Source organism: Blautia aquisgranensis, assembly GCF_040096615.1.
Taxonomy (GTDB): Bacteria; Bacillota; Clostridia; order Lachnospirales; family Lachnospiraceae; genus Blautia_A; species Blautia_A aquisgranensis.
Genome location: NZ_JBBMEJ010000004.1, coordinates 1 through 57,671, shown reverse-complemented (window position 1 = coordinate 57,671; position 57,671 = coordinate 1). Strand labels below are relative to the sequence as shown.

At 45.5% G+C, this 57,671-nt stretch carries 49 protein-coding genes and 2 pseudogenes (1 of these 51 running past the window's edge); 46 read left to right on the top strand and 5 right to left on the bottom strand.

Translation table 11 applies throughout. The features are described 5' to 3' along the window. The 3 genes from WMO28_RS04835 to WMO28_RS04825 form a co-directional block, all read left to right on the top strand. Positions 1-95, top strand: partial view of a TraX family protein gene (locus WMO28_RS04835; RefSeq protein ID WP_349056208.1) — the end only. The gene continues 631 nt to the left of window position 1, outside the view; 95 of the gene's 726 nt are visible here — the last part of the coding sequence; its start codon lies off the left edge, out of view; the stop codon is at positions 93-95. A 189-nt stretch (positions 96-284) separates the two neighbouring features. Further along, positions 285-9,356, top strand: coding sequence for an InlB B-repeat-containing protein (locus WMO28_RS04830; protein ID WP_349056207.1), 9,072 nt, complete (start codon positions 285-287; stop codon positions 9,354-9,356). A gap of 223 nt (positions 9,357-9,579) precedes the next feature. Beyond that, entirely contained in the window at positions 9,580-10,356 is a 777-nt protein-coding gene (locus tag WMO28_RS04825) for a RelA/SpoT-related domain-containing protein (protein WP_178642341.1), read from the top strand. An 8-nt stretch (positions 10,357-10,364) separates the two neighbouring features. Here the strand turns inward: WMO28_RS04825 and sdaAA are convergent, their stop codons facing one another. The 3 genes from sdaAA to WMO28_RS04810 are packed head-to-tail and all read right to left on the bottom strand — an operon-like array spanning position 10,365 to position 13,148. After that, the gene (gene sdaAA / locus WMO28_RS04820; RefSeq protein ID WP_178642344.1) at positions 10,365-11,234 is read right to left on the bottom strand and encodes an L-serine ammonia-lyase, iron-sulfur-dependent, subunit alpha; all 870 of its coding nucleotides are present in this window, start codon (positions 11,232-11,234) and stop codon (positions 10,365-10,367) included. Between the two features lie 19 nt (positions 11,235-11,253). After that, positions 11,254-11,922, bottom strand: a complete 669-nt coding sequence (sdaAB, locus tag WMO28_RS04815; RefSeq protein WP_349056205.1) for an L-serine ammonia-lyase, iron-sulfur-dependent subunit beta — start codon at positions 11,920-11,922, stop codon at positions 11,254-11,256. Positions 11,923-11,927: 5 nt separating this feature from the next. Then, positions 11,928-13,148, bottom strand: coding sequence for a cation:dicarboxylate symporter family transporter (locus tag WMO28_RS04810; RefSeq protein WP_178642350.1), 1,221 nt, complete (start codon positions 13,146-13,148; stop codon positions 11,928-11,930). A 179-nt stretch (positions 13,149-13,327) separates the two neighbouring features. On the opposite strand from WMO28_RS04810, the gene WMO28_RS04805 reads away from it, so the two are divergent. From WMO28_RS04805 to WMO28_RS04780, 6 genes are all read left to right on the top strand, one after another. Further along, on the top strand, positions 13,328-14,206 hold the full coding sequence (locus WMO28_RS04805) for a LysR family transcriptional regulator (RefSeq protein ID WP_349056204.1): 879 nt from the start codon (positions 13,328-13,330) through the stop codon (positions 14,204-14,206). 92 nt (positions 14,207-14,298) lie between these two features. Further along, positions 14,299-14,766: a DUF2284 domain-containing protein gene (locus WMO28_RS04800; protein WP_178642355.1), complete on the top strand. Its 468-nt coding sequence runs from the start codon at positions 14,299-14,301 to the stop codon at positions 14,764-14,766. Between the two features lie 207 nt (positions 14,767-14,973). Continuing rightward, positions 14,974-15,402: a hypothetical protein gene (locus tag WMO28_RS04795; RefSeq protein ID WP_178642358.1), complete on the top strand. Its 429-nt coding sequence runs from the start codon at positions 14,974-14,976 to the stop codon at positions 15,400-15,402. Continuing rightward, complete coding sequence (locus tag WMO28_RS04790) at positions 15,395-15,538, top strand: hypothetical protein (protein WP_349056203.1); 144 nt, start codon at positions 15,395-15,397, stop codon at positions 15,536-15,538. Before WMO28_RS04795 ends, WMO28_RS04790 begins: the two co-directional genes overlap by 8 nt. Before the next feature lie 35 nt (positions 15,539-15,573). After that, entirely contained in the window at positions 15,574-17,577 is a 2,004-nt protein-coding gene (locus WMO28_RS04785) for a PAS domain-containing hybrid sensor histidine kinase/response regulator (RefSeq protein ID WP_349056202.1), read from the top strand. 46 nt (positions 17,578-17,623) lie between these two features. Further along, complete coding sequence (locus tag WMO28_RS04780) at positions 17,624-18,748, top strand: DUF362 domain-containing protein (RefSeq protein WP_178645241.1); 1,125 nt, start codon at positions 17,624-17,626, stop codon at positions 18,746-18,748. Here the strand turns inward: WMO28_RS04780 and WMO28_RS04775 are convergent. Beyond that, positions 18,741-19,625, bottom strand: coding sequence for a MerR family transcriptional regulator (locus WMO28_RS04775; RefSeq protein WP_349056201.1), 885 nt, complete (start codon positions 19,623-19,625; stop codon positions 18,741-18,743). The two genes, WMO28_RS04780 and WMO28_RS04775, sit on opposite strands and share 8 nt — an antisense overlap. 131 nt (positions 19,626-19,756) lie before the next feature. Between WMO28_RS04775 and WMO28_RS04770 the strand changes: the two genes are divergently transcribed. From WMO28_RS04770 to WMO28_RS04735, 8 genes and pseudogenes are all read left to right on the top strand, one after another. Then, complete coding sequence (locus WMO28_RS04770; protein ID WP_349056200.1) at positions 19,757-19,951, top strand: hypothetical protein; 195 nt, start codon at positions 19,757-19,759, stop codon at positions 19,949-19,951. Next, positions 19,894-20,265: an aminotransferase class I/II-fold pyridoxal phosphate-dependent enzyme gene (locus WMO28_RS04765; protein ID WP_349056287.1), complete on the top strand. Its 372-nt coding sequence runs from the start codon at positions 19,894-19,896 to the stop codon at positions 20,263-20,265. The genes WMO28_RS04770 and WMO28_RS04765 overlap by 58 nt, the downstream gene beginning before the upstream one ends. Then, the gene (locus tag WMO28_RS04760; protein WP_178645243.1) at positions 20,238-20,447 is read left to right on the top strand and encodes a hypothetical protein; all 210 of its coding nucleotides are present in this window, start codon (positions 20,238-20,240) and stop codon (positions 20,445-20,447) included. Before WMO28_RS04765 ends, WMO28_RS04760 begins: the two co-directional genes overlap by 28 nt. 202 nt (positions 20,448-20,649) lie before the next feature. Beyond that, on the top strand, positions 20,650-21,540 hold the full coding sequence (locus tag WMO28_RS04755; RefSeq protein WP_349056199.1) for a LysR family transcriptional regulator: 891 nt from the start codon (positions 20,650-20,652) through the stop codon (positions 21,538-21,540). Positions 21,541-21,641: 101 nt separating this feature from the next. Then, entirely contained in the window at positions 21,642-23,231 is a 1,590-nt protein-coding gene (locus WMO28_RS04750) for an AAA family ATPase (RefSeq protein ID WP_349056198.1), read from the top strand. A 149-nt stretch (positions 23,232-23,380) separates the two neighbouring features. Then, positions 23,381-23,851: a flavodoxin gene (locus tag WMO28_RS04745; protein ID WP_178645246.1), complete on the top strand. Its 471-nt coding sequence runs from the start codon at positions 23,381-23,383 to the stop codon at positions 23,849-23,851. 68 nt (positions 23,852-23,919) lie between these two features. Continuing rightward, positions 23,920-24,420 (top strand): annotated as a pseudogene (locus WMO28_RS04740) (carboxymuconolactone decarboxylase family protein); the annotation flags it as partial. A 293-nt stretch (positions 24,421-24,713) separates the two neighbouring features. Further along, a complete protein-coding gene (locus WMO28_RS04735; protein WP_055147690.1) occupies positions 24,714-25,322 on the top strand; it encodes a DUF6664 family protein in 609 nt (202 codons plus the stop codon). Positions 25,323-25,376: 54 nt separating this feature from the next. Here the strand turns inward: WMO28_RS04735 and WMO28_RS04730 are convergent, their stop codons facing one another. Beyond that, positions 25,377-25,628: a helix-turn-helix domain-containing protein gene (locus WMO28_RS04730; RefSeq protein ID WP_015513363.1), complete on the bottom strand. Its 252-nt coding sequence runs from the start codon at positions 25,626-25,628 to the stop codon at positions 25,377-25,379. A gap of 132 nt (positions 25,629-25,760) precedes the next feature. On the opposite strand from WMO28_RS04730, the gene WMO28_RS04725 reads away from it, so the two are divergent. The 29 genes and pseudogenes from WMO28_RS04725 to WMO28_RS04585 all read left to right on the top strand — a co-directional run. Continuing rightward, on the top strand, positions 25,761-26,111 hold the full coding sequence (locus tag WMO28_RS04725; RefSeq protein WP_227234671.1) for a hypothetical protein: 351 nt from the start codon (positions 25,761-25,763) through the stop codon (positions 26,109-26,111). A gap of 208 nt (positions 26,112-26,319) precedes the next feature. After that, positions 26,320-28,824, top strand: coding sequence for a DEAD/DEAH box helicase family protein (locus WMO28_RS04720; protein WP_161208638.1), 2,505 nt, complete (start codon positions 26,320-26,322; stop codon positions 28,822-28,824). Positions 28,825-29,064: 240 nt separating this feature from the next. After that, entirely contained in the window at positions 29,065-29,973 is a 909-nt protein-coding gene (locus WMO28_RS04715) for a ParM/StbA family protein (protein WP_161208660.1), read from the top strand. Continuing rightward, positions 29,961-30,254, top strand: coding sequence for a hypothetical protein (locus WMO28_RS04710; protein WP_006428275.1), 294 nt, complete (start codon positions 29,961-29,963; stop codon positions 30,252-30,254). The genes WMO28_RS04715 and WMO28_RS04710 overlap by 13 nt, the downstream gene beginning before the upstream one ends. Positions 30,255-30,472: 218 nt before the next feature. Beyond that, on the top strand, positions 30,473-31,045 hold the full coding sequence (locus tag WMO28_RS04705) for a hypothetical protein (protein ID WP_349056197.1): 573 nt from the start codon (positions 30,473-30,475) through the stop codon (positions 31,043-31,045). 75 nt (positions 31,046-31,120) lie between these two features. Beyond that, complete coding sequence (gene dcm, locus WMO28_RS04700; protein ID WP_302471993.1) at positions 31,121-32,422, top strand: DNA (cytosine-5-)-methyltransferase; 1,302 nt, start codon at positions 31,121-31,123, stop codon at positions 32,420-32,422. 5 nt (positions 32,423-32,427) lie between these two features. Further along, positions 32,428-33,378 (top strand): amidoligase family protein, encoded by a 951-nt coding sequence (locus WMO28_RS04695; RefSeq protein ID WP_071849528.1) that lies wholly within the window; start codon positions 32,428-32,430, stop codon positions 33,376-33,378. Positions 33,379-33,463: 85 nt separating this feature from the next. Further along, a complete protein-coding gene (locus WMO28_RS04690) occupies positions 33,464-39,793 on the top strand; it encodes a SpaA isopeptide-forming pilin-related protein (protein WP_349056196.1) in 6,330 nt (2,109 codons plus the stop codon). Between the two features lies 1 nt (position 39,794). After that, a complete protein-coding gene (locus tag WMO28_RS04685) occupies positions 39,795-40,292 on the top strand; it encodes a gamma-glutamylcyclotransferase family protein (protein ID WP_082426267.1) in 498 nt (165 codons plus the stop codon). Continuing rightward, the gene (locus WMO28_RS04680; protein ID WP_278592360.1) at positions 40,289-41,086 is read left to right on the top strand and encodes a class B sortase; all 798 of its coding nucleotides are present in this window, start codon (positions 40,289-40,291) and stop codon (positions 41,084-41,086) included. Before WMO28_RS04685 ends, WMO28_RS04680 begins: the two co-directional genes overlap by 4 nt. Positions 41,087-41,531: 445 nt before the next feature. After that, positions 41,532-42,692 carry a methionine adenosyltransferase gene (metK, locus tag WMO28_RS04675; protein WP_270497793.1) on the top strand — a complete coding sequence of 387 codons (1,161 nt, stop codon included), beginning with the start codon at positions 41,532-41,534 and terminating at the stop codon, positions 42,690-42,692. Continuing rightward, positions 42,692-43,657, top strand: coding sequence for a DUF3991 domain-containing protein (locus tag WMO28_RS04670; RefSeq protein ID WP_278592361.1), 966 nt, complete (start codon positions 42,692-42,694; stop codon positions 43,655-43,657). The genes metK and WMO28_RS04670 overlap by 1 nt, the downstream gene beginning before the upstream one ends. After that, complete coding sequence (locus tag WMO28_RS04665; protein WP_278592362.1) at positions 43,657-44,436, top strand: hypothetical protein; 780 nt, start codon at positions 43,657-43,659, stop codon at positions 44,434-44,436. Before WMO28_RS04670 ends, WMO28_RS04665 begins: the two co-directional genes overlap by 1 nt. 66 nt (positions 44,437-44,502) lie before the next feature. Next, positions 44,503-45,315 (top strand): DNA-methyltransferase, encoded by an 813-nt coding sequence (locus tag WMO28_RS04660; protein WP_227211274.1) that lies wholly within the window; start codon positions 44,503-44,505, stop codon positions 45,313-45,315. A 140-nt stretch (positions 45,316-45,455) separates the two neighbouring features. Then, positions 45,456-45,788, top strand: a complete 333-nt coding sequence (locus tag WMO28_RS04655; protein ID WP_044920437.1) for a DUF7768 domain-containing protein — start codon at positions 45,456-45,458, stop codon at positions 45,786-45,788. A 142-nt stretch (positions 45,789-45,930) separates the two neighbouring features. Next, positions 45,931-46,308 carry a DUF3789 domain-containing protein gene (locus WMO28_RS04650; RefSeq protein WP_119244267.1) on the top strand — a complete coding sequence of 126 codons (378 nt, stop codon included), beginning with the start codon at positions 45,931-45,933 and terminating at the stop codon, positions 46,306-46,308. Positions 46,309-46,434: 126 nt separating this feature from the next. Next, positions 46,435-46,743, top strand: a complete 309-nt coding sequence (locus WMO28_RS04645) for a plasmid mobilization protein (protein ID WP_118437901.1) — start codon at positions 46,435-46,437, stop codon at positions 46,741-46,743. A gap of 3 nt (positions 46,744-46,746) precedes the next feature. After that, complete coding sequence (locus WMO28_RS04640) at positions 46,747-48,045, top strand: relaxase/mobilization nuclease domain-containing protein (RefSeq protein ID WP_349056194.1); 1,299 nt, start codon at positions 46,747-46,749, stop codon at positions 48,043-48,045. A gap of 5 nt (positions 48,046-48,050) precedes the next feature. Next, entirely contained in the window at positions 48,051-48,848 is a 798-nt protein-coding gene (locus WMO28_RS04635) for a PcfB family protein (RefSeq protein ID WP_278592365.1), read from the top strand. Between the two features lie 3 nt (positions 48,849-48,851). Continuing rightward, entirely contained in the window at positions 48,852-49,790 is a 939-nt protein-coding gene (locus tag WMO28_RS04630) for an ArdC-like ssDNA-binding domain-containing protein (RefSeq protein WP_278592366.1), read from the top strand. A gap of 95 nt (positions 49,791-49,885) precedes the next feature. Continuing rightward, on the top strand, positions 49,886-50,203 hold the full coding sequence (locus WMO28_RS04625; protein ID WP_055149034.1) for a hypothetical protein: 318 nt from the start codon (positions 49,886-49,888) through the stop codon (positions 50,201-50,203). Between the two features lie 30 nt (positions 50,204-50,233). After that, positions 50,234-50,485 (top strand): DUF4314 domain-containing protein, encoded by a 252-nt coding sequence (locus tag WMO28_RS04620; RefSeq protein WP_278592369.1) that lies wholly within the window; start codon positions 50,234-50,236, stop codon positions 50,483-50,485. A gap of 23 nt (positions 50,486-50,508) precedes the next feature. After that, positions 50,509-52,242 (top strand): VirD4-like conjugal transfer protein, CD1115 family, encoded by a 1,734-nt coding sequence (locus tag WMO28_RS04615; protein ID WP_278592367.1) that lies wholly within the window; start codon positions 50,509-50,511, stop codon positions 52,240-52,242. Then, positions 52,242-52,616 (top strand): hypothetical protein, encoded by a 375-nt coding sequence (locus WMO28_RS04610; RefSeq protein ID WP_006428302.1) that lies wholly within the window; start codon positions 52,242-52,244, stop codon positions 52,614-52,616. The genes WMO28_RS04615 and WMO28_RS04610 overlap by 1 nt, the downstream gene beginning before the upstream one ends. Before the next feature lie 75 nt (positions 52,617-52,691). Next, on the top strand, positions 52,692-53,531 hold the full coding sequence (locus tag WMO28_RS04605; RefSeq protein WP_008400038.1) for a VirB6/TrbL-like conjugal transfer protein, CD1112 family: 840 nt from the start codon (positions 52,692-52,694) through the stop codon (positions 53,529-53,531). Positions 53,532-53,542: 11 nt separating this feature from the next. Further along, on the top strand, positions 53,543-53,974 hold the full coding sequence (locus WMO28_RS04600) for a DUF4313 domain-containing protein (RefSeq protein WP_055056946.1): 432 nt from the start codon (positions 53,543-53,545) through the stop codon (positions 53,972-53,974). Between the two features lie 8 nt (positions 53,975-53,982). Then, positions 53,983-54,417, top strand: coding sequence for a PrgI family protein (locus tag WMO28_RS04595; RefSeq protein ID WP_055056947.1), 435 nt, complete (start codon positions 53,983-53,985; stop codon positions 54,415-54,417). Further along, positions 54,404-56,740, top strand: a complete 2,337-nt coding sequence (locus WMO28_RS04590; RefSeq protein ID WP_117802430.1) for a VirB4-like conjugal transfer ATPase, CD1110 family — start codon at positions 54,404-54,406, stop codon at positions 56,738-56,740. Before WMO28_RS04595 ends, WMO28_RS04590 begins: the two co-directional genes overlap by 14 nt. Before the next feature lie 31 nt (positions 56,741-56,771). After that, positions 56,772-57,671 (top strand): annotated as a pseudogene (locus WMO28_RS04585) (lytic transglycosylase); the annotation flags it as partial.

The following is a 57,671-nucleotide window of genomic DNA, read 5'->3' as shown; positions in this document are numbered from 1 at the left end:
CGGAAAAAGCATCGGGATTTTCAAAATGGTTTTTCTATATTTTTTATCCGTTACATCTGTTCATATTGGGAGTAATACGGCTGGTCATCAGATGATACAGCCGTATTATTATATAAAAATAAAAAAATATAATTGGAAATATCGCATAAGTTGGAAAAAAATATATAAAAAACAGATTTGTTTATAGACAGTAAGTTCTCAAAAAAGTATAATTAAAGTATAGATTGTCCTGAAGGGCAGGCAGGAAGCCAGATAGTTATATTCCAGTTATGAAGGAGGAGAATATGAACAGAAAAAAGGTTGCGTGGCTGCTGACAGCAGCTATGGTAGCTACCAGCGTTGACAGTTCTGCGCTTGTAGCCAGCGGAGCAGATTTTTCTTCAGAGCCAGTGGAGAACATGCAGGAGTTTTCAGATGGAGCTGAAAGTCAGGATGAGGGAGAGGCAGTTTCAGCTGAAGCAGAAGCTCCACAGACAGAGCAGGAAGAAGCTCCGGAAGCGGTACAGGAACCAGAACAGGAAGCAGATTCGGATCTTGCATTGGAGGACGAAACAGAAGAACTTTCAGAGCCCGAAGAGCAGGAAGAAAATACTTCTGATGATTCCGAAGAACTTACAGAACCGGAACCGAACAATGAAGCAGAAGCTTTCAGCAGCGATGACAAGGATCTTGAAGTACAGTCCGAAATCATGGACAGTTCCATGGCAGAAAATGCTATAGATCTTCCATATAAAAATTTTATAGATATTTCTGATGTGTCTTCAGAAGATGCGACAGTGTTCAGATTTTCTGTGGAAAAAAACGGAAAATACAAGATTGTGCTGAGTAGTGTAAATACCGATCACATTATGATATATGATTCTTCTTTTAAAGAATGTGAGGTGGAAGATACAAACATTGTTAGCTGTCAGGCCGGAGAAACTTATTATGCGGTATATAATTTTTCATATGTAAGCGACAACGCAGCAGCAGGTGTTTTTCCTACAATAGAATCTTTCCAGATGGAACAGATGCCAAAGACGGATTATACTCTTTGGGGAGATGGTCCGGAAATAATAACCGGTGAGGGTGCAGTTGTAAGCTGTACATATTCTAACGGTGAAACAGAAGAACTGTCTGACGGTGATGACATAAATATGTTTCCGTTTGTGATGATCGGAAATGAAGAATATGGATACACTGACGAGCCTGGAACTTATCAGGCAAATCTTCTTATCAAGAAGAATGTTAATGGAACTAACTATGATTTATATTGTCTTAAAAATATAGGGCAGATCAGACTGCAGACTCTGAAGTCCTGGGTGCAGAGCAGGAAAGATGATGCTATTGAACTCAGTGGCGAAGAAGAAGAAAACGATGCTGGAATGACAGACCAGTTGTTCCATTTCAGACCGGAAAAAAATGGATTATACAGTCTGTTTGCCCGTGGCGAGGAAGGAAATGAGAACATATACAGTTATCAGGTTCTCATGGATGGAGATTTCAATGTTATCGAGCAGATAGATCATGGTCAGACTTCCAGGAGAAAACTGGAAGCAGGAAAAGATTATTATCTGGCTGTCAGGAATGAAATTCATGATCAGTTATATGCAGGAGTGAGTTCTGCAAAAGAAGTCAAGTCTATTGAAATCAAAAATCCGGAAGTCTCTCTGTGCATGGGTAAGGACAGTCTTAAAAAGGAAGACCTTCTGTCAAATGAAATGATTCAGATAAATTATACAGATGGAACGGAAAATGTTGAAACTTGTTATGGCTCAGTAAGTGAAGGCTATGATATAGAGATTGATACTTCTTCTGTTGATTTCGATGAGGATGGAAATGCCAAAGAAGGAGAGTATACGGTTACAGTTTCTGTTGCAGACCAGAAAACAGAAGTAAAGATAAAGGTTCAGAAATTTGCTGACTTTTTCAATGAACGGGCAGAAGAGCTTACTCTTGATCAGGAACGCAGTACAGCGATCAGTAAAAAAGGAAGCTACTATTACAAGTTTACTGCGCCGGAGGATGGTACATATACGTTTAGATATCGCGCCATGGAAGATGGTGAGGAAACAGGAGATTATTCGTACTCTGTCTCATATTTTGACAGTGAAGGAAACGGTATTGAGGAAACAACAGCGTTGAAAGCCGGTGATGTGGTATATGCACGGATGACATCCGAGTACGACACGGGATATGATTTCTGTATTAAAGCAATCCAGAAAAATTATATGGTGTCATCGCTTAAGGTAGAATCAGAGCCATCGGATAAGACTTATATAGAGAGACTTGAATTCAGGGACAGTGCACAGCCAAAGACAGAAGGACTGAAGATTCGCGTCGCTTATGATGATGGAGTGGAGGAAGTCCTTGGGGCCGAAGATGTCAGCAGAGACGGCAGTAAACTGTCAATCTATCTGGACGATGATTATGATGAAGATGAGAACGGAGAGAAAATTCGAAACTATCAGCTGTACATTGAGTTGGATGGTTCCAGTGTAACTGTTCCGGTAAACTATATGACGCTTGCCCAGTATATTCGCACGCTGGATAAAAACTACAGTAATACATTGAAACTGGATGAGGATGAAACGGTCCAGTGGAATGGGGGAAAAGGATATCTGTACAGCTTTACTCCAGATAAGGATGGAGAGTACAGTTTTACATCGGAAGGTAATGTAGATACCTATGGATATCTTGTGGATGAAAACGGAGAGATTCTTGCTGAAAATGATGAGGATGGAAGTGGTAATAACTTTAAAGTAATCTATACTCTGACTGCAGGCACAACTTACTATTATCTGGCACGTCCGTACAACAGCAGTAAGGAAACATCAACATTAAAGCTTTATAAAAAAGAAAGCATTGCCAGTGTAGATATTGAAAAGCCGAAAAAGACAAATTATATTTCCGGATTTGATAGCGGTATAAATTACGATGGACTGAAAATCAGCATTACGTTTGATTCAGGAAAAGAAGTTACCTATACATATGGTGATGATGATTTTGGGCAGTATATCAATATATCAGATAACTTTGCTTATGATAATTCGGGGAATATACAGCCGGGAGATTATGCACTGACACTTACATATGAAGAGGAAAATATAGGAAGCATTCCGGTAAAATGTCAGTCCTTTGCAGATTATATGAGCGAACATCAGCCAGGGGAACTGAAAATTGGAGAAGATATCACAGAAACCCGAAAAGATGACGAAGATGCTTTCTACAAATTTACGGCATCTGAGACTGGAAAATATAAATTTAAGGTAACAGGAACAAAGGATGAGAATCAATATTATGATTCAAGACTTGATATCTATAATGAAAATGGTGATTATATAAGTGAGCATGGTCATTATGGAGAAATGAGTATAGAGCTTGAAGCCGGAACCACATATTATCTCAGGATAAATTACAGATCTTATACGGAAGACGATGTTGATTATACGATCAGTGTACAGGCACAGCGTACTCTGAAAGAAATGGTATTAAATTCCAATGAAATTGATCTCTATGAGGGATTTGATGATTTTTCCTACGACAGGCTTTGGAACCTGGCAAGAGAGCTGGAGATTACTCTGAAATTTACAGATGGTTCAGAGGAGACAGTACACTGTGTTGAAGATACCACAGAAGATGGTTACCGTGTGTCAGTTGAAGATATTCCGGATCTGGATGGTACACCGGGTACATATAATATGAAGTTCCGGTGTGGGGATATAAGCATAGATTATAAGATAAATCTGCATTCTGCATTGGATTATATTGCGAAGAACGCTTCGGAGATTCAGTCCGGCAAGAGAACTCCTGTAAAAATCCAATCAGACTCAACCGCTGTATATTATGCAGTCGTACCGGAAACAGGATACTATAAGATCAGTTATCTTGCAAATACATCCGCGCGGATTAAATACTATGATCAGGAGGGGGAATATCATGAGACACCGGTAAAGGTGGAAAAAGGTCAGAAATTCTATTTTTCTCTGGAAAATACGGAAGAGAGAAGTATCCGTGCACTGGTAACGGTTGAAAAACAGGATGTAGTTCTGGAGAAGCTTACGATTAAGACGCCGCCGTTAAAGACAACAGTGACAGAAGTTATTGATTATCTGGATGATTATGATATTTCGGATTTCGATGCAGAAGGAATGACTGTAACCGCACAATATACGGATGGAATGACAGAAGATCTGAAACCTGGTGATACCAGCCGTCTGGGAAGTAAATTATCTGTGAATCTGTCACCGACATACGATGAGGACGGAAATGAGAATTTTGCTCTTAGTGTTTCCATGGATGAAGTTCGTAGTGAATTCCTTCAGATATCGCGTATAAGCTTTAAAGACTATCTGAAAGAAAACGGCAATCAGCTGGAAACTTTAAAAGTGAACAAGGATAAAAATATCATGGTACAGAGGAATAAATGCCAGGTATATGGCTTTACGGCAGAAAATGACGGCACATATACATTTTATTCCACAGGCGATGAAGATACTTATGGTTATATCTATGACTCGGAAGGACAGCAGATCGCATATAATGATGATGCCGGTTCCGGAACGAATTTCCAGATACAGCTGGAAATGAAAAAAGGAGAAAAATATTATCTGGCAGCAAGGACATTCTCTTCAGGCGCGGTTAGTACTACGATTCATATTGCGGATGAAAACGGCAGTGAAGGAGCTTCAGCATTGTCGGATTTCAAGCTGGAAGAAGAACCGGAAAAGACAGTATTTTATGCGTATAATGATGAGAATAACCTGAATATATGGGATCTTTCGTACGAAGGCCTCAAGATCAGCGCAAAGACCAAAGAAGGCGAAACGGAAATCTATTCTTACAGCAGAAGTCAGAAAGAATTTCCATTCACAATCACGAACAATATTAAGACCGATGAAAATGGTCGTCCTCTTACTGGGAAATATACGATAACAGTTTCCTACAATGGAAAAACAGCTGTGGAATTTCCGATAGAATTAAAATCCTTTGAGGATTATCTTGCAGGAATTACCAATGTACTGAAGCCAGGTGAAACTCTGGATAAAGTGGCTGAAGATCCGACGGAAGACGGAAATCTGTGTTACGTTAAGCTGCCAGCAGATCTGAAGGGAATTTACTGGAACAGTGGAGACAGAAATAACTGGTCGGTATACGGAATTTATGATATCCAGGGTAAGAAAACAGATATGCAGCTGGGAAACAGTTCTGCCTGGGATTTTGGTGGAAAAGATTATTATCTCTGCCTGAAGGATAAAGGATACGATGACGAGAACGGAATCTTCCGGTATGAAAAAATGGCTTCCAGCGGAATTATCAAAGATATGGAGATCATAAGCCAGCCTGAAAATACAGAATTTCTGAAAGGAATGAATGCGGGAATTGATGTTACAGGAATGATGCTTCGGATCACATACGAAGATGACACGCAGAAGAAGGTTTCTGCGACAGAGTTCAGTGATATTTATAACCGGGAACTTTCTATTGTGAATGAAAAAGGGGAGCGTATTTTTAATGTTTCAGATCTGCATGACGGAGAGAATGATCTCAGTATCCAGCTCTGGGGAATTAAGAAAAACTTCCGTGTTTCACTGACCGATCCGGCAAAGAAAGATTTAGATACACTTGCTCTGGATGAAAATGCTGCATTTTCTGTATCAGAAAGTGTAAGAAGCCATGTATATTCCTATATTCCGGATGAAAACGGCGAATTTTATTTCAATACAGAAGCTGAACATTACAGCTCTTCCTGGGCAGATGAAAATCTGAAATGGTACTGCACAGATGAGGAAGAAAACTATCTGACAGATGAGGAAGGAAATCTGCCGAACCTGAAAAAAGGGAAAAAATATTACTTTGTTGTATATTATGACGGAAGTGCATTTGGGGATGTATCGGTACAGCTTCACAAAGTATCCGGTTCCGGAGAAGATGTTACAGAAGAGGATACCGATGTAGTAGATATGGAGATCACGGCTCCGACAAAAGTGGAATATACGCCGGAAGAGAAGATTTCCTATGACGGAATAAAGATTCATGCAATATATGACGACGGAACAGAGAAAGACTATACATTAGAGGAGGCACAGAAAAAAGGTTTCACTGTTTCTGATACTGTAAAATCTTTAAGCGAAAAAAATTGTCCGGGTTCCTATGAGATTGTTGTCAGACATGAAGGACAGAATGGATTCAGTGTCAGAAAAACAGTTCCGATTACCGTAAAAAATACCGGTGTCTTAAGCGGCGAATTTTCGGAAAATGAGCAGGAAATAGAAATCGGAAGTACAGAACCGCTGTACGAATACCAGGTAGCAGAAGACGGCTATTACCAGCTTGCACTGACTGCGAAAAATGACAGTTTTATTGAGGGATTTATAACAGAAGGCAATAGATCACAGGTGATTAGCTGTTATGGAAATGGAACGAAAACAACTTATTCTTCTCTGGTATATCTGAAGGCCGGAAAACATTATATTAATTTCAGAAGTGAGATGCTGTCAGGTGGAAGCTGTGGTGTGAAACTGTATCATTACAGTGCTGCACCACAGAGAATAGAAGTTATACCGGATTCTGTAAAGACGGAGTTTATCTATGGCAGGGATGCGGTAAACTTTGAAGGAATGAAAGTCAGAATTACCTATGCTGACGGAACTGAAAGAATCGTGACAGTACCGGAGGGATTTGGCAGAAGTGGCATAATGGAAAGTGGTCTGTATATCAATAATGCTTCAGACTGGCTCGGAAATCATGAGCTATACTTATATATTGATATTGAAGATCAGGAAAACAGCAGATCAATCAGCAGCTCCCTGAAATATACTGTAAAATATCCGGATGATACGGTTGAACTGGAAATAGGAAAAACCTATACGGTAAAAGCGGATAGTATGAAAAAACAGTCTGTCATCTATAAGATAAAAGGTTCTGAACTGGATAATGAATTATGCAGGATTCAGTATAGTGACAGTAGAAATACAGTGCGTGTGAGTATGGAAGATGGAAGTTATATGCAAAATGTCTGGCCGCAGTATACGGATGGAACAGGAGAGGTATGTTTTATAGCCAGAAAAGACAAAACCTACATAGTGTCAATTGATCACGATGAAGATGTGGATGAGGATATGACCATAAAACTGGCTGGGAAGAATTCTGTGACAAAGATCACTCCGTTACCGGAAGACAAAACAAGCTATTATTACGGTATTCAGGATAGCGGACTTGAGAATATGAAAATACAGCTTACTTATGCAGACGGAAATACAGAGGTCGTGAACGGACAGGACGAAAGGATCTGGCTGTTCGGGCTGGATATGGAAGAAATCTCAGGCCCTGGAACCTATAGTGGTATTTTGTCCTTCGGAAGTATTCGCACACTTTACAGGAGAGAAATCAAGGATCTGTCATCAGAGGAGATAAAGAAGGATCAGGAGGTCAAGCTTACAGGTGAGGATGCCAGAAACTTTAAGTTCGTTCCTGAAAAAACACAGAAATATTACATGCTGATAAATACTTCGTATGACGATACTGATATAAGGTGTATGAATACAGAGGGAGCTCGTCTGGGATACTGGGTCATCAGAGGAAATGCAGAAGACCGTATCCGGGAGCTGGTACTTACAGCCGGAAAAACCTATTACTTTAATATTACATGCAACAATAACGGCGGAAATTTCGTTATCAGTGATCAGAAGCTGTCCAATATTCAGGTTGAGACAGGCAGCACCTATACTTACACAGGAACGGAGATCAGACCGGAAGTTAAGGTAACCTGCGAGAACAGGGAATTAACCGAAGGTAAGGATTATCAGATCAGCTACAGTAATAATATCAATGTGGGAACAGGACAGATTGAGATCAGCCCGGTTCAGGGAGGAATCAGATTTGCCCAAAAGACTGTAAGCTTTGAGATCACTCCACAGTCTCTGGCAGACGAAAAAGTCGAAGTAACCACAATTCCGGATCAGGAATACACAGGTGAAGAACTGGTTCCGGAAATCCAGGTAAGTATTGGAACAAAAACACTGACGCTGGGAACTGACTACAGGGTATCGTACGAAAATAATACAAATCCCGGAACCGCAGAAGTGACAGTGGAAGGCCTGGGAAATTACTGTGGTACAGTTATGAGAACCTTCAAAATTGTAAAAACTCCAAAAGATTTTACAAAGGCAGAAGTATCGGGAATCAAGACTTCCTATGAGTATACCGGAAAGAGTATTACGCCTGTGCCGGTTGTGAAGTATGAGAATAAAACATTAACAGCAGGAACAGATTACAAGGTATCTTATAAAAATAATACAAACCCTGGAACAGCAGAAATAACAGTAGAAGGTATGGGAGATTACCGCGGTACAGTTACGAGAAACTTCAAAATTGTAAAAACTCCGAAAGATTTTACAAAGGCAGCAGTATCGGGAATCAAGAGCTCTTACGATTATACCGGAAAGAATATTAAACCTGTACCGGTTGTGAAGTATGCTAATAAAGTACTTACAGCAGGAAAAGATTATGATGTAGCCTATGTAAATAATACAAAAGTCGGAAAAGCTACAATAACTATTACCGGTAAGGGAGACTACTCCGGTAAGAAGAGTGTTACTTTTACAATTGCCTATAAGCTGGTAAGCAAAATTACCATGAACAGATCAAGTGCAACAGTACTTGCCGGAAACAGTCTGCAGTTAAAGGCGACAGCAACACCTTCAAACGCATACAATAAGACCGTGACATGGAAGAGCAGCAGTAAATATGTAACCGTAGATAAGAACGGAAAGGTGACTGTGAATGCCAAGGCACCTGGAGGAACCGTTGTCACAATTACAGCAACTGCAAATGACAGCAGCAAGAAATCTGCTTCCTGCAAAATCACGGTGCACAACAAGATTACCTACAGTCTTAACGGCGGAACACAGAATAAGAATAATAAAACAAGCTTCTGCAAACAGACGGTAAAACTCTACAATCCGACCAGAAAAGGATATATATTTGGTGGATGGTACACAGATAAGAGTCTGAAAAAGAAGATTACGGCAATCAGCAGCAAGACAACAGCCAATGTAACGCTGTATGCGAAATGGACGAAGGTATCAGCATGCAAGGCTCCTGCCAAAGTAACGCTGAAAAACAGCAAAGCCAAGACAATGACGGCCTCCTGGGATGCAGTATCCGGAGCGAACGGATATGAGTTCAGTTATGCTGAAAATACAAAATTCACAAAAGCTGTGAAGAAGGTACAGACAGGTCGTACGGTAAATATCGCAAATCTTGTAAAAGGAAAGAACTACTATGTACGTGTAAGGGCGTACAGGACGGATTCTACCGGAGCGAAGATTTATGGCAGTTACAGCAAGACTGTGAAGGTCAAAATTGCAAAGTAAAGAACAGATGAATGCAGGATGATCCGACAGGATCTCCTGCGAAAAAAGGCTCGCAGGAAAAGCAGGGAAATGTATAAATTTCCGGCTTTCCGGAGAGCTTTTTTATTTCAAAAAGTTTAACAGAAAACTTACGCTGGTTTGATGCAAAGCTGTTCCAAATCGTATAAAATAAAAAGTATGCAGATTTTGAAAAGTATTGAGAAGGTAAATGGGGATATACAATATGGCAAAGAAAAAATCAGGAAACAGAATTTACAAAAAAAAGAGACAGCCTCAGAGACTGGCAGACATACTTCAGCCGGAAAAGAAAAATCAGCCGGTAAAAAAGACAGAGCCCGAAAAAGAAATCAATGAGAAAACAGGGGCTTCGGTTTCATCAGCGAAAGAAAAAATAAAGGCGATAGACAGTTTTGTGCAGGCTGTGGATTACCGTCTCCGCTGTAAGGCTGCCATAGATATTCTGATGGCTAAATTAAAGATGATCAATGCGGAGCTTTCAGATCAGAAGAAGCGAACCGTGATCAGTCAGACTACCAGCCGGATCAAAAGCGCGGAGAGTATTTATGTCAAGCTTATAAAAAAAGAACTGACACCGGACTTTGAGACAGCAAGGAAAAATCTGAAGGATCTGATTGGAATCCGTGTGGTCTGCCCCTTCGAGGATGAGCTTTATCAGGTAGCGGAGCTTCTGGAAATGCAGAAAGACATCAGAGTCATCCAGATCAAGGATTATATCAAAAATCCAAAGAAAAACGGCTACAAAAGCCTTCATATGATCGTGGAAGTTCCGATTTATTCGGCTGAGGGGGAACAGAAAGAGCTGGTAGAGATCCAGCTGCGGACCATGGCAATGGATTACTGGTCCGTGCTGGAATATGAGCTCTACTACAAAAAAAGAGACGATGCAGAAATCGAAGCCGAGTTGAAGAAATATGCGGAAGAGATCGCAAAGCTTGATTCCAGAATGTTGAAACTGCGAAATAAGATCGAGAAAATGTGATCGTTTTCTCAGCTGCAAAGATGACATTTCTCACAGGCAGACGGTGTTGCCGCACAACCGCCAAGTGCAGTCTCGCGGAGCTCTGCAGGGAGCTTTTTGCCAACTGTGTACATGGTGTCGATCATCTCATCCAGCGGAATAAACTGTGTGATACCCGCAAGGGACATTTCCGCTGCGATCAGTGCGTTGGAAACACCGGCTGCATTACGGTTCTGGCATGGATATTCCACCAGGCCGCCGACAGGGTCGCAGACAAGACCAAGCATGTTCATAAGAACTGTGGAAGCTGCATAGGTGCATTGTAACGGGGTGCCGCCAAGAAGCTCCACAGTAGCAGAAGCAGCCATTGCAGAGGCGATTCCCACCTCAGCCTGGCATCCACCCACAGCACCGGCAACGGTTGCATTTCGCATGGCAAGATAGCCGATGGCACCTGCATTAAAAAGAGCCTGGCGGATTTTTTCATCAGAAAACCCACAGACCTCCTGAAGTGCGAGCAGCAGTCCGGGAACGATTCCTGCACTCCCGGCAGTGGGGGATGCCACGATCAGTCCCATGGAAGCGTTGGTTTCCAGAGTTGCCATGGCGTAAGTGATAGCCTTTCCCAGGACGTCACCGCAGAGACCTTTTCCCTGGCTCTGGAATAAAGAAAGCTTCTGTGCTTCCCCACCGATCAGACCGCCCATGGAACGTACCGGATTCTTTAGCGGGGAAAAAGCGGCGTCTTTCATAATCTCCAGAACACGGTCCATACGCTGATCTACGATTTCTTCCGTAGTTTCGCCGAGGATGATTTCACGGCGGAGCATCGCCTCCGAAATGCGGAGATTCTTTTCTGAGCAGAGAGACAGAAGCTCTTTTGCATTTTTAAAATCCATGATTCAGACCTTCCTTTCTCTACATCTGAACAACCATGACATCATGGATGTTCGGATTCTGGTGAATGCTTTCTACAATATCTTCCGGAAGATGGCCGTCAGATTCTACAATGGTATAGGCAGTAGTTCCTTTGGATTCGCGGAAAAGACGCATAAAAGCAATGTTGATGTTACGCTCGCTTAAGCATCGGGTGATATAGGCCACAACACCTGGAGTATCCTGATGGATAACGATGATGGCACTGTATTCGCCTGTGAAATCCACTTTTACATGATTGATCTCCACGATACGGACTTTGCCGCCGCCAAGGGATTCACCCCGGACAGTCATTTCCTGGCCCTGTTCGTTGACCATATGAATATCTACGGTGTTAGGATGAACATCTGTTTCCATCTCATTTGGGGTAAAGGAAAAGTCGATTTCCCTATCCGTTGCAATATCAAAAGAGTTACGGATACGCATATCGTCTGTGGAAAATCCCATGATCCCGCCAAGAAGGGCACGGTCAGTACCGTGTCCCTTGTATGTTCTGGCGAAAGAACCATAGAGAGTAAATTCCACTTTTTTAAGAGGGGGCGTGATCATTTTCTGGGCAAGAAAAGCGATCCGCGCCGCACCTGCGGTATGAGAACTGGAAGGACCGATCATATTCGGTCCCATAACGTCAAATACACTGATAAAAGACATTTTGTTTAATTCTCCTGTGGTGTTTTTGCAATAAATTTCTTATAGATAGTGTCAACAATCACACCGATCGCATTATCACCGGATACGTTGCAGGCTGTTCCGAAGGAGTCCTGAGTGATGTAAAGCGCAACCATGATAGCGCAGATCGCACCGTTCGGGTCACCGGCTTCTTTACCGAATACCATGTACAGGAACGGTAAGGCAGTCATAATGGAACCACCCGGAGCACCTGGGGATGCAACCATGGCAATACCCAGAGTCATGATAAACGGGACAACAGTTCCAAGGCTGATCGGCAGCTGGTTCATAAGACAGACTGCGGTTGCACAGGCTGTGATCGTGATCATGGAACCAGCCATGTGGATGTTGGCACAGAGCGGAACTACGAAGTTACGGATCTGTTCACATACTCCGTCTTTTTTTGCACATTCCAGATTGACAGGAATCGTGGCAGCGGAGGACTGGGTTCCAAGTGCTGTTGTGTATCCCGGGATCTGATTGCGGATCAGGGCAAGCGGATTCTTCTTGCTGACAGTTCCTGCAATGATGAACTGAATGGTAATGCAGATCAGATGCATGGCAATGACAACAAGGAATACTTTCCAGAGGATGCTTAAGATCGCAAAGGTTTTTCCGGAAATAGTCATATCTGTGAAGGTTCCGCAGATATAGAGCGGAAGCAGCGGGATGATGATCGTATGAAGTACTTTGTCAATGATCTTTGAAAAATCATTCATTCCATTGTACAGGCTGTTTCCAAGCTCTTTTCCACGCATGGAAGAAAGGCACAGACCCATGATAAATGCAAGTGCAACTGCGGAAAGGGTATCCATGACCGGTTCCAGGGTGATAGAGAAGAATGGAGTCAGGGAAGCGTCAGCAGTAGCTGCGATCTGATCCAGTGCACCTTCACTCATAAAGTGAGGAAAAAGGTTTGAGGATACCAGGTAAGAAGCAGAGCCTGCGATCAGGGTAGAACCATAAGCAAGGGCTACCGTGATCAGGAGAAGCTTACCTGCACCCTGTGACAGATCTGCAATTCCCATGGTTACATAGGCAAGGATCATCAGCGGGATGACAAATTTTAAAAAGGTACTGAAAAATCCGGAAAGGGTTACAACAAAACGACAGAAGCCCTCCGGGAGAAACTGACCGAACAGGATACCAACGATAATGGCAATGATCAGTTTCGGTACAAGTCCGATCTTGATTTTTTTCTTTTCCATTTGGATTCTTTCCTCCTGAGTATGAAGTTATACTGTCTTTGTATGAAAGACAGTTGCTTTATTAAATTTGCACAAAAAGTCGATTGACGTCATCGTGGTTGTATTGTAACATTGACATAAGAATAAGGCAAATTCATAGATTTCATTATTATATTGAAAAATTTTCATAGGAAAGAGGAATGAGTATGGAAATCCGTCAGCTGGAGACATTTGTGCAGGTAGCACAGCTTCAGAGCTTTTCCAGGGCAGCAGAAGTTCTGGGATATTCCCAGTCGGCGATCACAGTGCAGATTCGTCTTCTGGAAAATGAGCTGGAAACCAGACTTTTTGACAGAACCGGAAAGAGAGTAGTGCTGACTCCTTCTGGAAAAGAATTTCTGGAGCATGCGAACCGGATCCTGTACGATGTAAACCGGGCAAAAAAATCAATGAATGATGATGCAGAGCTTAAAAACCCGCTGCATATCGGAACGATCGAATCTCTCTGCACGGCGAAGCTTCCTTCGATTCTCAGTAAATTCCGGGAACTTCATCCAAAAGTCAGCCTCCAGGTGACGATCGATACTCCGGAGCAGCTGATCAGGATGATGGAGCATAACGGGCTGGATCTTATTTATATCTTGGATACGCCAAGATGGGACCAGAACTGGATAAAAGTGATGGAGAAAGCAGAACCTGTGGTATTTGTGGCATCCGCGGATTCAGGGTTTGCCGGAAAAATCCTGAAGCTTGATGATATTCTTAAGGAACCGTTTTTTCTCACAGAGAAGAACGCCAATTACAGGCAGGCACTGGATCAACAGCTGGCACTCAGGCGTCAGGCACTTTCACCGGTACTGGAGATCAGCGATACTGCTTTTATCATACGCATGCTGGAAAAAAATCACGGACTTTCGTTTCTTCCGTATCTTGCTGTGGAGCGTGATATCCGTAAGAAACGGATCGCGCTTCTTAATGTGGAGGATGTGGAGATCTCCATGTACCGGCAGATCTTTTATCATAAGAATAAATTCAGAACAAGGGAAATGGAAGAGTTTATCAGACTTGCGGCAGAGTGATCTGCCGCTTTTTTGACGGAGGTCTGAGAAAGTAAAAGTTGTAAAAAAACAAAAAATATGGCACTATAAAGAAAAAACGAGGAGTGATCAACATGGATTTTACAGAAGAAGCAAAGCAGCTTGGATTTTCCGATGCAGCAGTTATGGATACCAATAAGCTGGTATTTATGCCGGAGTACCGTGTTTTCTGTGAGGAAAATGCCTGTGGCAATTATGATAAGAATCCGGCCTGTCCACCGGAGAGCGGAACGGTGGAGGAGATGAAGGAACGTGCCCTTAAATATGAAAAAACTCTGGTACTTCAGACAACCCAGGATGGATTTATGGACTATAAAAAAGCGAAGCTTTTTCACAATAAGCTTACCGAGCAGCTGGCAGAAAAGATGAAAGAAGCAGGAAAAATAGATCTGCTCATTATGAGTGCAGGTCCTTACAAGCACAATTCCTGCATGTCGGCCTACTGTGTCAATGCACAGAAGATGGCAGACGAGGTAAATATGCTCTGCTGGACAGATGACGGAAAGATCCGATATTTTTCACAGATTCTCTTTCATGAATAATCTGGTTGATTTTGTATACTTTTTTGCGTTAAAGAACTGGACATATTGCCTAAATTGGGTTAAAATTTAATCTATATGTATGTCAAAACGTATAAAAGTTCCGGAGGTGGACTGGAAGATGAAGAAAAAGATGAGGATCGAAAAAGTAAGCACCTGGGGGATGGTGATTGCTTTTGTCCTCACGTTTGTATTTCTTGGAATCGCAGTATGGAGCTGGGGAGAGTTCATGCAATAGAATATAAAGCCATGCGTCTTGTTGTAGGAACTACCGGATTTGCGAAGGAAGCCTGGCCGGAGAAAGTACAGAAGGTGACTCTGACGCAGCAGGAAGAGGATCTTTCTGTCAACGGAAAACTTCGGACAGCGCAGCAGCTTGTAAGTAACAACCGCTATCAGGCATACAAAGAAAGAATTGTTTCAAAATGCACAGAATGCAAGGATGCACTTGCGGAGAACACACGGAACGTACAGGGAAAATCCATCCATATTTCCAAGGAGATCGTAAAGAAGCTGGAAGTCTGTATGTCGATTCTGGTGATCCTGGTCATTGCAATAAGCATTATGATCCGGCGGCTGATCGTTCAGCCATTACTCAGCTATAACCAGAGTATCAAGAACGGAGAGATCTTTGGATGATCTTCCGGCAGTGTCCTTAAGCGTGAGAACTGCATTTGCAGACCGTGAGAATCCGGGAGAAAGCATTTTCAAGGATGCAGATAAAGCCCTCTATTATGTAAAAGAGCATGGAAGGAACGGATGCAGCTTCTACTAAAAATGTGATAGTAAGGAAGACAGAGGAATAAAAAAATGGGTTTGTTAGATGGACACGATATGGAAGAAATTCTGTTGGAGTCCAAAATGGGCTTCTGGAAAATTGAATTTGCCGAAGGGGAAGAGCCGTGTTTTTATGCAGATCATGTAACAGATGAGCTGCTGGGAATTTCACCGGAAATGACTCCCGAGGAACGTTTTCGCTTTCACAGAAAGCATATCCACGAAGATGATATGGAAATGTTCATGGAATACTCGGGTAAGCTTTTGGTGGAGCGTGCAGAAATAGTTTATCGTTATGTACATCCGATCAGTGGAGAGATGTATGTGCGCTGCAGCGGCAAAAAAGACAATACAGTAAAAGATCGTATCTGTATTGTAGGATTTCACCAGGATATTTCCGAAACAATCCGTGTGGAAAAAGGGAAACTTGCAGAGCAGCGTCTTGCAGAGCAGAACTATACTCTGCGTAAGGAACATATGATCCAGAAAGGATACTATAAGGATCTGCTGGATGTACAGAACTGCGGACTGATGGCCTATACACTTCCGGAACATAAGCTGATTCATATGAATGCAGAGGCATTGCGGATTTATGGTTTTCAGAGTCTGGAAGAGGTACAGCGCAATTTAGGTCCTATATTAAAAAGTGTTTATTACCCGGATCCGGAAACTGCGCTGAAGCTGAGAGCACTTCGAAGTATAGATGACACTGTGGAATATGAATGTGTCATCAATAAAGGAACTCCAAAGGAGTGCCATGCAATGGCGAAGACAGGAATATTTCAGACACCGGACGGAGAACGGGCTGTTGTCACTACGTTTCTGGATGTGTCACAGATGATCATGCTGAAAACTGCTCTGAAGCAGGCAGAAGAGGGAAGCAGGGCGAAAACGTCTTTTTTATTTAATATGTCGCACGATCTGCGTACACCGATGAATGCGATCATCGGATTTGCGGAATTGATGAAGAGACACTGGCATGAAAGAACACTGGCAGAGAATTATCTGTATAAGCTGGAGGAGGCGAGCAGTTATCTTCTGGAGATCATCAACAATGTGCTTGAGACCGCACGAATCGAAAGCGGCAAGGAGACCTTAAAAGAAGAATCGAACAGTCTTGAAAAGCTTTATGAAGATCTGAAGATCATTACAGAAGGTACCATGCAGGAGAAACATCTTACTTTCTCTGAAGATATTCATATCCGTCATGACTGTGTAATCTGTGATTCACTGAAGCTTCGGGAAATCTTTGTGAATATACTGGGAAATTCAGTGAAATATACACCTCAGTATGGACAGATCCGTATGACGGTGACGGAGCTTGAATCAGAGAAAGAAAATTATGCTACATACCAGACTGTGATCCAGGATTCCGGAATCGGAATGAGCCAGGAATATCTGAGACATATTTTTGAGCCATTTTCAAGAGAAAAGAATTCATCGGAATCAGGAGTGATCGGTACCGGACTGGGGCTTTCCATCGTCAGATCACTGGTAGAGATGATGGGCGGAAAGATTTCTGTGGAGAGTGAAGAAGGAAATGGCACGAAGTTTACAGTGGTGATGTCCCATCCGATTTCAGAGGAACAGAAGAATTCAGCCCCTTCAGATAAAGAAAATCGGAAGAAAGAGAAAGTCAGTGTGAAGAAGCTGGAAGGCAAGAGAATCCTGATCGCAGAGGATAATGCGCTGAATGCCGAGATCATACTGACGATCCTTGGTGATTATAAGATCCGCGCAGAGCTTGTACAGGATGGACAACGGGCGGTTGATATCATAAAGAAAATGCCGGCAGATTATTACGATATGATACTGATGGATATCCAGATGCCGCATATGGATGGATATGAGGCCACCAGAGCAATCCGTTCACTGAAAGGACGAAGATCAGAGATTCCGATCGTGGCAATGACAGCTAATGCTTTTGAGGAAGACAGAAGAGCAGCTTTTGAAGCCGGAATGAATGGTCACATTGCGAAACCGATCGAGATCAGGGGACTTCTGAAAACAATAGCAGAAATTTTAAAATTACTATAACAGTTTTTTTAAATATATAGAAACATCAGACAGGAGGAAGACAGAAATGGAAAAATCAACCGTTTATTTTACAGATTTTCGCTGCCCGGTAGGAACCAGCCAGCTTGACAAGCTGAAAAAGCTCTGTGTGGCAGCCGGAATCAGGGATATTGATATGGACGGCAAATTCGTAGCAATCAAAATGCACTTTGGAGAGCTTGGAAATATGGCATTTCTTCGCCCGAATTATGCGAAGGTTGTGGCAGATATCTGTAAGGAACAGGGCGGACTGCCGTTCCTGACAGACTGTAACACCCTCTATCCGGGAAGCAGAAAGAATGCACTGGAGCATCTGGACTGTGCGAACCTCAATGGTTTCAACACCATAACAACGGGATGCCAGATCATCATTGGTGATGGATTACGCGGAACGGATGAGGTGGAAGTTCCGGTTGTAAACGGAGAATACTGTAAGACTGCAAAGATCGGTCATGCGATCATGGATGCGGATATTTTTATCAGTCTCAGCCATTTCAAAGGTCATGAGACAACCGGTTTCGGCGGTGCTCTGAAGAATATCGGAATGGGATGTGGAAGCCGTGCCGGAAAGATGCAGCAACATGCCAGCGGCAAACCGGCTATCAACGAAGAAGTCTGTCGTGGCTGCCGCCGCTGTGCAAAAGAATGCGGAAGTGATGCGATCACCTATGTGAACAAAAAAGCAGTCATCGATTATGACAAATGCAAGGGCTGCGGCCGCTGTATCGGGGCCTGCGGTTTTGATGCCGTATACAATCCAAACAACAGTGCCAATGAGGAGCTTGACCGTAAAATGGCAGAGTACGCGCAGGCTGTCTGTCATGGCCGTCCGCATTTCCACATTGCGCTTGTGCAGGATATCAGCCCGAACTGTGACTGCCACGGTGAGAATGATGCGCCGATCCTTCCGGATATCGGAATGTTCGCAAGCTTTGACCCGGTTGCACTGGATCAGGCCTGTGCAGATGCCTGCCTGAAGGCAACACCGATCGCAAACAGCCAGCTTGGCGAGCATCTGGCAGAGCCTGGATGGCATTGCCACCATGACCACTTCAAGGATTCCAACCCGAATATCGAGTGGAAAGCAACACTGGACCAGGCAGAGAAGATCGGTCTTGGAACACGTGCATATGAACTGAAAACTATCAAATAAAGATCTGTACGGAGATCTTTGTAAGATATTCCTCCTGTGAGGCAGCAGCCAGTTCATCAATCACAGCTTCTTTGTAAGAATACTGTCCGGTCCGGAACCCATGTTCATCGATCCACTGGAACAGTCTGCGATAGGTGGCCTCGGAATCGTAGTAATTTCCTTTCAGGTAGGCGACAGCGTAGGTTCCGGCCGGCTTAATATGAAAAGGAATCCCATCCGGATGGTCGATCACTTTTGTGAAAAAATATGCGTAGGTATCCAGATGCTCCTGGCGTAATTCATTTACATCCAGCATGGCACCGTACGGATGCCCGGCATTCAGGTTATGCTTATTGCAGTAGCCGATATGGCTGCAGAGCGTGTGGATGATCGCTTCATGGTCGCTGGTGTTAAGCGGATCACTGAGAATCAGGTATTCCTGTGGGCTGTATTCCTGAAAAATATGTCCGCTGCAGTTTTCGGACTCAAAAAACAGTTCAGAATTATCGGAGGTTACTGCTTCCTTCTGGGCTTCCAGCTCTTCCTGAAGAGAAACCAGAGAGAGCTTTGTCTCGATTACCTGACGGATCTTCCGTATCCGTTCTTCTTCTTTTAAAACTTCTTCCCGTTGTTCGAGAAGGAGTTTTTTTAATGCCTGTGGATTCCGGTGGTTCAGGAAGGCACCGATTTCTTTCAGAGGCATCCCCAGTCTGCTTAAACAGGAAATCGTAAAAAAAACATCAAACTGATTTTCACTGTAATAGCGGTAGCTGCGGTCATCAGTGTAAGCAGGCTTGAAAAGCCCGATCTCATCATAATGGATCAGTGTTCGTTTATTTGTTCCGCAAAGTTTTGCAAAATCCCCGGTTTTTATGCACGGATTATTAAATTTTTGCATAAATATACAAGACCTCCTTGGCTATAACGTTACGGTATACTTTGTTATATAGCTGTTTCAGGAAAACAGCAACGGACAAGGTAAAAAATTTACAGTCCGTTTAGAAATTTATAAAAAAGAAGGAGAAACTTATGCCAAAATTAAGTGACCGTGTGAATACATTTACAGACTCCGTTATCCGCCGTATGACAAGAATCAGCGATGAGTATGGAGCAATCAATCTGTCTCAGGGATTTCCTGACTTCGATCCGCCAAAAGCGATCATTGTCTGCAATCCGTCCAATCTCTTCTCGCATTATATACAAAGAAAAGAGCGCATTTCTTAAATGGCCTGGACGAGATCGGACTGAAGCACAATGTGCCACAGGGAACCTACTTCGTTATGATCGATATTCAGGAATTTCTGGATCTTCCGCAGTTTGCAGGATATACAGATTTTGAGTTCTGCGAGTGGATGATCAAAAACATCGGAGTGGCAGCAGTACCGGGCTCCAGCTTCTTCCGTGAAGATGTGAACAACCTGATCCGTCTACATTTTGCACGTGAGGAGAAAACAATCGATGAGGCACTTGTCCGCCTGAAGAAGATGAAGGAGCAGCGTTTATCCCTGCATTGCTTGCAGTTACACTTACCTCTGTAAAGACCAGGTTTGTGATCGGTGTTCTTTCTCTGGTGCAGATCATTTATCTGACTGAGGTCGGAACTATTATCATCAAGAGTGAGATTCCGCTGAATTTCTGGAAGCTTCTGGTGATCTTCCTTGAGAGAACCATTATTGCGATTTCGCTGATCGTGTTATTTGCGAACATGCTTGGATTATAAAAGATAAACGTACAGGGCGAAGAGTTTTTGGTAAACTTTTCGCTCTTGTTTTATATCTGAACGGGTCTGGTCTGCCTGTATGTTTCGTTGTATAATGATAAAAGATTGCAGCCTTTGAATTTATTGGATCGCTATAGATAGGAAACTGTGTAAAGCAGGCAGAGTGTGATATTTTGTTGAAATGGATAAAGGATGATAACTTATGGATTTTCGAATATTACGATATTTTTTAACAGTAGCAAAAGAACAGAGTTTTACAAAAGCGGCAGAACAGCTGCATATCACACAGCCTACGCTTTCCAGGCAGCTTGCAGGGCTTGAGGAAGAGCTGGGAGTGCAGCTTCTGGTGCGTTCCGGAAGAAACATCACGCTGACAGAACAGGGACTTCTTTTTAAAAGAAGGGCACTGGAGCTTCTTGATCTGGAAGAACGTACCAGGGAGGAATTAAGAGGTGCTGAAGAACTGATGGAAGGGAAGATCACGGTTGGCTGTGGGGAATTTGTGGCAGTGGAGATTCTGGCAGAGCTTTGTAAGAAATACCGGGAAAAATATCCGCTGGTTCAGATCGCTGTGCACACAGCTACAGCGGATATCACCTATGAGATGATGAATAAAGGACTTGTGGATATCGGACTTTTTATGGAACCTGTGAATACGGAGGATATGGAATATATACGTATTCAGGACAGCGATCACTGGGTGGTAAGCATGCGCCCGGATGATCCCCTTGCAGAAAAAGAATTCATAGAGAAAAAAGATCTCCTGGATAAACCGCTGATCCTGCCGGAACGAACCGGGGTCCAGAGTGAGCTGGCCAACTGGTTCGGAAAAGATTTCAACCGGCTTCAGATCGCCTACACCAGTAATCTTGGCACGAACGCCGGTGTTCTGGCCTCAAAAGGCGCAGGTTATCCGATTTCCGTTGAAGGCGCCGGACGATACTGGAAGGAAGAATATATTGTACAGAAAAGACTGTATCCGGAGATCACCGCAAATACAGTCATAGCCTGGAGAAGAAACATTCCCAATTCTCCTGTGGTGGAGCGTTTTATTGAAGAAATCAAGGACTTTGGGGCGTGGAAGAAAAACTGAACAGGAAACTGCGATTTACAGAAAAATGGTTTCATGGTATCATGGTTTCAGAAAGAAACGTGTACTGTGAAATCATTTTTTGCAATAAGGGGTGAAATGGAATGGGAAGCTATCTGAATCCGGGCAGCGGATTATTTAAAGCCTGTCTGCGCTCCAGAATCTATGTAGATAAAAGCGGATTGATCGCAAAAACAAATGAAGTGCTTGGAACGGAGCAGAGATTTGTCTGTGTAAGCAGACCGCGTCGTTTTGGAAAATCCATGGCAGCAAATATGCTGGCTGCATATTACGGAAGAGGTGAAGACTGTACAGAAATATTTGACAGGCTTAAGATTCATTCAGATAAAAGTTTCCGGGAACATTTAAACCAGTATGATGTGATACGGATCAATATGCAGGAGTTTTTAAGCGCAGCCGGAAATATGGATGAAATGCTGAGACTTCTTCAGAAACGACTTCTTCGGGAATTAAGAATGAATTATCCGGAGTGTATTGACAGTGATTATCTGGTTTTTGCGATGAAAGATGTTTTTTCATATACCAGACATCCTTTTGTGATTCTGATTGATGAATGGGACTGTATATTCAGAGAGTTTAAGCAGGATATGGATGCACAGAAAAAATATCTGGATTTTCTACGTGCGTGGCTGAAAGATCAGGAATATGTAGCATTGGCATATATGACGGGAATACTTCCGGTTAAAAAATATGGTTCTCATTCCGCTTTAAATATGTTTACGGAATATTCCATGATAAATCCCAGAGAAATGGCAGAATTTTTCGGGTTCACAGAAGATGAAGTGAAGGATCTTTGCACTCAGTATAAACGGAATTTTCAGGAAGCACAGGCATGGTATGATGGATATGAGCTGGTTGCAGTGGAGAACGAAAAGAAAAAAACATATTTTATGTACAGTCCGAAATCAGTAGTGGATGCCATGTTAAGTGGTGTGTTTGATAATTACTGGAATCAGACAGAAACTTATGAGGCACTGAAAATTTATATCCGGATGAACTATGATGGCCTTAAAGATGCGGTGGTAAGGATGCTGGCCGGAGACAGAATACAGATTAATACTGGAACTTTTTCTAATGATATGACGACATTTCAGGGGATGGATGATGTTCTGACGCTGCTGGTACATCTTGGCTATCTCAGTTATCACTGGCCGGATAAAACCGTAATGATTCCTAATAAAGAAGTCGCGCAGGAATATATCAATGCAATCAGCACAATGGACTGGAAAGAAGTAATCCGGTCAGTGGAAGCTTCCAGAAAACTTCTTCAGGCATTGTGGAACCAGGATAGTGTGGCAGTAGCGAAAGGAATTGATCAGGCACACAGAGAGATTTCAGTTCTGAAATATAATGATGAGAACTCTTTGAGCTGTACCATCAATCTGGCGTTTTATTTTGCGAGAGAGTATTACACGATCATTCGGGAGATGCCGACAGGAAAAGGATTTGCGGATGTTTGCTTTATTCCGAGAAAATTATATGCAGATAAACCGGCAGCAGTGATTGAACTGAAGTGGGATAAAAGTGCCAGAGGAGCCATTTCTCAGATCAGGGAAAATAAATATGCAGATGCTCTTAAGGACTATCATGGAAATCTTTTGCTTGCAGGAATAAATTATGATAAAAAAACGAAGCAGCATACATGTGTGATTGAAAAATATTATAAAGAATAATAGATGACAAATGCCTTTAAGGCATAAAAGAGAATTTAAACTAAGTATTAGACATAAACAATACAAAGAACTAAAATAGATGTATAAGACAACGACACAAAAAAACAGCGTCGGTCCTATACATCTTTTTTAGTCAGGAGGATAAATCTATGTCAAAAAAATTAGTAGCATTTTTCAGCGCAGGAGGAAATACAAAAAAAATCGCAGAGATGATCGCTGAGGAGGGAAACTGCGATCTTCATGAGATCACTCCGAAGGTAGCCTATACAAAGGCTGATCTGAACTGGATGGATAAGAAGTCCAGAAGCAGTGTGGAGATGAATGACAAGAAATTCAGACCTGAGATCACAGGGGAGGATATCGACATCAGCGCATATGATGAGATCATCCTGGGATTCCCAATCTGGTGGTATGTGGCACCGACTATCGTAAATACATTCCTAGAAGCACATGATTTCGCGGGCAAGAAGATCGTACTTTTTGCAACTTCAGGCGGAAGCGGATTCGGAAACACAGTAAGAGAGCTTGAGCCGTCAGCTCCGGGAGCAGAGATTGTTGAGGGAAAACTTCTCAACAGAGCCGGAAGATCGGAGATCAGTGCATGGGTAAAATCTCTGTAAGAAAACAGAACGTGAAGGCAATATTGCAGTGAAACATTCGTAATACTGATATGTGGAGGAATACAGAAATGAAAAAAATTATACAGACAGCAGGAAGAAATGCTCTGGGCGAATTTGCACCGGAGTTCGCACATTATAATGATGATGTACTGTTCGGAGAGAACTGGAACAATCAGGACATTGATGTGAAGACAAGAAGCATCATCACAGTAGTAGCCCTTATGTCCCAGGGAATCACAGATTCTTCTCTGAAATTCCATTTACAGAATGCCAAGGATCATGGCGTAACACAGAAAGAGATCGCTGCCATCATCACACATGTGGGATTTTATGCAGGCTGGCCTAAGGCATGGGCTGTATTCAATCTTGCAAAAGAAGTATGGCAGACAGCAGAGGGCGATCTTCCATATGAAGATGAGGAGATGAGAGCACATGCGAAATCCATGGTATTCCCGATTGGCGCACCGAATGACGGATTCGCACAGTATTTCAGCGGCAAGAGCTTTCTTGCACCGGTATCCACAAGCCAGGTTGGCATCTTCAATGTAACCTTTGAGCCGGGCTGCCGTAAACTGGATTATGTAGCATAAGAGTGTATAGCGTGTCTGTAGTCTGATTTTTGCCATAAATAAGTACAGGATACACAGAGAATAGAAAAGAATGTGTATTCAGTTAAATAAGAAATAGATAGCTGGTATGAGAGAACAAGGAGTCTTTCATACCAGTTTTTTTGTGGGAAAAGGGATAGGTTGCACAGAATCTGCCAGGAGATTTCAGTAGGTTTGGTGAATAGCTTTCTCCCAGAAGTGTGGTATAGTCTTGTGCTTGGAACAGGAAAACTACACAGAAGGGAGACACCGATATGACAGCACAGCCAGATATCATCTGGAATGAGCAATGCTTGGGGATACGGATAGGAGAACAGGTTTGCACCTATCTGAAAAAGCATGATGCGGAATACCAGAGACTGCAAAATAAAATACTGGAACTTACAGAGAGGTATCCAGTAATAGAAACATTTATGGAGTCGAATCAGGCAATCAGTCTAACGACAGAAGAGCATAAGGCAGTGCATCAATATTTCCGACTGGAAAGCGAAAAGGAAATGATAGAAGAACAGTACCATTTTTATATGGGACAGGCTCAAATGATCTCCTATGGAGCAATGCTTGGAAAAATTAAAAAAGCAATATTGGGAAATGATGACGGTGACACAAAGAAACTGCTGGAGTTGCTGCTGGATACCTGGATTGATGAGGTTGAAGATCAGCTGAAAGAAAATACAGTGTACCAGGGAATGCTTGAAAAAATATCGAAATATGAAGAACAGGTTCAGACAATGGGATTATCAAAAGAAAAGCGAAAAACAATAGACAAATACGTTACTGAAGTTAGTGAGAGATGGATATTATATGCGGAATCTTTATATCAGGCTGGCATGCAGAAAATTCTGGAACTATTAAATTTGTAAAAAAGGGACGGATAAAATGGGGAAGCACGAAAGGAACTTCCCCATTTGTCACTTCTATTCATCTTTGCCATCAATGAGAAATATGTATGAAACCTGAAAGATTTCAGCAATGGCTTTTAATTCAAGATCAGTGACATAACGCTTGTTTGTTTCGATTCTGGTGATTACATTTTTATCCATATCGTAACCAGCTAACTGGAGTTTATAGGCAAGATCACGCTGAGACATATTGTGGGTCTTGCGAAGTTCAATCAATCGCTGGCTAATCAGATTCTTCTCACCAGACTGTGTCCTTGGCTTTGGCATCTTAAATCTCTTCCTCTCTGGTAAAAAGATGGTTTGTCTCACTTTTTGCACCATCTGTATTGATTTTAACGATTGGACAAGGTAGAATCGGTTGTAAAAATGAGACAAAGACAGAAGAGAAGGGAGAAATGTATGGAGCAGGCAAAGATAGAGCAGCTTGCATTTTTATATTTATGTAGCGAGCATGATAAAAGGTTATTACTCAAGAAAGAAAAAATGCAGTTAGCTGATTTTGACAGGCTGACCTATCTGATTTATCATCTTGGTTTTAAGGAATATCATACAAAAGTCTGGATGGAATTTACAGGAGATTTCAAAAAAGAATGGGAATGTTTGAATGCACTCCGGGAAACAGGTGGGAGTGTTGGAAATATAGGCAGTACAAAATCAGAAATCAGACTTCATGAAATATGGATTCAAGATTTTTGCAAAAATGTGTCAACAGAAGTCCGAAGATGGATTCAAGATCTAGATTATAAATAAAAAATATACAGTAGAGCATTTTTATGGTATTATTGTCAATAGAAATGAGTTTGTAAAGTAGATTAACAAGTGAAATTGAAAAGGATTACTCCCAGTAGATTTAATAGTTAATTTAGCAACGGTTCTAGTAGATATTGTGCCTGCGTTCCTTAGAAAATTTATATATAAGTTCAGAGGACGCAGTATTTAAAAAATCAGGAGTGGAATAATGAATCTTTTATCGAAACTTAGTTCTAGTGCAAAAGCCAAAACAATAGAGCCTAGAGAAATTTTTATGACATTACCTTCAAAAGCACCAGGTTATGGATATCCTAGAGATGTTCAAAGCGAAGTATGGAAAAAGTGGTTTGATATAAGAAATGAGAAAAATGTAATTTTAAAAATGAATACTGGTAGCGGTAAAACAGTAGTTGGGTTGATTATGCTTCAGAGCTGCTTAAATGAAGAAAAAGGACCAGCTATATATGTTGTGCCTGATAATTATTTGGTTAAGCAGGTTATTGATGAGGCTAAGAGATTGGGAATTTCTGCAACGGAAGATAAAGATGATTATAGCTATTCAAATTCAAAAGCAATTCTTGTTACTTCTATTCAGACTATTGTAAATGGTTATAGTTATTTCGGGATGAGAGAAGGTGGCAATTACCCTATAGGAAGTATTATTATTGATGATGTACATGCGTGTATGGATAAAATCATTAGTCAGTTTATGATAAAAATTGATGCTGAATCAGATGCCTATAAGGAATTAATTGCTATATTTAGTTCTTCGTTAAAAGACTACAATCCAAAAAACTATATTGACATTGTTGAAATGAAAGATTGTCGAAAAAAAATGCTTGTGCCTTATTGGGAATGGCAGAGACAGCAAGATAACATTTATAGAATATTAACGAAATATGATAATAGTAAGAATTCTGCAATATATTTTGGGTTGCCGTTGATAGAGCGAAGCTTGGAAACAAGTGATTGTATAATTACTGCTTCTGCAATTGAAATATCACCTAAGGGAATTGATTTAGATAAGATATCGAGTCTTGAAGAAGCAAGTAGACGCATATATATGAGTGCAACATTAGCTGATGACAGTGTGTTTGTTTCTGCGTTAGGATTAAATACAGAAGATATGAAGAACATTATTACGCCAGAGAATGCTAATGATATTGGCGATAGACTCATTATTTTTCCAAAGTACGTAAATAGTGATATATCAGAAATTGAGATAAAGGAAAAAATTGAGAAAATAGCTGAAAAGTATAATGTTGTAATACTTGTCCCTTCTTTTTCCAGAGCAAAATTTTGGGATGAACGTGGAATACGAACAGCGACAAAAGATAACATAGATAAAATAGTTGCAGCATTAAAAAGCGGTAAACATGTAGGAAAAATAATTTTTGTTAATAGATATGACGGAATTGATTTGCCGGGTGATGCTTGTAGAATGTTGGTTATTGACGGGCTTCCTCCTTTAAATAGCATTAAGGATAGATATATTCAAAGTGTAGCTCCTCAGAGCACTGTTTTATTAAGGGAACAAGTCCAAAGAATTGAGCAAGGCATGGGGCGTGGAATTCGTTCTAATGACGATGAGTGTTGTATTGTTCTTATGGGTGATGAGCTTACAGATGTGTTATCACGAAATAGAGGAATAGATTATTTTAGTGTAGCGACAAGATGCCAATATGATCTTTCAAAACAATTATGGGATTTATTGGTTAGTGAAACTGGTTCAAAGCCAACAATTGATCAAATATTTGAACTTGCAAATTATTCATTAGAGAAAAATGCAGAATGGGTTGCAACCTGTAAGGAAAATTTGGCTGCTGTCAAATACTCAAATGAGGCAAAGGTAGATGAAAAAATAGTTGCTCAGAGAAAAGCTTTTGAAAATGCTATAAATATGCAGTGGTCTGATGCTGCAAATACTATTAAGAGTGTTAAAGATAAAGAGAAAGACAAAAAAACTAAGGGATATTTATACCAGATTCAGGCTGAATATACCAATAAAATAGATCCGGCACTTTCTCAAGAAGTGCTAAAAGCGGGCAAAAAATTAAATGCAGCTATTCTGTCGCCTATTGCGGGAATACAATATCAAAGAACAATTAATACAATTCCGCAGGCACAAGCCATCAGTACAAATCTAGATGCTGAAAAACTTGGGTTAAATGAACTGTTAGTATATGTAGATGGAATTTTGGCAAATTTATGTATGGGAAGCGAATACGAAAAGTTTGAGGAGGCATTAAGTCAAATAGGAACAATTCTTGGCTTTGTATGTTCAAGACCTGATAAAGAAACAGGAGGATACGGACCTGATAATTTGTGGGCAATTGACACTGGCAAATATTTGGTTATTGAATGTAAAACAGAGGCCACTACTCAAACAATAAAGAAAGATTATTGTAATCAATTATCGGGATCAGTTAATTGGTTTAAGGAGAATTATGTATACCCAAATGAATGTGTACCAATAATGATTCATCCATCTAAAGTTGTTGATGAGGTTGCATCTCCTGATGAAAATATGAGAGTGATGACCGAGAAAGAACTAACATGTTTTAGAAAAAATCTTCGAGATTTCTATAGTACTCTTTGCCAGAACGGAAATCTTAGTGATGTAAATAAAATTAATGAATTGCTGCGTATATATAAACTTAGAAAAGATGATATTGTCAATAGGTATACAGTTAAGTTTGAACGGAAGGATTAAAAGGACAAATTATAAAAATAAACAGCAATGGAATTAGTGCAAAGTTATATTATTTTACAGCACTGATTGACAAATAAAAAATGATGGAATACAGCTATGTGTGTTTATTTGCAAATATACATAGCGGTATTTTTTATTACGGGCAGGGCTCTTCGGGGTTCTGCCCTTTTTCTCTTTTTCCAGACCAAAAGACCACCTGCTGGAAAAGAACAAGAAAAACCAGAAAGGATGTGGTGACTTATCATTATAGGAATTGACCATGGATATTATGCCATAAAAACTCCCCATGTATGTTTCCCGACCGGACTGACCGGATACGATTACGAGCCGTATACCATGCAGAATGTCCTGCAGTACAATGGGAAATTTTATGTGTGTGGAACCGGGCGGCAGACGCTGGTGAGAAGTAAGACTTCCAATGACAATTATTATCTTTTGACAATGGCAGCCATTGCCCAGGAAATCCGCTATCGCCGGGGAGAGCGGAAAACAGATGTAGTTCTGGCAGCCGGTCTTCCACTGGCAAGTTTTGGCAGGGAGAAAAAAGGCTTCCGGGAATATCTGTTTCGGAAAGAGCAGCCTCTGCGTTTCCGGTACGAGGATGAGAGCTATGAGATCCGGATTCAGGATGTAAAACTGTTCCCACAGGGATACTCAGCCCTGGCTCTCCACCCGGAATGTGTTCGGGACGAGCCTTCTGTTCTTCTCGCAGATATCGGTGGCTGGACCGTAGACCTGATGCGGCTGGACAACAGTGTTCCAAATGCCGCTACCTGCCGCAGCCTGGAACTTGGTGTGATCCGGTGTGTGGATGAGATCACCGAGCAGGTACGCAGAAATACCGGACTGTCTGTAACGGATATTCAGATCGAACGTGTTCTGAACGGCCAGAGCTGCAGCATGGACCCGGCCGCAAAAGAAATCATTGTCCGGCAGGGAAGGCTCTACACGGAGAAAATACTGTCTGCAATTATGGAAGCCGGGTTCGATCTGAAGGCAATTCCGTCCGTGATCATGGGCGGCGGAGCCAGCATTCTGAAACGGCACGTGACACCGCAGGACGGGCTGTGTCGGCAGATTTACCTGACAGACGTACACGCCAATGCTTCCGGCTATGAGCGGATTGTGGGGCAGATGTGCGCGAAGTAAAGAGACCCGTTTTCTCGTTCCGCCTGAACCTTGATAACCCAGATCACAAAAAGGCATGGGAGATCCTGCAAAGTGTTCCAGATGGACAGAAGAGCAGCTATCTGGTTCAGGTGATCTTAAAAGATCAGGAAAACAACCAGCTGGAGAAAAGCATCCGGCAGGCAATCCGGGAAGAACTGGCAGGTGTTTCCATTTCTGGCTCCGGGGAGAGTGTTTCAAAAAAGGAAGAAATCCCGTCCCAGATGCTGGATTTTCTCTCCGGGCTTGAGGATGCATTCTGAAAAAGTCAAGTCTTTCCTGGTGATAAAATAGCCAAATTTCAAGCAGTCAAATTAGTATAAATCACGGATTTTTGAAAGGGGTGATGCCTATTGAATGTTATTGGATCTGCATCCTTTGGGAGCTTTTGAGAGCCTCATATTCGTTGGGTATTGTGAATAGCTTTCTGTCACGTTTTAGGGTATGTTGTATGTAGAAAAAAGAAAGGAGAACGAACACAATGGAGATGAAAAACATATGCGGAAAAATCCCGGTAGAGCTGCATGAAAAGCTAAAACTGGAAGTCGAAGAGTTAGGAATCAGCATACCAAAATACCTTGAAATGGTAATCGAAGAACACATGACAAGAAAAGGAGAAAAGGCGAACATGGCAGATTTAAGAACAGTAGCAGTACAGGTAACTGAGGATTTATTTTCCAGACTGAAAGCAGTCCTCGCCAGGAATGGCATGAAACAGAAAGACTTCTTAATCGGGCTTATCGAAGATGCAATCGAAAAAGAAGAAGTCAAATGGAAAGCAGAGTCAGAGGAAGCCGAAGAAACAGAAATGGAAGATCCTGAGACTGCGAAATCAGAACCGGATGAAGAGTCAGTAGAACCTGAAGCAGAAGAGCCTGAGACAGAAGCACTGGAAGCTGAAACAGACGGAGAAATGACAGAACCGGACGAAGCTGAAGCAGATGAAGAGCCGACAGAGCCAGAAAACGAAGAGCCAGCGGAAGCAGAGCCAACAGAACTGGAAACCGAAGAAGCAGAAGAATCTGAGCCAGAGGAAGCGGAATCAGAAGAATAGACATCACAAAACAGAAACCAAGAGACGGAAACGGTGCAGAGAAATCTGCACTGTTTTTTTCGCAGCGAAGGGAGGCTGATAGCCGGAACAATTCGATTTTTTGACCTGTTCAGTGGAATCGGAGGATTCCGAGAAGGGCTGCACAGGGCAGGGGGCTTCACCTGTGTCGGACACTGTGAAGCAGATGCATATGCAGACCACAACTACCGGGTGCTGTTTGATACGGAAGGAGAGTGGTTCTGCAATGACGCAAGAAATATTGAAACAGAACGAATGCCGGACTTTGATCTTTTATGTGCGGGATTTCCTTGCCAGGCATTCTCAATCGCTGGACGAAGGGAAGGATTTGCCGATGCAAGAGGAACCCTTTTCTTTGAAGTTGCCAGACTGGTTGCAGACAAACGACCTGCGTATTTTCTCCTTGAAAACGTACCCGGTCTGCTTTCGCATGACAAAGGGCAGACGTTTCACACCATCCTCAGTACGCTATCTGAACTGGGGTATCATGTCGAATGGAAAGTGCTTAACAGCAAGGATTTCGGAGTCCCCCAGTCAAGGAAGCGGGTGTATATTGTCGGATATCTTGATGGAAGATGTGCCGGAAAAATATTACCTTTCCCAAAAGCAAATGGAACAGCTCTTATACAAGTCCATGCTGGCAAACAGGGAGAAAGAGTCTACGCAGAAGAAGGACTGAGCTGCACGCTGACCAGCGGGGCTGGTGGTATGGGCGGCAAGACCGGATTATACGAAGTTGGTATCCCAATCAAGGAAAACACCCGAAAAGGATACAAGATGGCCTACGAGGGGGACAGCATCGATCTCGGATATCCGGGAATCAACAGTCGCAGGGGGAGAGTCGGGCATGAGATCGCCCATACCCTGACGACCGGAAACCAGCAGGGAACACTGCATTTTGTAGATATCTCCCCTCCGCCGCTGGTGACAGACGTTGCAAGATGTCTGAATACCAGACAGGATTCCAGCATCCATAACCACAGAGGCGAAAGTTCCGGGGTGCTGGTGGAAGAACCGCCAAGGGCAGTGCTGACACCGGCCAAGGAAAAAGTCCGCCAGAATGGAAGAAGGATGAAAGAACCGGAAGAGCCAATGTTCACCATTACGGCAACTGACCGTCATGGAGTGATTTACCACGGCAGAATCCGCAGGCTGACGCCAAGGGAGTGTCTGCGGCTGCAGGGATATCGGGATGGTCAGATTTCCAAGATGGAAAAAGAAACATCGGATAACCAGCTTTACAAGCAGGCCGGTAATGGTGTCACTGTCAATGTCATTGAAGCAATAGGCAGAAATTTGAAAGCAGTAGATGAAGAGATCCAAAGCGGCTCACCTGTTCCAGAAGCGAAGGGTGGGTGAAGCAGATCGACCTAAAAGACCAGTATTTTGGTACAGAGATTGAGATGACAGGTATCAGCCGCTATGATGCGGCTGTTGCGATTGGAAGAATGTTCGGAACAGAGCCATATCATATCCGTTCTTACGATTCCTGGTGTGTAAAAGATTCAGATGGAAAAACGTGGAAATTTTCAAGAGACAGCAGTATCGACTGTGAAAGGCTGGCAAATGGTACTGTAATAGATGCCGATGGAGATTATTCGACAGAAATGGTATCCCCGAAATTGGAATATTCGGAAATGGGGAAACTCCAGGAAGTGGTGCGGTGTGTCAAAAACGCAGGTGCTTTTGTCAATTCATCCTGTGGCATGCATGTCCATGTGGACGCATCCAATCATACACCAAGGAGTCTGAAAAATGCACTGACGATCATGTACTGCAAAGAGGATATTCTGTTCAAAGCCTTAAATGTACAGACGAGAAGGGAAGATGAGTATTGCCAGAAAGTCCGTCCTATGGTATTGGAGAAGATCCGCCGGATGCCAAACAGCACCATCACGATGGAAAAATTCAAAAGGGCATGGTATGAGGGAAATGACGGAAGCTCCGAGCATTACAACTGGACAAGGTATTATGCCTTAAACCTACATGCTGTTTTTTCCAAGGGAACACTGGAATGGCGTTGTTTTGAAAGCACCCTCCATGCAGGAAAAGTCCGGTCGAATATCACACTGGCACTTGCCATATCCGCACAGGCGATCAACCAATCTTGTACCCATGCAAAAAAGACGGAGATCGGGGATAACCCGGCATTTACGTTCCGCACCTTTCTGCTCCGCCTCGGATTGATCGGGGACGAATACAAAAATGTGCGGAAGCATCTGCTTGCCAATCTGGACGGGGATAAGGCATGGCGGTATGACAAAAGTACCTATGCCTGTCTGCAGAATCCAAGACGGACAGATGATGCGAGATAACAGAATAATGAGAACAGACAGGCCGGGTGGAAACATCCGGCTGTTCTTATGCAAAATGAAGAAAAAGAAGAAAGAGGTAGAAAACATGAAGAGTAAATATCGATTCAGGCGAATCCTTTCAGGGGTGATGGCGGCAGTCACCATCTTATCCACGGTCATTTCACCGCTGACGGTGTATGCTTTGGAAGAGCCGAAAGCGGCGGAACCGCCAGCGTATGAATCCGTAAAGGATCAGCTGGATGAAAATGAAGTGGTAAAAGCCACCGATCTGGAGCTGGAAGTCGGACAGGACTTTGATGTTTCCACGGATTTTACAAATTTGGAAATCAAGGACGAAAGCAAAGTCAAAGTGACATTCCAGAAAGCAGAGAATGACGCCGGGGAGAACTTCAGCACCAGCCATGCAGACACTTACCATGCCGTTTATTATGTGGAGCCAGTCAACCAGAACCACCCGGTTTATCAGATTGGGAGAAACCTGATCGTAAAAGAGCCTGTGACAGCAGCTCAGAGTGAACCGCAGACAGAACAGGCAGTTACCGAAGAGGATACAGGTTCTGATGATGAGGAAGCTGCCTCGCAGGAAGAAACTGAGACAGTGCCTGTAGAGACAGAAATTGTTGAGCCGGAGACAGCTGAATCTGAAACAGAAGAACCGGAAGAAACAGAACCCAAATTTCAGGACGGACTTTCCGAATCCGAGTTTGATGCTGCATTAGAGGAATCCGAAACGGAAAATACAACCGATGAAGAATCCGGGCTGACACTCAGCGATGTTCTGGAGCAGGCAGGGGAACAGGATATTGACCTGATGGCAATGGAAGATGGGGAAACCGTTTCATTCACAGCAGTCAATACCAGTACAAGAGCAACACAGGACGTAGATGTGACAAGAGGGGCTGCATACTATTATGCAGACTACGGTCTGGGTTCCTATGTAACTTATAAATATACCGTAAAATTTGGAAACGTGTCTGCAACTGCCTACTGTGTGCAGCCGTCCAAGGCAGGACCTGGGGATGGTGTCTATAAGATCACCAAACTGGGTGACAGCAAAGCACTGGCAAAAGTATGCTACTACGGCACAAAAGCATCCGGCGAAAATGGATTTTTCTCAGAGAAACATCCTGATTTTTCCGCTGGAAAACAGTTTATCATTGTCCATCTGGCTGCGTCTTATGCCAATAACAGTAGTGACGCTTTTTCCGGTACGAATGCAACCGGACAGGCTCTGGCAATGGAACTCTACAATTATTGCATGAGCCAGCCGGAGATACCGGAAGTGGACATGAGTTTCTCCAATGCAAATGTTACCGCATATATCAGCGGCAACAGCCAGAGAACAGAAGAGATCACCTTCAAGGCATCCGAACTGCAGACCATCACCATGAAGCTGCCGTCCGGTGTCAAACTGCATAATGTGACAACGGGAAAAACAAGCAGTGCAGGTGCATCCGTGGAGATCTGCGGCGGTACCAAATTCTACTTATCTGCACCGCTGACACAGGCAGTGAATGTCAAAGGGGAATGGTCTGTCACCATGAAGGGAAGCATCATCAAAGATTATTCCGCTTATAAGATCACAACCGGAAGCGAGACACAGGACCTTGCCCTGGTATTTGGCGAGGGTGTGACCGATGAGAAATATGTAGATTTTAAAGTATCATGGGTAAAACAGGCAACTCTGGAGATCGTAAAGAAAGACCGTAAGAGCAACAAAGCCATCGCAGGTGCAGTTTATGGCGTTTATAGTGACAAGGATGGAAAGAACCTGATCACAAAGATGCCGGCCACAGATGCCAACGGAGCTTCCAGCGTTACGATCACCAAAACACAGGATACCGTATACCTGAAAGAGATCTCCGTACCAAACGGATATCTGCTGGATACCAAAGCCTACGATGTGAAACTGGTCATCGGGGATACCGTAAAACAGACCGTTACCGATGCAGAGCAGATGGCAAGCCTGACCGTTTACAAATTAGGCGAAGTCCTGACCGGAGCAAAGGTGACCGATGATGGTGTTTCCTTTGTTTATACAGAGCAGAAACAAAAAGGCGCGGTTTACAACGTTTATGCTGCAGAGGAAATTGTATCCGCAGACGGAACAATCATCTACAAAAAAGATGCACTGGTTAAAGCCGGACTCACCACCGGGGATGACGGAAGTGCCACACTGGATAAGCTATATCTGGGGAAATATGTGGTAAAAGAAATGCAGGCACCACAAAATCTGGTATGCACTGGTGAAAGCCAGGAGATCACCCTTTCCTATGCCGGAAGTAATGTGGAAAAGGTCATGGGAAGCGTGACATTCAAAAATGACCGCCAGAAAGCAAGCGTGAGTGTATACAAACAGGATAAAGAAACCAGAAAATATCTTCCGGGCGGCACTTATGGTCTGTATGCCGGAAATGACATCAAAGCAGCGGACGGAACCATTGTGGTCAAGAAAGATACTCTCATTGAGAAAGCAGTGACCGGAACAGACGGAAAAGCCGTATATCAGGCAGACCTGCCAATCGCCAACAGCTACTACATGAAAGAGCTGGGTGCACCAGCTGGATATGTGAGAAACGGCGAGGATGTGTACTCCTTTACCTTCCAGTACACAACAGACAAAGAGGCAACGGTTTCTTTCAACCATACGTTCCAGAATGAGCGGATCAATGCGAAGATCAAACTGGTAAAAGAGGATTCCGAAACCGGAAAGACCGCACAGGGAGATGCAACACTTGAGGGTGCTGTTTACGGATTGTATGCCCGTGAAGATATCGTACATCCAGATGGACAGACAGGTGTTCTTTACCCGGCAGGAACACAGATTGCAACCCTGACTACGGATACAGAGGGAAATGCAGAAGTCGCAGACCTCTATCTCGGAAAGTATTACGTTAAAGAACTGACTCCGCCTGTCGGATATCTGGCAGACACGGAAGAACATGATCTGGAGTGTAATGACGAGGGAGATCTGGTTCAGACGGTAGAACGTACCGCAACTTCTCTGGAAGATGTGATCAAACAGCCGTTCCAGGTCATTAAAGCAGCCAACAATGGTAAGACCGATGCCGATCTGTTAAAAGGTGTGGGATTCAGTGCATATCTGGAGAGCAGCCTGAAGAAAAATAAGGACGGTTCCTATGACTTTGCATCTGCTACTCCGGTCGTGCTGACCGCAGACGGACAGACAGAAATGTTCACGGATGAGCGTGGATATGCATGCTCCATTCCGCTTGCATACGGAACCTACATTGTAAGGGAGACCACCACACCGCACAACTTCAAACCAGTCGATGACTTTAAGGTTGTGATCTCGGAAAACAATCCGGATCAGCCGCAGGTATGGCGTGTGCTTCTGGACGAAGAGTTTGAAGCAAAATTAAAGATCGTCAAAAAAGATGACGAGACAAAGAAATCTGTCCTGGTTCCGAATACCGAGTTTAAAGTATACAATCTGGATAATAAGAAATATGTGGAACAGGTGACCACCTACCCATCTACTACGGTACATAAATCTTATTTTACGGATGAGAATGGATACCTGATCCTGCCACAGAATCTGGCTTGTGGAAATTACCGCATCGAAGAAGTGACTGCACCGGATGGATACACCCACAGTGCCAATACCGTGGAAATCAAGGTAGACAGCGATACCGCATACCAGGAAGATCCGGTCAGCGGTGACCTGATCATCGAGGTGGAATTCGAGAACCACCCGGCAAAAGGCAGACTGACCATCCACAAGGAAGGAGAAGTAGTCAAAGGTTTTGACAAGGATTTCACCTATGAGGAAACCAACCTTGCAGGAGCCGTGTTTGAGGTTTATGCCGCAGAAGATATCTATACCGCAGACCATCAGAAAGATGAGAACGGCAACCGTTATCTGGAATATGCCAAAGACACACTGGTGGCAACGGTGACAACTGATGAAACCGGAAGTGCCGTAATCGAGAATCTTCCGCTCGGAACATACCGGGTAGAAGAGAAAAAAGCACCGGAAGGCTACACCTGGAATGCCAAAGGGGAAGAGGTAACCTTTACCTATGCCGGACAGGATACCCCGGTCGTAGACGAAGAAGTGACATTTAAAAATGAACGCCAGAAAGTAAGCATCACCGTGGAAAAACAGGACGCAGAAACCGGAAGCGTGGTAGCCGGAGCTGTATTTGGACTTTACAATAAGAAGGAAATCAAATCAGGCAACAAGGTCATCGTGAAAGCAGATACCTTATTACAGGAGATCACAAGCGATGAAAAAGGACAGGCACACTTTACCCTGGACCTGCCGCTTGGAACTTATTATGTAAAAGAGATTTCCGCACCGGACGGTTTTGTATCCTCTGATGAGGTACTGGAATTTGATGCCACCTATCAGGGACAAGACATCCAGACCATTAAACTGAAATCGATTAAGAAGAACCAGCCGACGACCATCGAGGTGACAAAATCCGATCTGACCACAGGCGTGGAGTTGAACGGAGCATCCCTTTCTGTTCTGGATGAGGATGGAAACGTGATCGACAGCTGGACTTCCGTAAAGGATGAGCCTCATGTGATCAAATATCTGACTGTTGGAAAAACCTATATCCTCCGTGAATCCCTTGCACCGCATGGTTATTTAAAGACTACGGATGTGAAATTCACCATCGAGGATACCGCAGAAATACAGAAAGTGGAAATGCAGGACCATGTACCGAAAGCACTGCTGATCGTAAACAAGAAGGGCGAATTCCTCGATAAGATCACCCTGCTGGATAACGTCAAAGGTGTTGTGGAACATTTCTTTGAGTACATTACAGGAAGCCTGACAGACGTTACCTTCGAAATCCGTGCTGCCGAAGATATCAAAGCAGCTGATGGCGTAAGCCCGGACTATTATTCCAAGGACGAACTGGTAGCAACTGTAACTACCGATGCAAACGGTGTTGCAGAAGTATCTGACCTTCCGGTTGGAAAATATTATGTCAAAGAGGTAGGCACAGCATATGGTTATATCCTGGATGAAGAACCACGATATGTAGATCTTTCCTACCGCGATCAGGATACCCCGGTTGTCGTATACGATGAGGACTGGCAGAACAACCGCCAGAAGGTGAAAGTGAACGTCCTGAAGAAAGAAAAGGATACCGACCGTGTATTAAAAGGCGGCATCTTTGGATTGTACACTAGGAACGACATCCTGTCCGCATCTGGAAAGGTGCTGATGGAAGCAGACACCCTGATCGAGTTAAAAACAACAGATGTAGATGGAAAGATTTCCTTTATTGCAGACCTGCCGATTGACGGAACCTATTATGTGAAGGAGCTGTATGCACCGGATGGATTTGTCACCACCGGAGAAGAACAGGAATTTGTTTTTGAGTACCAGGGAGACAAAGAAGCAGAAGTGTCCTATGAGTTCGTATTTGAAGATGAGCCGACAACCGTGGAACTTTCCAAAACCGATCTGACCACAGGCGAGGAACTGCCGGGAGCCAGATTACAGCTGACGGATGAAAACGGGGCTGTTGTTGAGGAATGGACATCCACCAAGGAGCCGCACATCATCAAAGAACTGGTTGTAGGAAAATCGTACACCCTGACAGAAACCAAGCCGGCCGATGGATATGCCACTGCGGAAAGCATCACATTCACCGTGGAGAATACTGTAGAGATCCAGAAACAGGTAATGGAAGATGATGTGACCAAAGTGGAGATCAGCAAAACGGATATTACCGGAGATAATGAGATCGAAGGAGCCAAACTGACCATCACAGATGAAAATGGCAATATCGTAGAAACCTGGACTTCCGGTAAAGAGCCGCATTACATCGAAAAACTTCCAATCGGTAAATACACCCTGAAAGAAGAGCAGGCTCCAAACGGTTATGTCGTTTCGGAAGAGATCACCTTCGAGGTGGCAGACACCGCAGAGATCCAGAAGGTAGCCATGAAAGATGATACCGCAAAGGGACGTCTGATCATTGAGAAAACGGACAAGGATACCGGAGCTGCACTGAAAGGTGCGGAATTTGAATTGAGGGATGCCGATGGCAAAGTGGTAGAAACCCTGACCACTGATGAAAACGGTCATGCAACCAGCGGACTGCTTGCAATCGGAACTTATAAGGATGGCAAATTTGATAAGGCAGCCATTTATTATCTGGTTGAGACCAAAGCACCGGAAGGATATCAGATGGATGAGACCAAGCATGAAGTGACATTTACTTATGTAGATGACAAAACCCCAGTGATTGAAGTCATCCAGAAAGTGACGAACGAGAAGCTGCCGGAGGACACCCCGTCTGTAAGTAACCCGAAAACAGGCGATGACACCAACCTCTGGTTTCCGGCCCTGTGCCTAATCCTTTCCACAGGCGGTCTGATCGGCATGGGTGTGGCATCCAGAAGAAAGAAGAAAAAAGGGGGCAGATAGGCTGAAACAATTATATTTTGCGTATGGAAGCAACATGGATCTGGACCAGATGGCATATCGGTGCCCAAAGGCGGAGATGGTAGAAACCGTCCGCCTGGAGGGGTATCGGCTGACCTTTGCAGCCGCAGGAAGCGGTCTTGCCACCATCTTCCCGGAAGAGGGAAGCCATGTGGACGGCGTCCTCTGGTCACTGACCGGGGACTGCGAAAAGAGCCTGGATCTTTATGAAGGCTATCCTGATTTTTACGACAAACAGGAAATCACCGTCAAGAATAAAGGCGGAAGAGAGATCAAAGCCATTGTCTATATCATGACAAAAGATTACATGCAGAACTTTAATCCGCCCGGACGGTCGTACCTGACCGGAATCTTAAAGGGCTGCAGACAGAACCAGATTCCGACAGAGCCGATCCTGAAAGCAGCCAGAAAACCGCCTGTGCCGGGACAGACGCAGAAAAGCCAGCCAAAGAAGCAGAGGAAAGCCGGACAGGAACGATGAAAATCGCGAAAAAACTTTTTCAAACGGTATGCCTTGCAGCACTTTTCTTAAGTGCCGGGTTCCTGCTTTACCATATGGTATATCTCCCAATGGAGAACAAAAAGCTGGTGGCAGAGCTGAAAGGGAATTTCCCGGAGCCGGAAGCTCCGGGAGCCTCAGGATCTGAAAAGAAAGAGCAACCAGCTGGGAGAAAATGCCCGGTGGCTGCGGTAGACCTTGTTTCTCTCCAGGAACAATACCCGGATGTGCAGGGATGGCTGACCATACCGGATACCGGGATTGATTACCCGGTGCTTCAGTCCGAACAGGAGAATGGGGAGTTTTACCTGAAACGGAATTACAAAAAGGAATATGACATCAACGGAAGCCTGTTTTTACAGGCAGACTGTAAAGTGTCCGAAAGCAGGAATCTCATCATTTACGGTCACAACATGAACAGCGGGGCGATGTTCGGAAACCTGGACTTATATGCAGGGGAAGATTATTATAACGCCCATCGTTTTGCTTATCTTCAGACAGAGGACGGCATTCAGGAGTATAAGATTGTCACGGTACTGAAAGCAGACCGGAATCTGTTCCCGTTCCAGCAGAAACTTCCAGATGTGGTGGCCGTGCAAGAGTACCTAAAAGTAGCCAAGCGGAGGGAAGTGTTCGAAACCGGAGATGATTACCTGAAGTGTATATACGATAAGGTTTTGACGCTCGTCACGTGTTCATATGAATGGAGCGGTGCCAGGAATATCGTCCTGGCGGTGCCGGTTTCCGGGGCAGTGTGGAGTCAGAAGTGTTCGTAAGTACCCGAAAAGTGCAGAAAATGAGACAAATAATGACCGCATGGGCAGGGATGTGTTCAAAACAGGGGAGTATATAAAGGGTGTATGCCAGGTGTATTCAGATGGAAAATGTGTTCAAAAGTGGAAACTTTGGTAAATACTCTACGGAATATCAGCGAATGCTCTAACGAAAAGTGTCTGAAAGCCCCCAAAAAGTGTAGAAAATGAGACAAATGATGACCGCACAGACTGGGAAGTGTTCAAAACAGGGGGATTATGTAAGGGTGTGTGTTGGTAGTATTCAGGTGGAAAAAAGTGTCTGAACGTACTAGAAAAGTGCAGAATGTGAGACAGCTCATAATCCAGATCCGGCAGGAAGTGTTCCAAAAAGGAGTGCTTTCTGCTGGATCTATTTAGTTTATAACGAGCAGCGAGTTTTGACTCGTTGGAAAGGATGGTAATAATTATGAAACGATTTTATACAGCAGAATCCGTAACGGAAGGACATCCGGATAAGCTCTGCGACTTAATTGCAGACAGTATTCTGGATGCGTGTCTGAAAGAGGACGAAAATTCCAAGGTGGCCTGCGAAGTGCTGGCTACTAAAGGGAACATCATTGTGGCAGGAGAGATCACCAGCCGATATGAGCCACAGGTGTTTGAAATCGTCAGAAAGGTGTTGGAGAGTGCAGGCTATGAAGCAGATGGAATCCATATGGATGCCCTCATCCACAAACAGAGTCCGGATATCGCCGGGGCAGTGGAACGTTCCAGAGAACGCAGGACAGGGACTGTTTCTGTTCAGAGCGGACTTGCCAATGGAGCCGGGGATCAGGGAATCATGGTGGGATACGCCTGCGATGATACGCCGCAGCTTATGCCGATGCCAGTGGTTCTGGCGAACCGCATCGTAAGAGAACTGTCTGCAAGCCGTAGAAGCGGATATATCATGGGAATCCTGCCGGACGGAAAAGCACAGGTGACCGTGGAATACGAAGATGACAGACCTGTTCGTCTGGATACGGTCGTTGTGTCCTGTCAGCATGAAAAGGAAAAATCCCTTCGGAAGCTGGAGCATGAGATCCGGGAGAAAGTGCTGCGCCCGGCACTCCGCATGCTGCCGCCGGATGAGGATACCAAGATCCTGATTAATCCATCGGGCAGATTTGTGTGCGGAGGTCTGGATGCAGACACCGGACTGACCGGAAGGAAGCTGATGGTGGATACCTACGGTGGCCTGGTACCGCATGGCGGCGGTGCATTTTCCGGGAAGGACTGTTCCAAAGTTGACCGATCCGGGGCATACATGGCCCGTTACATCGCCAAAAATATGGTAGCTGCCGGACTTGCCAGCCGATGCCAGGTGTCCCTTGCCTATGCCATCGGGGTTGCCCAGCCAGTCATGGTGCAGGTGGATACCTTTGGAACGGGAAAGATCTGTGCGGATGATTGCCTCGCTGCAGCGATCCCTCTGGTGTTCGGGCTTACCCCAAGCCAGATCTGTGACACCCTGCACCTGAAGCGGCCAATCTACCGACAGAGTGCGGTGTTCGGGCATTTTGGAAGAAAGGAATTCCCGTGGGAGAAAACGGATAAGGCAGAGCAGCTCCGGGATACCGTACTGTAATGCCGTGGATTCCGGAAGAAGAGATCAAACGGGCAAGGGAGATCACCGCCATTGAATACCTGAAGAAGTATCAGCCAAACCGCCTGAAAAAATCTTCGGCCAGGAATGAATGGGAGCTGGCGGACCATGACAGTTTTAAGATCAACGAGCAGACCAGTCAATGGCATTGGAAGTCCAGAGATATCGGGGGCACCAGTGCCTTAAATTTCCTGATCCATGTAGATGGATGTTCATTTCTGGAAGCGGTGCAGATGCTGAAAGATGAGTATCCCACCTACATCCCTCCGCCTGTGGAAGTAAAGCCAAAGAAACAGTTTGTCCTGCCGCCGGCCAGCCCGGACTGCCGCAGGGTGTTCCGATATCTGAAGGAGCGCGGGATCAGCGGCGAGGTCTTACAGCAGTGTGTTCATTTGGGAATCTTATATGAGAGTCTGCCCTACCACAATGCCGTGTTCGTAGGCCGGGATGAAAACCAGGTGGCACGATATGCTTTCCTGCGTGGGATTTACGATGCCAGCGGAAAGGCTTTTAAGATGGAACAGGCTGGAAGCGAAAAGGCATACGCTTTTTGTGTTCCGGCACAAACAGGATGCAGACGGGTTGCCGTTTATGAAGCCTGTGTGGATGTGCTGGCTCACATGACACTGGAACAGGGAAGCCGGGATAAGTACCGTCTGGAGCTTGGCGGGATCAGTGCACCAAAAGAAGGGCAGAGCCAGCGGAGTATGAAAAAGCCGCAGGCACTGGAACATTTTCTGTCCCAGCACCCGGAGATTACCGAGATTGAAGTATGTACCGACAATGACTTTGCCGGACGGTGGGCGTGTGAACATATCCGAAAAGCCTACGAGGGAAGCTATCGGATCATCGAGAACCTGCCGGAGATCGAAGGGGCAGACTGGGCAGATATGGCAAAGATGACTGCCCGAACACCGGAGAAACGGCAGAGAAAGGAAGTGAGGTGATGCCTATCAAAGAAAAAATAGAAGTGGAAATGCTGTCCCCTCTGATGGCAGAGTTTATCCCGGACTATTCAGATATTGTGGATTTGGATGATGCGGAACCATTGGAAGGACCTGACCTGGTGCAGTATCAGCCATCTATAGCAGAAAAGGTTGACGAGATCAACCGGTTCGGTATGCCTGACAACCAGCCATGCAACCTGATTGATTATTTTAACCGAAATAAGGACATTAAGGAAAAAGTGGAACGCATTACAATGGCGGTAAAAGAACAGGATGGTGTTTTATATGGCTGTGCAAACCTGACACTCCGGGAGAATCTGACACCAGAGGAATACCGTGTGGTGGGGCAGTATCTGAGAGGCCAGTACAGTGATGGCTGGGGAGAAAGTCTGGAACAACGGGAGATCAAGGTAGACGGCGGTGAATTATACTTACATTTCTATGTCGGTGCCGGCTCGGATTTCCAGATACAGGTGAAAGCACCAGAAAACGAGATGCAGGAACAGCAGCCGAAACCAAATCCGTCCCGTCCGAAGCTGAAGCTCTTAGGGCATGACGGAAATATTTTCTCAATCCTTGGGGATGCCTCAAGATTGCTCAGATGTGCCGGGATGTCCGAACAGGCCAACGAGATGGCAGACCGTGTCCACAAGAGTGGCAATTATTATGAAGCACTGGGAATCATCAGCGAATATGTGGAAACCGAACTGTCGGATCACCGTGAACAGCGCAGAACACCGAGAAAAGAAGTACCAAAAAAAGAGGATACCTGCCGATGAGCAGTTCCATAGATAGAAGCACTTCCAGAGAAATCTGGGAAATAAGCAATAGGAAGGATGATGCCTATGGGAAATACCCTGAAACTTGAAGATCTTTTAAAACCGGACTGTCTGCCGGATGAGTCTGCCGGAGGGGAGAACTGGCGTATCTTGCATGGGGATACCTTAAAGCTGGTAAAAGGATTCCAGCCGGGGATTTTTGATGCAGTCGTGACCGATCCGCCCTATGCGTCCGGGGGAACCAAGCAGAATGAACGCAACCGCACCACCAACCAGAAGTACAGCAGCATGAAAGCAGAGAATGCCCTTCCGGACTTTGATGGGGATAACAAGGATCAGCGTTCCTGGACCCACTGGATGGCAGAATGGCTGTACGATGTGCGGAAAGCCTGCAAGAGAGGGGCTCCGATCTGCCTTTTTATTGACTGGAGACAGTACCCGTCTATCACCGATGCCCTTCAGTGGGCAGGCTGGATCTGGAGAGGAACTGCAGTCTGGGACAAAGGAAATTCCCGTCCGCAAAAAGGCAGGTTTCGCCAGCAGGCAGAATACATCGTGTGGGGAAGCAACGGTCCGATGCCAATCAACCGCCCGGTGTCCTGTCTTCCGGGTGTGTTCCGTTATGGGAATCCCCAGAACCGCATCCATGTGACAGAAAAGCCGCTCCAGCTGATGAAGGATGTCATCCAGATCTGCGAGCCGGGCGGCCTGATCTTAGACCCGTTTGCCGGAGCTGGCACGACCATCCTTGCGGCGACGGAGTCGGGCTATCAGGCAGTCGGCATCGAAGTGACGGATGCATATTATAAGCTGGGAAGCGACCGTGTCCGTATCGCACTGGAAGCCGGGGCAGAAGCAGAGAATAAAGAACCACAGTAACCGGATGTCTGCCAGACATCTGAAAAAAGGAAGAAAAGAATCCAGATGTCCACAAGACATCCACAGAGTCGGAATGCTTTGTGGGTGTTTCTTTTTGGAAAAACGCCGGGCAGAGGAAACTTGTCTGGTCAGGAAAGGAGATGGTCGTATTGGAACAGGCACTTGCTTATGTCTGCTGCTCTGCAGAAGAGGGAAAGACCAAAGTACAGCGGTACTGCCGGAAGATCTACGAACTGGGATATGTGCCGATCTGTCCGCAGTACAGCTTTTCCCCATTCCTTGATGATGGGGATGCGGAGGATATGCAGGCTATGCGGAGAATGTCCCATCAGATCTTAAGACGGTGCAGGATGGTGGTCGTCTGCGGAAAAGAGACCACCGGGACGATGAACACGGAGATCAGCATGGCTGACAGACTCCATATCATCTGTACCACGCTGGATGGGTTAAGCAAAATCAAAGAAAACGAATAATTCCGAAAAACGATAGGTTCAGAGGGGACGAAGCAAAATGCGACTGGTTTTGCAAGCATAGCGTTTGGATATCCAAACGCATTTTGGGGAGAACCCCAATCCCCCATACCGAGCCGTAAACAGACGAAAGGAGAACGAAAAAATGTTGGGATTTATACTTGGCACAATGACCGGAGGAGTAATGGGAGTTTTTGCAATGTGTCTTTTCATAGCTGGGAAGCGTGAGGATGAGGCACTGGAGCGGTGCCGGATGAAACGGAAGGAGATCATCGACCACGGCGTGTGCATCTGTTTTGTAAACAGCCAGGGAGAGGAACTATTCCGTCTGGCAGACGGGGAAAGCCTTGTGCAGAATGCCCCAAATGGAGAGCGGAATGTATCCACCTGCCATTATCTGGATGCCGATTCTGCCATGATCGATGGGAAGAAATGGAACCTTCTGGAATTTGCAAAAGAGATGGAAAAGAGGGGAATCATGCTTGCCCCGATGGAGCTGTGCCGGGTACCGGAAAGGGGGTGAGGCCTATATGAAGAAAAAGATCATTGCTGCAGCCGTAGCCATTGGCGTGCTGACAGGATTCCTGATCTGGAAAAACCGTGAAATGTAAGGAAACGATCAATAACCCGTTGGAAAGCAGGTGAAGAGATGAGAAAAAGAAACCATGTGATACCAGTCCGCCTCAATACAAAGGAGCTGCGTTTTCTGGAAGAGCAGGTAGAAAAAAGCGGCCTGTCCCGTGAGGAATACATCCGTTCCATTGTCATGGGCGGCGAAGTCCGGGCAAGACCCTGTGAGCATCATACGGAGCTTTTGCGGAAAATATCCGGTCTGTGCAACAACACCAACCAGCTTGCCCATGTAGCCAACGGCTGTGGGATGGCCGGGGAAGAGAGTATCCGGGAAATGCTCCGCATGACGAAAGAGACATGGAGGCTGGTCAAAGAGGAATGGTAGCCGATGGCATACACCAGTATCATCCCGGTCAGCCGTCTGGACAATTCCATCACTTACATCCGAAACAAGGATAAGACCACCAAGAAAGGGCAGAGTGCCGGCTCTCTGGAAGAAGCCATCGATTACGCCATGAATCGGGACAAGACGGAGCGTTCCGTTTTTGAGGATGCCATCGGCTGCGTCTGTGAGACTGCCTATCAAGATATGGTAGCTACGAAGAAACGATACCACAAGATGGACGGAGTACAGGGGTACCATCTGGTGCAGAGCTTTGTCAAAGGGGAAGTCACCCCGGAGCTTGCTCACCAGATCGGCATGGAAATGGCAGAAAGGCTCCTTCAGGGAAAATACGAAGCAGTCATCACCACCCATCTGAATACGGAGCATTACCACAACCACATCGTGTTTAATTCCGTTAGCATGGAAGATGGGAAAAAGTACCACAGCAACAGCAGGAGCTACTACGAGGATGTGAGGAAAGCATCGGATGCCTTATGCCTGAAATACGGCTTATCTGTCATCGAACCGAAAAACGGCAAAGGGAAATCCTATGCCCAGTGGATGGCAGAACAGGACGGAAAGCCGACCTGGAGAACTTCCATCCGTCTGGATATCCGGGATGCGGTGGCAGAAAGCTTCACATGGAAACAGTTTCTGGAGCAGATGAAGCAGAGGGGATACCAGTGGAAGCTGAACCAGAAGTACATTGCATTAAAAGCACCAGGGATGGAGCGGTATATCCGTCTGCGGAGCCTTGGGAAGCATTACTCGGAAGAGAGCATCCGGCAGTGGATCTTACAGCCAAAGAGCACGACACCTGTTGGGAAAGACGGAACTTCCAGAACCCCGAAAAAGAAGTTAAAGGGGATACAGGCCCTGTACTATTCCTATCTGTATCAGATGGGTGTTCTAAAGCAGAAGCCCCAAAGGATCTCCCCGGTGCTTCGGGCAGACATCCGGAAACTGGATGCCAGGATCGAGCAAATGGAATTCCTCCAGAAGCATCAGATCACCACCCGTGAGGAGCTGCTGGCATACCGAATCCCATTGGAAGAACAGGTGCAGGCACTCACAAAAGAACGGAAGAGGCTCTACCGGAGCGAACCGGATAGTGTCCGGATTGGTCAGATCAACGAAGAACTGAAGCCGCTTCGAAAGGATATCCGCATTTGTATCCGGATCGAACAGCAGTCCAAAGAGATGGAAGAAAAGATGCGTCTGGCAGAGCAGATCCAGAGACAGGCAGAACAGGAAGAAAATAAGACGGAGAAAACCAGACAAAAGGAAACAGAAAGCAGGTGAACAGTATGAATTATGGAGGCGATGCGGCGGATCAGATTGTCCGGTATTCCCTGGACGGCGTGGACCACGGGCTCAGGCTTTCCGGTACGCTGGCAAAGCATCTGGCGGTATTTGTTGCCGCTGTATTAAAAGACCAGAAGAAAACGAGGGGCAAAACCAGGATGGTGCGGATGTTAAAGGAGAACAAGCCATTGAAGTTCTTTACCGTACCGTCCGAACGCCTGCGTGAATTCTGCAGTGAGGGCAGGAAACGAGGTCTGCTCTATGTCATTATCCGGGATAAAAAGAACCCGGAAATGAGTGAGGTCATGGTCTTTGCAGATGATGCAGCCAAGGTCAACCGGGTCATGGATAAGATGAACCTTGATTTCGTAAGAAGCGAAGTCGGGGAAGCTGTCCATGAGGTAACCGAAGGAATGGACGCACCGGAAACCGGAGCGGTACAGGAAACCGTACAGATGCCGGAGGGTGAAGTGCAGTTCGAGATCAGTGATCTGGATGAAGCATTCCAGGTCGGTGACATGGAGTCTTCCGAACCGGAAAATTTTATCCCGGTGCAGGAAGAGGGGGAAGAGAATCTGTCCGGCTTTTCCTTGCACAGCAGAAATATTTCTACCGGGCAGGAAAACGGGACTGATGGAGCAAAGCCAAGGGAACAGGAGCGTCCCAGTGTCCGCCGGGAGCTGGAGAACATCAAACGGGAGAAAGCAGAGGAATCCCAGAAGCGGAGCCGGGAAAAGAACCGTGGACCAAAGAAAACGCAGAAGAAAGCGAGAAATAAACGAAAGGTGAAAGCGAGGTAGAAGATGGACCTGACAAAATTTTTAGGGCAGGACACGCAGGAACCGTCCGCCCAGCGGCTATCGAAAGAGGAATATGCCGCACAGAAAAAGCAGGAGAGGGAAGAAATCTGGGGCATGATCGATGGAAAGGCACAGGAGGTCTTCCAGAATGGGGACTCCTTAAAAGGATTCCTTGATTTTATGGGACAGTGTAAGCCACAGAGGACAGACAACCTGTTCCTGCTCTATGCACAGAACCCGGAGATCCGGCAGATTAAGACCTTTGAAAAATGGAAAGAAGAAGGCAAAGTAGTCAAGACCGGAAGCAAGGGATACAACTTCATTGTCGGACAGGAATACGAAAAGGATGGTGTCATCCAGCAGGGATACTCCATCCAGAAAGCCTATGACATCAGCCAGATTCGCACCAAACAGCCGGAAGAGGCGGAGCCAAAACCGATGGACCAGTTGATGGAAGCACTGCTGACCGACAGCGAGGTACGGATTCAGATCGCAGACAACCTGCCGGATAAGGTACAGGCACAGTATATCCCGAACCAGCGGACGATCTATGTCCGAAACGGCATGAGTGAAAATACGACATTCCATTCCATCAGCCGGGAACTGGCGTATGCATCTCTTGACCATCACGATGGAAGCTACAGCCGGGCAGGGGTAGCGGCACAGGCTTATTGTGCGGCGTATGTGACAGCACAGAAATATGGCGTGGATGTCTCCGGCTTTTCCTTTGACAAGGTATGTGAGATGCAGGCATTCGGACAGAAAGATCCGAAAGAACTCCGCTCCTTTATCCAGGATGTAAAGAGCGCAGCCTATTCCATCGGCAAGCAGGTAGACCGCAACCTCGGCAAAAGTGAGCAGGAATTTATGCCCGATGAATTTGCCGTCCCAGAGGAAAAATCAGAGAAACCAGCCAAGAACAAAAAGTCCCCGGAACGCTGATAAAAGGGGTTTTTCCGGCTCTTTTGCAGTAGCTTTCCGGGAGGAAGTGTGGTATGTTGTGGTTGAGAAAAAAGAGGAAAAAAGGAGGCTCGCCTATGACAAGAATGCGATATGTAAAGATGGACCGGATCATGAACCATATGCTGATCCATGCCCTCCGGGAAGTGTTCCGGCAGGAAAAAGAACAGGGGCTTCCGGTGGATACCACACGGGATCTGGTTCTGAAGCTGGCAGAGCAGGAAGAAGGAAAGCTCTACCTGACAGAAGCTGAACACACCAAATCTGTAGAAGCTTTAAACAAGCTCCGGGACACATACCTGAAAAACGGACGCTATTCCGATGGGATCGACAGTGTCCTGTTAAAGATCATGAAATCCAGATACCGCCGCCCATACCGTGGACGGGGAAGATAAAGAAAGGATGTGGTACGAATATACAGAAATATGACCCAAGAAAGAATAGAAGCCATGAGGAGAAGATATCCGCCGGGAACAGAGGTCACGCTTAACAGCATGGAGGGGGAGAGCCACATGCCACCCGGCTTAAAAGGTAAGGTGGATATAGTAGACGATGCAGGGCAGATCCACGTAAACTGGGAGAATGGAAGCAGCCTTGCCCTCGTTCCTGGAGTGGACAGCTTCCACATCACGGATCTGCCGAGAGCAGAGAGGCCAAAACAGCAGCCATCCCGGTAACAAACAGCCGGAAGTCAGACTGGGTGATCTGGCTTGCCGGACTGCCTGTCATCTGGTGGGCAGCGATCCTGATTGCGGATGCTATTCAGCCGGGCAGGAATCTTTTTGAGCTGATGGAGGTTCTAACGGAAAAACTGAACCACCCCTTCCAGCTTCATTATACGGAATATACCATCAAGTCGGTGCTGGTCTGCACGTTACTTTACGCAGCCGGGATCGGCATTTTTTATTCCAGCCAGAAGAACTACCGCAGAGGGGAAGAACATGGTTCCGCCAGATGGGGTGATGCCCGGCAGATCTGTAAGAAATACAGCCAGAAGCCGTACTCCCAGAATATTCTGTTAACGCAGAACTTCCGCATCAGCCTGGACACCCACAAGCACCGCAGATGTCTTAACATTCTCGTGGTGGGAGGCTCCGGTGCAGGAAAATCCAGAGGCTTTGCTCTGCCGAACATCATGCAGTGCTGCTGTTCGATGGTCATCACCGATCCGAAAGCCGAACTGCTTCGAAAGACAGGCGGCCTGCTGGAAAAGAAGGGATATGAGGTGCGTGTTTTTGACCTTATCAATCCCGACACATCTTTTTGTTACAATCCGTTCGAGTACGTCCATGATGACAAAGACGTACTCCGTCTCATTTCCAATCTGATACAAAACACCACACCCAAAGGTTCCCAGTCCTCCGATCCATTCTGGGAGAAGAGCGAGACAGCACTGCTTCAGGCACTGATGCTGTACCTGCTTCACGAAGCTCCGCCGGAAGAACAGAACTTTGCCATGATTATGGAGATGTTAGGTTCTGCCCAGGTAAAGGAAGAGGACGAGGATTACGAATCACCTCTGGATATTTTGTTTGATCGTCTGGAGATGCGGGACCCGGACAGCATTGCCGTCAAGCAGTATCACATTTACAAGCAGGCGGCAGGAAAGACCGCCAAGTCCATCCTGATCAGTGTAGGTGTCCGGCTGGCAGCCTTCAATCTGCCGCAGATCGCCAAGCTGACCAATACTGATGAACTGGATCTTTCCAGTATGGGAGAAAGAAAAGTTGCCCTTTTCTGCTGTATCCCGGATGCAGACACCTCTTTGAATTATCTGGTAGGCATGATCTACAGCCAGCTTTTCCAGACGCTTTATTACATGGCAGACCGTGTGCATGGCGGTGCCCTCCCGGTTCCGGTCAACTGCATCATGGATGAGTTTCCAAACGTATCCCTGCCAAATGAGTTTGAGAAGATCCTGGCAACCTGCCGTTCCCGTTCCATTTACTGCAGCATCATCATCCAGAACATGAGCCAGCTAAAGGCTCTGTTCAAGGACTCCTGGGAAAGTCTGGTGGGCAACTGCGATGAGTTTTTGTACCTGGGCGGCAATGAAAAAGAGACACACAAATATGTATCAGAATTACTGGGGAAAGAAACCATAGACACCAACACCTACGGGCAGACCAAAGGAAAATCCGGCAGCTACTCCACCAACTTCCAGCAGAGCGGAAGGGAGCTGTTACAGCCGGATGAAGTCCGTATGCTGGATAACCAGAATGCACTTCTGTTTATCCGCGGGGAGCGGCCCATACTGGATGCCAAGTATGACCTGATGAAGCATCCCAACATCCGGTATACCGAGGACGGAGGTGCCGGCCCGTTCAATTATGCGAAAGCACCGCTGGCGCATGACGATTTTACATTTGACGAAACAAGATATGACGATTACGAACTGCTTCTGGATGAGGACATCATCGGGGAGCTTTTTTGATGGGAGGAATGCCAATGAATTTACTGAAAAATAAGAAACACACAGAAATCAGGAAAGAGACCGCACCGCTGAAGATGAAGAGAGGGCAGAAGAAACTGTTTGCTCTGTATGCAGTTACGGTACTGTCGATCTGCATTGGGGCGACCTGCGTTTATGCCGCAGGCGATCCGCTGACCGTAGTCAATAACCTGTCCACGTTTATCTTTTCCCTGATCCGAGCCATTGGCCTGATCCTGCTGGGATTTGGTATTGTGCAGGTCGGTCTGTCCTTAAAGAGCCACGATCCAAGCCAGAGGGCAAACGGATTTCTGACACTGGCAGGCGGTATCATCATTACCTTTGCAAAAGAGATCCTGGACCTAATCATGGGATAGTAAGAGAGACCAGAAGGGGAGCCATGCGAAATGCCGGCTCCCTGCTCACTTTTGCAGGATGGGAGGTGAAACTGTTTGAGTGATAACTGGATCGTACAGAATCTAAATTCTGCCTTGCAGACCTGGAGCGACAAGCTGGCTGAGATCTGGACACTGCTGACGCAAAGCCCGGAGAATTTCAAGGGCGGGGCGATCTGGAGCGTGATGACGAACATCAACGGTGGACTGAAAGCCATCGGGTACGGCCTGCTGGTTCTGTTCTTTGCGGCAGGGCTGGTAAAAACCTGTGGGAGCTTCACGGATATGAAAAAGCCGGAACACGTAGTGAAAGCCTTTATCCGTTTTGCACTGGCACAGGGAGCCGTCATGTCCGGCATGGAGCTTTTGACCGCGATCTTTTCCATTGTGCAGGGCATTGTAACAAATATCATGTCCCACTCCGGGATGGCAGGTGGAACTGTAACGGAGCTGCCCTCGGAGATCGTGGACAAGATCGAAGCGGTGGGGATGCTGGAATCTATCCCTTTGTGGATCGTAACTTTATTAGGAAGCCTGCTGATTACGGTATTGTCATTTGTCATGATTCTGACTGTATACGGGAGAATGTTTAAGCTGTACATGTATACAGCCATCGCACCGATTCCGCTGGCAACTTTTGCCGGGGAGCCAACCCAGTCTGTGGGGAAGAACTTTATCCGCTCTTACGCCGGAGTATGTCTGGAAGGAGCCATCATCGCACTGGCCTGCATCATCTTTTCGGTGTTTGCATCAAGTCCTCCGGCCATCGGGGACACCAGCCTGTCCGCCGTGACCATTGTCTGGAATTATGTCGGGGAGCTGGTATTTAACCTGCTGGTACTGGTTGGTGCAGTCAAGGCATCTGACCGTATCGTAAAAGAAATCATGGGATTATAGGAGGCAAGAAAATGGAAGAACCAAAGAAATTAGTCTATGACAGTGGAGCGCAGCCGGAGGAAGTATTCTTACGGGTCAGCGGTTACCTGGACAGGAACCGTCTGTATGTCGGGATCTACCAGACAGAGTATGGCTACCCGGAACTTTTTTCCGACCTTACGGTGAACCTGCACCATGCTCCGCTGAACGGTGTGAACGAAGCCTATATCGACCACAATTTCAGCAAAGAGCATCTGCGTTTTATTCGGAAATACAAGCTGGGCAGGGTATTGCCGGAGACCGTAGCTTCAGGTTACTGCACTTTTCAGAAGGTCGCCTTTGACCTGAAAAAACTGGCAGAATATGATCCGCAGGGAACCAGAGAATTTATGGAAAGCCACGGCATCCAGATTGCGGATGCACCAAAACAGAAACCAAAGAACAAATCACAGAGAGAAAGGTAGAAAACAACATGGAAGTGAAAATGAATAAAGAAATCCGAGACTATCAGGAGTCAATGTTCTGGGGCTTAAGTTTCCGGCAGTGCCTATTTTCGGTACTGGCGATTCTGGCAGCCCTTGGTATTTATTTCCTCACCCGGAAATATGCCGGGGAACAGGTAACCGGATGGCTGTGCGTGCTTGGGGCGGCTCCCTTTGCAGCCTGCGGCTTTTTCCGTTACCACGGCATGACGGCAGAACAGTTCGCATGGGCAGTCATCAAATCCGAACTGCTGTACCCGAAACGGCTGGTATTCAAATCAGAGAACCTGTACTTTTCCTGCATGGAAGAGAGCCTGCGGCTGGGTGAAAAGATGATGGGAAACGGAGCGGAGCTTCTGGAGAAGAAGCGGACGAAACAGAAGAAACCAAAGAAGCCAGGAGGAAGGGGTGATGCCTTTGATTAAAACCCTGAGTCAGACACTGAAACAGGACAAAGAAAAATTCAAAGTACCGAGGTCTGTCCAGCAGGCGATCCCGATCCGCAAGATCTGGCCGGACGGTATTTTTCAGGTGGAGAGCAAGTATTCCCGGACATTCCGGTTTACGGATATCAACTATTCCATTGCCAGCAAAGCGGATAAGACAGAGATGTTCCTGGACTACTCCGAACTTTTAAATGCACTGGATTCCGGCTGTACGGCGAAGATTACCCTGAACAACCGTAAGATCAACAAGGAAGAGTTTGAGCAGTCCCTGCTGATTCCAATGAAAGGAGATGGACTGGACGAGTACCGGAAAGAGTATAACGATATGCTCCTTTCCAAGATTTCCGGTACCAACAACAGCATTTACCAGGAACGCTATCTGACCGTCAGCGTCCACAAGAAGAACATCGATGAAGCCAGGACATACTTCGCCCGTGTGGGAACGGATATCATCACCCATCTGGCCAAGCTGTCCTCCATCGGGGAAGAGCTGGATGCAGAACAGAGGCTCCAGATCTTCCGGGACTTTTTCAAGGCAGACGTTCCGCAGAGCTTTCCGTTTGACATGAAAGCCTTTGCGAAAAAGGGACACAGCTTCAAGGACTGGATCTGCCCGGACACGATGGAGTTCCACAACGACCATTTTAAGCTGGGCGAGCAGTACGGCAGAGTCCTTTTTATGGAAGATTACGCCAGCTATGTGAAAGACGAGATGATCTCCGAACTGTGCAGCCTTGGCAGGAATCTGATGCTGTCTATTGACATCATCCCGGTACCAACAGATGAAGCAGTGCGTGAGATCCAGAACCGACTGCTGGGCGTAGAGACCAACGTAACGAACTGGCAGAGACGCCAGAATGCAAACAATAATTTTTCCGCCGTGGTTCCCTATGATATGGAGCTTCAGAGAAAAGAAACCAAGGAGATGCTGGACGACTTGACTACCAGGGACCAGAGGATGATGTTCGGTATCCTGACAATGGTACATATGGCAGAAAGCGAGAAACAACTGGATTCTGATACGGAAACCCTGTATTCCATTGCAAGAAAACACCTCTGCCAGATGGCAACCCTGAAATGGCAACAGGTCGATGGACTGAATACCGTCCTGCCGTATGGTCTGCGGAAGATTGATGCGGTGCGTACCCTTACCACAGAGTCCACTGCCGTCTTGATTCCGTTCCATACACAGGAGATCATGCAGCCGGGCGGCATTTATTATGGGCAGAATGCAGTCAGCAAAAATATGCTGGTGGCAGACCGAAGAAAGCTGTTAAATGGAAATTCCTTCCGACTGGGAGTCAGCGGTTCTGGAAAAAGTTTCTCGGCAAAAGAAGAGATCGTAGACCTTGCCCTTTCCACGGAAGATGACATCCTTATCCTCGATCCGGAGTCCGAGTTTGCTTCACTGGTGGAAGCCTTAAACGGCGAGGTCATCCGGATCTCGGCAACGTCCGATACCCATCTGAATGCACTGGACATGGACTCCGCCTATGGCAATGACCGTAACCCTCTGATTGAAAAGTCCGAATTTATCCTGTCCCTGTTTGAGCAGCTCGTAGGAGCCGGGAACCTTTCGGCAAAGGAGAAATCCATTCTCGACCGCTGCACCGCAGACGTGTACCGGGATTATATGAGAGGCGGATACCAAGGGCAGGTGCCGACCCTAAAGGATCTGTACCGACAGCTCATGCTCCAGCCGGAGGAAGAAGCCAGAGGGCTGGCATTGTCTTCGGAACTGTTTATTAACGGAAGCTTGAACACCTTTGCCCAGGAAACCAATGTCAATACGAAGAGCCGTATCATCGATTATGACATCCGGGAGCTGGGCGAACAGCTGATGCCACTTGGAATGTTGGTCACACTGGATTCCATTTTTAACCGTGTGATCCAGAACTGGAAGAAGGGAAAAACGACATGGATCTTTGCGGATGAGTTTTATCTGCTGTTCCGCTATGAATACAGTGCAGACTTTTTCTACCGCCTGTACAAGCGTATCCGTAAGTATTCGGGATTTGTGACCGGGCTTACCCAGAATGTAGAGGAACTTCTGAAATCCGATACCGCCCGCCTGATGCTGGCAAATAGTGAGTTCCTGATCCTTTTGAATCAGGCAAGCACCGACCGGGACGAGCTTGCGGCACTTCTGAATATCTCGGACAACCAGTTATCCTACATCACCAATGTGGGTGCCGGCCACGGCCTGATCCGCTGCTCCGGGAATCTGGTGCCGTTTGAAAATTCGTTCCCAAGAAATACAAAGCTGTACCGTCTGATGACGACCAAGCCGGGCGAAGCGTAAGAGCAGTACAGACCGGGACTGGAGGTGAGAGATGAAGAATATCAAAACCAAAGAAGTCACAACAAAACCAAAGACTAAAAATCCTGCCTCCAGAATCCCGAAGGAGCTGATGCGGACGGCCATACTGGAGAGCAAGGAAAAGTCCCAGACCATCGCAAATGCCAGGGATAATGACATGGAGGAACAGTCCCCATCCGAGTATGCCAGTGGAAAAGTCGCATCCGCAGAGGAATGGGCTGCCAGAAAGTCTGGCAGAACTGTAACCAGCGCCGGAAAGACAGCAGCACAGACTTCCTACGAGAAGATCAAACTGAGAGTTACTGGTAAAAAAGAAGCGCAGAAAGAAGCCGCCAGAGGAACAGGGGACACACAGGCTCCCGATCCGGTCAGTCGGGAAGCACCGAAGCAAAAAAAACGGGAACAGGGGGCATCCCGTGTGAAGGTCAAGGAACGGGAAAACCAGGAAGTCCAGATTCAGAAAGCCAAGCGGCAAAAGGCGATTTCAGATGCCGTCAAAACGAAAGAACAGAAGATCCGGGCAGCTAGGGAGACACCAAGAATCCAGAATGGACAGGAAATGTCGGAAGGTGGATCGCTTTCCATCAAAAGACAAAACCAGAAAAGCAAGGCCGAAGATACCGCAAGGCAGAATGCCATCCGCCAGAAACAGCCGGAAACCATCCGGATCAAGGAAAAGCCACGGAAACAGTTGGAGCCGAAGACCATACAGCGGCGTACTATTAAGACCGTCCCTCCATCTGTGAAGATCAGCATCCAGCCAGAGCAGAAGCTCCGGGTGGCCAGTTCCAACGCCTTGACAGCCCGGATGCAGAAGCAGATGGAACGAAGGGCAACGAAGCAGGCGGCGAAGAAAGCCGCCTTGCAGACTTCCGATGGAGTCCGCCGGATACAGAAAACGGCAAGGGCAGGA

Bases quoted from the DNA above. Each gene is read 5' to 3' on its own strand.
- WMO28_RS04720 (WP_161208638.1), top strand. From the start codon at position 26,320: ATGAATCTTTTATCGAAACTTAGTTCTAGTGCAAAAGCCAAAACAATA.
- WMO28_RS04775 (WP_349056201.1), bottom strand. From the start codon at position 19,625: ATGCAAAAATTTAATAATCCGTGCATAAAAACCGGGGATTTTGCAAAA.
- WMO28_RS04705 (WP_349056197.1), top strand. From the start codon at position 30,473: ATGGAGATGAAAAACATATGCGGAAAAATCCCGGTAGAGCTGCATGAA.
- WMO28_RS04610 (WP_006428302.1), top strand. From the start codon at position 52,242: ATGGGAGGAATGCCAATGAATTTACTGAAAAATAAGAAACACACAGAA.
- WMO28_RS04795 (WP_178642358.1), top strand. From the start codon at position 14,974: ATGGAGCTGGGGAGAGTTCATGCAATAGAATATAAAGCCATGCGTCTT.
- WMO28_RS04665 (WP_278592362.1), top strand. From the start codon at position 43,657: ATGCCTATCAAAGAAAAAATAGAAGTGGAAATGCTGTCCCCTCTGATG.
- WMO28_RS04635 (WP_278592365.1), top strand. From the start codon at position 48,051: ATGAATTATGGAGGCGATGCGGCGGATCAGATTGTCCGGTATTCCCTG.
- WMO28_RS04750 (WP_349056198.1), top strand. From the start codon at position 21,642: ATGGGAAGCTATCTGAATCCGGGCAGCGGATTATTTAAAGCCTGTCTG.
- WMO28_RS04690 (WP_349056196.1), top strand. From the start codon at position 33,464: ATGAAGAGTAAATATCGATTCAGGCGAATCCTTTCAGGGGTGATGGCG.
- WMO28_RS04630 (WP_278592366.1), top strand. From the start codon at position 48,852: ATGGACCTGACAAAATTTTTAGGGCAGGACACGCAGGAACCGTCCGCC.
- WMO28_RS04805 (WP_349056204.1), top strand. From the start codon at position 13,328: ATGAGTATGGAAATCCGTCAGCTGGAGACATTTGTGCAGGTAGCACAG.
- WMO28_RS04620 (WP_278592369.1), top strand. From the start codon at position 50,234: ATGACCCAAGAAAGAATAGAAGCCATGAGGAGAAGATATCCGCCGGGA.
- WMO28_RS04680 (WP_278592360.1), top strand. From the start codon at position 40,289: ATGAAAATCGCGAAAAAACTTTTTCAAACGGTATGCCTTGCAGCACTT.
- sdaAA (WP_178642344.1), bottom strand. From the start codon at position 11,234: ATGGATTTTAAAAATGCAAAAGAGCTTCTGTCTCTCTGCTCAGAAAAG.
- WMO28_RS04640 (WP_349056194.1), top strand. From the start codon at position 46,747: ATGGCATACACCAGTATCATCCCGGTCAGCCGTCTGGACAATTCCATC.
- WMO28_RS04770 (WP_349056200.1), top strand. From the start codon at position 19,757: ATGCCAAAATTAAGTGACCGTGTGAATACATTTACAGACTCCGTTATC.
- WMO28_RS04725 (WP_227234671.1), top strand. From the start codon at position 25,761: ATGGAGCAGGCAAAGATAGAGCAGCTTGCATTTTTATATTTATGTAGC.
- WMO28_RS04755 (WP_349056199.1), top strand. From the start codon at position 20,650: ATGGATTTTCGAATATTACGATATTTTTTAACAGTAGCAAAAGAACAG.
- WMO28_RS04650 (WP_119244267.1), top strand. From the start codon at position 45,931: ATGTTGGGATTTATACTTGGCACAATGACCGGAGGAGTAATGGGAGTT.
- WMO28_RS04780 (WP_178645241.1), top strand. From the start codon at position 17,624: ATGGAAAAATCAACCGTTTATTTTACAGATTTTCGCTGCCCGGTAGGA.
- WMO28_RS04730 (WP_015513363.1), bottom strand. From the start codon at position 25,628: ATGCCAAAGCCAAGGACACAGTCTGGTGAGAAGAATCTGATTAGCCAG.
- WMO28_RS04655 (WP_044920437.1), top strand. From the start codon at position 45,456: ATGGTCGTATTGGAACAGGCACTTGCTTATGTCTGCTGCTCTGCAGAA.
- WMO28_RS04600 (WP_055056946.1), top strand. From the start codon at position 53,543: ATGGAAGAACCAAAGAAATTAGTCTATGACAGTGGAGCGCAGCCGGAG.
- WMO28_RS04810 (WP_178642350.1), bottom strand. From the start codon at position 13,148: ATGGAAAAGAAAAAAATCAAGATCGGACTTGTACCGAAACTGATCATT.
- WMO28_RS04825 (WP_178642341.1), top strand. From the start codon at position 9,580: ATGGCAAAGAAAAAATCAGGAAACAGAATTTACAAAAAAAAGAGACAG.
- WMO28_RS04830 (WP_349056207.1), top strand. From the start codon at position 285: ATGAACAGAAAAAAGGTTGCGTGGCTGCTGACAGCAGCTATGGTAGCT.
- WMO28_RS04745 (WP_178645246.1), top strand. From the start codon at position 23,381: ATGTCAAAAAAATTAGTAGCATTTTTCAGCGCAGGAGGAAATACAAAA.
- WMO28_RS04800 (WP_178642355.1), top strand. From the start codon at position 14,299: ATGGATTTTACAGAAGAAGCAAAGCAGCTTGGATTTTCCGATGCAGCA.
- WMO28_RS04670 (WP_278592361.1), top strand. From the start codon at position 42,692: ATGCCGTGGATTCCGGAAGAAGAGATCAAACGGGCAAGGGAGATCACC.
- WMO28_RS04625 (WP_055149034.1), top strand. From the start codon at position 49,886: ATGACAAGAATGCGATATGTAAAGATGGACCGGATCATGAACCATATG.
- WMO28_RS04595 (WP_055056947.1), top strand. From the start codon at position 53,983: ATGGAAGTGAAAATGAATAAAGAAATCCGAGACTATCAGGAGTCAATG.
- WMO28_RS04735 (WP_055147690.1), top strand. From the start codon at position 24,714: ATGACAGCACAGCCAGATATCATCTGGAATGAGCAATGCTTGGGGATA.
- WMO28_RS04645 (WP_118437901.1), top strand. From the start codon at position 46,435: ATGAGAAAAAGAAACCATGTGATACCAGTCCGCCTCAATACAAAGGAG.
- WMO28_RS04660 (WP_227211274.1), top strand. From the start codon at position 44,503: ATGGGAAATACCCTGAAACTTGAAGATCTTTTAAAACCGGACTGTCTG.
- metK (WP_270497793.1), top strand. From the start codon at position 41,532: ATGAAACGATTTTATACAGCAGAATCCGTAACGGAAGGACATCCGGAT.
- WMO28_RS04590 (WP_117802430.1), top strand. From the start codon at position 54,404: ATGCCTTTGATTAAAACCCTGAGTCAGACACTGAAACAGGACAAAGAA.
- sdaAB (WP_349056205.1), bottom strand. From the start codon at position 11,922: ATGTCTTTTATCAGTGTATTTGACGTTATGGGACCGAATATGATCGGT.
- WMO28_RS04785 (WP_349056202.1), top strand. From the start codon at position 15,574: ATGGGTTTGTTAGATGGACACGATATGGAAGAAATTCTGTTGGAGTCC.